Below are 57,061 nucleotides of genomic sequence, written 5' to 3' on the forward strand. Positions count from 1 at the left end.
CGGCAGTTCGGCGCCCGGCAGCAGGTCATGGTTGCCGTCCTGACACAGAAACACAGGCCCGTCGGTCAGGTGAGTAAGCACCTGCATACCGGCGGCGAAGGCATCCACGTCGGTATTGATGATCACCCGCGGATCGGCGGCGAGGGGATTGGTGTCCACGGCCGTGACAAACAAGCCTGCGGGCACTGAGCCCGGTTTGGGCGCGCGGGAAAACGGCCGCGTGCGAAGTGCCGTCCACAGACCACTTTGCAGCAGTTTGTCCTGCACCTGCTCACGGGATAACCCGGCAAGGTTTACCTCGGCGCCAAAGTCGATAGCCTCGTCGGTGCCATCACAATCGATAACCACCGACAGCAGAAGGCGTTTTTCGCCTCTATGGATGGCCGAGACCACTCCGGCACAGGGCGCGGTAAAACGCACTCCGGGGTTGCTCTTGTCTTCAAACAGCGCCTGACCCTTGATGACCCGTTCGCCCTCTTCCACCAGCATGGAAGGCTTAAGCCCCACATACTCCTTGCCAAGCAAGGCCAACTGGGAAGGTTTGGCGGCGATGTCTATCGCTTGCCTGGGCGCACCGGCAATGGGCACATCCAGGCCCTTTTTCACTGTGATTATCGCTTCGGAATAATCTGCCATGATTGCGGTCGCTCTCTTGGAAAATACACTGCGAGCGATCGTACCCATATGTGACTCAAAATTCCGTCAGCCACATCACAAATGGCTCAAATATGAAATTTAACTACAAAATACCCCAAATTCCCGTGAAACAAGCCCTTCAACATCCACTATTCATGCTGTTTTGTCATAAAATTACATAAATTCAGCTAAAATTAATAATATAAAATATTTCGAATTAACAGATAGATAGACAAAATTGCGTGCACCAGATCACGCAAATTTACTATCAAAGAGGAGCTTATTTGATGAAAAGCAACGCCAATCCCCGGACGCGGTGAGTGGCAGAATCCCGGGTGATCCAGCTCTCAATTCCAACACAAAGGCTGTGTGACCCCTTAGGCAGCCCCAGGCATTTCCATGACCCCTGCCCGAAAATGTCCCAAAATGATACAGCCTGAAAATTATCGTGCGTGAGTTGTATAGAACCAAAGGGAATAATAGAAAGACGAACATTCAGGCTCTTTTATCTCCTGTTCCCCCCTTGGGCACATGGCGCAGGCGCAAAACCTACCCATTAAGCAATAAACCACTTCCCGGGTACCCCCAAAGAGCAGGCCGGACAAAGGTACTGTCTCGTCAGTTGGACTATGGGCATCCCCCTGCCCTGTGAATGCTGAAATTATTCTCAGACTGTTCCCATCAAGTTGAATCAGTTTGCCCAAGTCGCACCACGTCTCCTGCTTCGGGGTTAAGGCCTTGGCGCTGAGGCAGAAAACAAGAATCAATTTCATTTAAGCCATTCATTTTTCAGGCGCGTTTCAGTACCGGAAGATCGCTGTGCCAGCCCGTGCTTTTTAAAAGTCACTGGTTAAATTTCAAACTGAGAAGCAGATCACGCTCAAAAACATGATCTCTGTCTACAAACTTATTTGATACCTCCTAGTGGGTATACCCACAAAAATAGCAAGGTCTAGACTCGAAGCTAATTCAAGGCCCCCGGGTCAGCGTTGCTGTTCCCGGTTGTAGCGAGCAAATGTCATGACACAGGAATATCACGTCACCAGTCTGGTGGTGCATGCCGCCCCCAGCCAGGCCAATGTCATCAGTAAAGCCATTGAAGCCCTGCCCGGCGCCGAGGTTCATGCCACCAGTCCCGAAGGCAAGTTGGTGGTGACCCTGGAAGGGTCCACCCAGCGAGCCATTCTCGACAATGTCGAGGCCATCAACGCCCTTAACGGGGTGCTATCCAGCAGTCTGATCTATCACCAATCAGAGCAAGAACAACAAGTGAGTGAGGAAACACCATGAGCATAAGCCGTCGCGAGTTTCTAAAAGCCAATGCCGCCGTGGCCGCGGCCACGGCAGTGGGTGTCACTCTGCCAGTGAAAGTGGTTGAAGCCGCTGAGCAGAAGGACAACATCAAATGGGACAAGGCCCCCTGCCGTTTCTGCGGCGTGGGCTGTTCGGTGCTGGTTGGCACCCGGGACGGCAAAGTGGTTGCCACCAAGGGTGATCCTGAGAGCCCCGTAAACAAGGGCCTGAACTGTATCAAGGGCTACTTCCTGTCGAAAATCATGTACGGCAAGGACCGTCTGGACACGCCACTTTTGCGCATGAAAGACGGCAAGTACGACAAGAACGGCGAATTCACCCCGGTGAGCTGGGATGTGGCGCTGGACACCATGGCCGACAAGTGGAAGGCCAGCCTCAAGGCCAAGGGCCCCACCTCTGTGGGTATGTTTGGCTCAGGCCAGTGGACCATCTGGGAAGGCTACGCCGCCGCCAAGCTGCACAAGGCCGGTTTCCTCACCAACAACATCGACCCCAACGCCCGTCACTGCATGGCCTCGGCCGTGGGCGCCTTTATGCGTACCTTCGGTATCGACGAGCCCATGGGCTGCTATGACGACCTCGAAGCCGCCGATCACTTTGTGCTCTGGGGCGCCAACATGGCCGAGATGCACCCCATCCTCTGGGCGCGCCTCTCTGACCGTCGCCTGAGCAATCCCAACGGCAAGGTGCACGTACTCTCGACCTTCGAGAATCGCTCCTTCGATCTGGCCGATAACCCCATGGTGTTCCGTCCACAAACGGACATGATTATCCTGAACTTTATCGCCAACTACATCATCCAGAACAAGGCCGTAAACAAGGACTTCGTCAGCAAGCACACCAACTTCGCCCTGGGTGTGACCGACATCGGTTATGGCCTGCGCCCTGACCATCCGCTGGAGATGAAGGCCAAGAACCCCGGCAATGGCAAGTCCACGCCAATTTCCTTCGACGAATATGCCAAGTTTGTCAGCACTTATACCCTGGAATACGCCAGCGAGATGAGTGGCGTGCCCGCCGAGCGTCTGGTTGAGCTGGCCAAGGCCTATGCCGACCCAAGCGTCAAGGTAATGAGCCTGTGGACCATGGGTGTGAACCAACACGTGCGTGGTGTGTGGACCAACAACATGATCTACAACATCCACCTGCTGACCGGCAAAATCGCCACCCCCGGCAACAGCCCCTTCTCCCTCACCGGCCAGCCATCGGCCTGTGGTACCGCCCGTGAAGTGGGTACCTTTGCCCACCGTCTGCCCGCCGACATGGTAGTGGCAAACGACAAGCACCGCGCCATTACCGAGAAACTCTGGCAATTGCCGGAAGGCACCATTCCGCCCAAGCCCGGCTTCCATGCCGTGCTGCAAAGCCGGATGCTCAAAGACGGCAAGCTGAACTGCTACTGGACCATGTGTACCAACAATATGCAGGCTGGCCCCAACATCAACGATGAAATCTATCCGGGCTTCCGTAACCCCGAAAACTTCATCGTGGTATCAGACCCTTACCCAACGGTCACCGCCATGGCCGCCGACCTGATTCTGCCCACCGCCATGTGGGTGGAAAAAGAAGGTGCCTACGGTAACGCCGAGCGCCGTACCCACATGTGGCACCAGCAGGTGAAGGCCCCAGAGGGTGCCAAGTCTGACCTGTGGCAGCTGATGGAATTCGCCAAGCGCTTCACCATTGACGAAGTCTGGCCCGCCGAGCTGATTGCCAAGAAGCCTGAGTACGCTGGTAAGACTCTGTATCAGGTGCTGTTTGCCAACGGCGTTATCGACAAGTTCCCAACCTCCGACTGCAAGGGCGAGCTGAACGATGAATCCGAGCACTTCGGCTTCTACGTGCAGAAGGGCATCTTCGAAGAGTACGCCGCCTTCGGTCGCGGCAAGGCCCACGATCTGGCCGCCTTCGATGACTACCACCCAACCCGCGGTCTGCGCTGGCCTGTGGTGGACGGCAAGGAAACCCTGCGCCGCTTCGTTGAGGGTTCTGACCCCTACGTGAAGGCCGGTGAAGGCTTTAAGTTCTACGGCAAGCCAGACGGCAAAGCGGTGATTTTCGCCCTGCCTTACGAGCCTGCTGCCGAAGAGCCGAACGACGAATACGATCTGTGGATGAGCACTGGCCGGGTACTGGAACACTGGCACACCGCCTCCATGACCGCCCGGGTACCTGAGCTGTACCGCGCCTACCCTGACGCGCAGATCTTTATGCACCCTGAGGATGCCAAGGCCCGTGGCCTGAACCGTGGCGACGAGGTGATTGTGGCCTCCCCAAGGGGTGAAGTGAAAACCCGTGTCGAAACCAAGGGCCGCAACAAGCCACCCCGTGGCGTGGTGTTTATGCCCTTCTTCGATGCCCGTCAGTTGGTGAACAAGCTGCTGCTGGACGCGACCGATCCTCTGTCAAAAGAGACAGACTTCAAGAAGTGTCCGGTGAAGGTAATGAAGGCCTGATAGGGCCGGAATACGCCAACACGGCACGGGTAGGAGCGCATTATCATGGCCAGACAAGAGAGTAAGACCCAGGGCATAAACCGGCGCCAGTTTCTGGCGACGACGGCCCGGCTGTCCTGCGCGGTTGCTCTGGCCGGGGGCGGCATTGCCGCAGTCGCCAGCTCGCAGCAACTCGGTCCCCAGGCCATCAGGCCGCCGGGGGCCCTGGCCGAACAGGATTTTCTGTCGGCCTGCGTGCGCTGTGGTCTGTGTGTTGAGGCCTGCCCCTACGATACCCTGAAGCTCGCCCGCTGGTTTGAAGAGGCGCCCACCGGCACACCCTGGTTCGAGGCCCGCAAGGTGCCCTGTGAGATGTGTGATGATATTCCCTGCATCAAGGCCTGCCCCAGCGGCGCCCTTGAGCAGGAACTCACAGACATCGACCAGGCGAAAATGGGCATAGCGGTACTGATTGATGAGAAAAACTGCCTGAATTTCAAGGGGCTCAGATGCGATGTCTGTTACCGGGTTTGCCCGCTGATTGACAACGCCATCACCCTTGAGCGCTCCCGCAACGAGCGAAGCGGCCACCACGCCATGTTTATTCCTGTCGTTAACCCGGATACCTGTACCGGTTGCGGCAAGTGTGAACATGCCTGCGTGCTGGACGAGGCAGCCATCAAGGTATTGCCACCCCATATCGCCATGGGCAAAACCGCCGATCACGACACCTATATCGACACCGAAAACACAACCCTGGACATGCTGAATAAGGGGTTTGAACTATGAGCACAGCCAAGGTAGAAAAGGCTCGCTTTGCCGATGACGCCATCCGCGAGCTCGGTTGGTGGAAGGCGCACCGCTTTTTGCTGCTGCGCCGCGCCTCCCAGCTCGGCTTGCTGGCGCTGTTTGCCATCGGCCCCCTGTGGGGACTGTGGCTGCTCAAGGGCAACCTATCATCCAGTTTGCTGCTCGATACCATCCCCATGGCCGATCCGCTGGTCACACTGCAGCTGCTTACCTCTGGCCATGTGCCCGAGGCCAGCCTGCTGATTGGCGCGGCCATTATCGGCCTGTTTTATGCGCTGATGGGAGGACGGGTATTTTGCAGTTGGGTGTGCCCGGTGAACATGGTGACGGACCTGGCGGCATACCTTCGCAGACGCTTTGCCCTGCCAAGAACCCCTGAGCTGCCACGCCAGCTGCGCTACTTTATGTTGGCGCTGGTGCTGCTGTTGCCTGTGCTCACAGGCGTGGCCGCCTGGGAGTGGCTGAACCCCGTGCCAGTGCTGTACCGCGCGGTGCTTTTTGGTGCAGGGGCCGGACTTGGGCTGCTTGTGGCCATCTTCCTTGCCGATCTCTTAATCGTCGAGCGGATGTGGTGCTCACACCTGTGCCCCAGCGGCGCCCTGTTTGCCCTCTTGGGTAAGCTGAGCCCGGTGAAGATGACCGCGGTGAATGCCAAAGACTGCAACAACTGCATGGACTGCTTTGTCGTCTGCCCCGAGCGTCAGGTGCTCAAACCCGCCCTCAAGGGCCAGAGCCCCATCATCACAGACAGCGACTGCACCCAGTGCGGCCGCTGCATCGATGTGTGTGCCAAACGCGTATTCCAGTACAAGAACCGATTTACATTCCAGGATAATCCTTTACAGAAAAGCCCCCGAATTGCCAAGAAGGCGGAGAACGAACAATGAAAAAAGTACTCACCTTAGCTGCGCTGTTTGTCGCCATCGCCGGTTGCAGCGGCCAGAACGCCCCGGTGAACAATGAGCCGGTCAATGTCCAATCGCTGGCGGGAAGCACCCAGATCACTGAGGTGCGCCCTGCCGATGCGCTGCCCACCTACCCAAAACGTGGCACCGCTATCGAGCGTAACTACATTGAGCAGCCACCGCTGATTCCCCACAAGGACGACTACGCCATTACCCTGAATAAAAATGGTTGTATGAACTGTCACAGTTGGGACAAGGCCGAGCGGATGAAGGCCACCCCGGTGGCCAAGTCACACACTGTGGACGCCAAGGGCACCCTCAATGGTCAGAACTATTTCTGTACCCAGTGCCACGTGGCCCAGGCCGACAACAAGACTGAGTTGGTGGAAAACACCTTCAGCACCAAATAAGTCTGTTGCCATGAATGCAAAGCCCCGCAATCGCGGGGCTTTTTTCTTGCTGCCATCCCTATGACCTGGATGCATGCCAACGGGTTATCAGACATCCTGCTGCCAGAGGCTCTGGCGCGCGGCCGCTGCCAGAGCCCGATAGATGATGGTGGTGTGTTTGGCCTTGATATTCCAGTGCTGCCAGTAAAGCGCCACGTCCATCCCCAGGCCCGGACAAAGGTCAATCAGGGTGCCCGTCGCAATCAGCTTATCTGCCTGCAAATGCCCCACCAGCCCGTAGCCCAAATGCTGCACTATGGCGTCCAAAAAGCCTTCCGATGAAGGCACTGTATGCTGATAAAACCCCTTGGTGGGCAGGGCAAAGTGTTTTGATAAAAAGCGCTCGTGCAGCCTGTCCTTGGTGGAGAAAATCACCGCCGGCGCCAGACTCAGCGCCGATGCGGTCAGCCCCTCGGCAAAGAAGCGATCCACAAACTCCGGGGTCGCCACACAGCGATAATGCATCACCCCCAAAAACTCGCTGGAGCAGCCCGCCATGGGCTCGGCCGTGGTGGTCACGCAGCCCACCGCATCACCGTTTTTCAAAAGGTTATGGGTGTAGGACTCGTCATCCACAATCAGCTTCATCAGCCAGCCGTAGCGAACAAAGAGTGGGCTTAACGCCGGTAGAAACCAGGTGGCCAGGCTGTCGGCATTCACGGCAATGGCAATCTGGGTGGGTGTGCCCGGGTCTTCAGTATTGAGTTCGCTGCCAAGTTCACTCTCAAGCAGTGCCACCTGTCGGTAATGACGCAGGAGCCGCTTGCCTGCAGGCGTTGCCGTCACCGGCACCGAGCGAATGAGCAGCGACTGACCTATGCGCTCTTCGAGCTGGCGAATACGCTGTGACACGGCCGATTGGGTGATACAAAGCACCTTTGACGCACGCTCGAAACCACCGGCCTCCACCACCGCCGCCAGCGCTTTTAAATGGGTATAATCGAGCATTTGCATCCCTCATAAACCGGGTTGTTAACAGCGCAGAAACATCATAAGAGATACTAATATCCCATAAAAAACATTAGTTATCTTAATTATTTTATTCCCGTTATGCTCCGCTCAAGTTGTTGTACCCGCCGGAGCTATCCCCATGGAAACTGCATTTTTGCAAGGCATCATGATAGGTGCCAGTCTCATCATCGCCGTTGGCGCCCAGAATGCCTTTGTTCTCAAGCAGGGGATTATGCGCGCCCACAGCCTGCCCATTGCCCTGACCTGCTCACTGATTGATGCACTGATGATAGCCGCTGGGGTGGCAGGGCTTGGCTCGCTTATCCTGGCGTTCCCGGCCCTGAAGCACGGGGCAACTTTCGGCGGCGCCGCCTTCCTGCTGTGGTATGGCACCAACGCCCTGAAGGCATCCTTCAACGACAAGGAGATGGACTTGTCCAAAGCCACAGGCGCGGGCAGCCTCAAGGCAGCGCTGATGACCACTCTCGCCATCAGCTTTCTGAACCCGCATCTTTATTTGGATACCGTGGTACTGCTTGGGTCAATCAGCACCCAATTCAGTGGTGAAGCCCGGCAGTGGTTTGGCGCAGGCGCCATTCTGGCCTCTTTCCTGTGGTTCTTTACCTTAAGCTTTGGTGCAAGGCTGATGGCGCCGATGTTTGCCAAGCCAGCCGCCTGGCGCTATCTGGATCGCTTTATTTTTGTCACCATGTACGCTATCGCCATCGCATTGCTTTGGCCCTATGCCACAGCGCTGCTGGCCTGAGCACAGGGACAGGCTGACGCATCGGCGCCTTTCACCGGGAACCGATGCGTCGATTTGTTAGTGCCCGGGTTCCCTGTATCAAAGCGGCGTATAAATTTCACCGTGAGCATCGGGGTACATCCTGTACTGCCTGATGCAGAATGCTCCCCGGGCAGCCTTGCCGCCCGATAAATTCTTCTGGACACAGCGGTTAACTGCCTCCTGACTGTCTTGGCGACGTCACCCCCCTTCACTATTCGGCCTCGTGGCAAAATCCTCTGTTTTATCTCCTGCGTTTTCCCCTCTCAGCATTAAATTGCCAAGTTTTTTTCAAAATTGAGACCTATCTCTAAAGTGGTATTAACAAATGCTGCGCAGTTCAAAAACTGTTCACTCCAATCATCCTACTATCCCGATTGAGGCAAAATGCGCTCAATAAAAATAAAAGTACCCAGCAGTTGTGCGATGTGAATAACGGCGTTAGAGCCAGAGCCTCTCAGCTCTGGCTGGAGCGAACGCCAAGCGTGGCCAGCCTCTGGGGCAACAAGGAGATTACGATGAGAAAATTCACCTCCAGAAAGCTGGCATATCTGATAGCCGTGGTCCTGACCGGGGCTTTGGCAGGTTGCGGTGATGATGGGAAAGATGGCGCCGACGGTGCACCCGGAGCCCCTGGTACACCCGGTACGCCCGGAGAATCCTGGACACCACCGGTAGCAACAAGCGCCTTGGAAACCAATGTTAAAGTTATTAACTATACATTTGGTGAAGGCACTATCAGTTACGAGTTTGAGGTCACCAACGAAAATGGTGAGCTTGTTAACGGCCTGAAGAAAGCCGAAGGTAAAGTCGCGGCTCTGACTGACAAAGGATTTATCAATAACCGCACCGAAAGCCCAATCAACGGAGTGGAAGATAATGTTCACATCGGTGGTTACGGTGGGGTCAACATGGAGTCTTCCAGAACTCCTGACACCGAAGGGGCAACGCTTACTCAAATAAGCGATGGTAAGTATTCATTCGTTTTACCTTTGAAAGGCGTTAATGCCGGAACCGAAGGTATTGTTTGGCTGCGTGTCGGTGGCCATAGCGAATCGGGAATTGCCAGCTCAAATGAAATCGTGGTCAACAAGCCGGAAGGCGCCTTCTCCACCACCACTGAAGCCTGTTTCTCCTGCCACGTGGATTACTCCACCAGCCCTAATCGCCACTCAAGTTATGTGGCAGAGGGCATGAACGGCGAAGTCACCTTTGTCGAGGGTTGTATGGTCTGTCACGGTTCGGTGAGCCGTACGGTCGTGAATGAACAAGGCTTCTCTGTTGGGGGCTATGCATCCAATACTCTGTCCAAGATTGGTCACATCAATCACCAGGAGTTTGAAACCGGCTTTAGCGTGATGAACTGTAGCTCTTGCCACAGTGAGCCAACTATCAACGTCAACGTCACCGGCCCTGGCTGTATCGACTGCCATGACACAGGCGGCATCCCTGGAGATATCCTGCCCGGCAATGGCGCAGATCTGCGCAAACTGCACGAAGGCAAGACTGCCATCACCTCCAACAAAGCGATTAACGACAGCTACAAGGTCACAGGTACTGCACCAGCCTGGTTCCCTGATTCAGGTATTGCGGGTCAATGGTGTACTACTCTGTCGCTGTTTAAGATAGATGCTGCTACCGGCGCCGAAACCCTGGTAGACCTCCATGAGCTGTTTGATGATACCCAGACAGTCCATAATCCTGCCAAGCCAATTAACTATGTGGGTTCCTACCTGCACGGCGTTTATAACGACAGCGTCGTTGGCCGTATCACCGAAGCCTATGATTACAGCTACGACGCCGAAGGTCGCAAGACCATGTGTTATGCGCAATCTGCCGGTCACGGCAACCCACACGTTGTCGGCACAACGCCTGATCTGTCAGCTTGGACTGGTGCAGGCTTGATGGCATCGCTGCGTGTCAGCTTCACCGCCAAAGACTACACAGGCGCCGAATCTGATGTGGTGACTATCCATGGTTACACCGATGTGGCATCTCAAGTCGATGGCGCTGTGACAGCTTACGAGCGTCGTCACAATGTCGACAGCGAGTCTTGCTCCACCTGTCACAACAGCGAAGCCAACTTCCACAAGAATGGTAACTTCGCCGAAGGTGGTCTGGGCTGTGTGGCCTGTCACAACAACGGTCAGGACCGTCGTGCCGGTAATTCAGGCCCAGGCTTCGGCCCCATGGTTCACAGCATGCACTGGGGTGTGGGCAGCAAGAGCGTAGATGCGGAAGGCAAGGAAGTGTCCAACGCAGCCAGCGTCATTGCACCAGAAACCAGCTGTGTGGCCTGTCACGCCGATGGCGCCATGGACCTGAACGACATCCCCAACCAGTTCATCAAGGCCCGTGCCTATGGTGTCAGCAACAAGATGGCCAGCCCTGTTACGGCCAACTGCTATGCGTGCCACACCAAGGATTCGGCCCTGAGCCACATGAAGTCCATGGGCGGTACCATCTCTGATGACGTGCCTGCCGGTTGGTATACCCTGTCTACCCAGGAATCCTGTGCCGTTTGCCACAACCCAGGCAATAGCGCAGGCATTGAAAAGTATCACAAGTTTACTCGCTGATACCGGGAGCCACGCCAGAGCGATGTCAGGGTGATACCTCAGTCGCTCTGGTCAGGCAGGCAAATAAACCGATAGAGCAATATCCAAAGCGCCTCCTTAATGGAGGCGTTTTTTATGGTGATTTCCCAGCTGGCAACCTCTGCAGCTGCCGCCTTTTCCGCAGCCCTTATTCCGCAGCCCTTAGTCCCAACCTTGCCTGCGCGCAGCGGAGTATCACAGTGAGACTATACTCTCTGAAACCCCAAGAATTGGCGTATCCACAGCGCCAACACCCTTACATGCACTCGAAAGCAAGCCGTTTGAAACACCTGCACTGAAATGGGCGATGCCATGGCAGGCATGGCCCCGGCAAGACCTGAGTTTCGGAGAATCCAAAATGGACAGAAAGTTTATTATCAGCGCCCTTTGCTATGCCATCCTCGGCATGTGCCTTGGCATCTATATGGCCAAATCAGGCGATCACGGCCACAGGGTGACCCACGCCCACATCATGCTGGCGGGTTTTGTGGTGTCCTTCATCTATGGTCTGTGCCATAAACTCTGGCTGCCGGGAGCAGCGGGAGCTCTGGTACAGGGGCAATTCTGGCTGCATCAACTGGGGGTGCTGCTGATGTCGGCTGGATTGTTTCTGCTCTATGGTCAGCACATTGAGGTGGCAACCATAGACCCTGTGCTTGCCATCTCGTCGTTTATGCTCCTGCTGGCGATGGTGCTGATGCTGGTGCTGTTTTTAAAGACCCCCAAACAGACGGGCTAGCGGCTCCGTCCGGTCATCCTATGACGTATCAGGTCAAGGCCGTATCAGGGGGTTCCCAGGGTCACGCTTGAGCCTGCGCCCAGCCCCAGACGCCATACACGGCCAAAGTGTTTGTAATGCCCCGCCGCCATTCCGGCCTCAGGCCCCATACCATGGTAGAGGTCAAGGTGGCCACCATCCACGGCGCCCCCTGTGTCCAGCGCGATCAGCAACCTGAGCTCATGCCTGCCGGTCCAGTTGCCGGCATCATCAAGCAAAGGCACCTCAGCCAGCAGGGGCGTGCCCATGGGCAGCAGCTGTTTATCGGCAGCCACAGCCGCCATGGGCAACAGCGGAATGCCCGCACTGCCCAGCACATCGTGGTTGGGCCGCGCCTGGAAAAACACAAAGGATGCGTTGTGGGCAAGCAGTTGCTTCACTTCATCCTCGGAGTGGCTGTCTGCCCAGGCTTTGATGGCCCGCAGCGACATCTGTTCTTTTGGCACTTCACCCTGCTCAATCAACACCTTACCTATGCTCCGGTAGGCATGACCATTTTTGCCGCCATAGCCAAGGTATTGCAGCTCATCGTTATCGCCGTAATGGACAAAGCCGGAGCCCTGCACCTCCATCAAAAAGCTGTCTATCAATGAGTCGCTGTAGGCCAGCTCCAATCCCTGCCCCGCCAACGCGCCCTGCAAAATGGCCTCGCGGGTTGGGCAAGGCGTGTTGTGCTTCACGCAGTCGGGCACGCCATAGAGCGGGTATTGAAAGCGGCTGTCGGGGCTGTGACGCACCTCCAGCACAGGTGAAAAGTAGCCGGTAAAGAGTACGTGTCCCTGGCGGTCGGCACCACCAAACTGGGCCGCTTCAATGCCAAAATTCCCCAGAGAAAGCGGATCGCCACTACTCTCGAGCCACTGAGACAACTGCTGATAAAGAGGGGCATAGCGGGACGCAAGCCGTGGGGAGCGCTCGAGCACCAGGCTGCTTTGGTCGGCAAAACTGGTAAAGTTACGGTTAGCATCGGATTGCACAGCCGCAACCCAATTGAGCGGTGCCTGAAGTTCACCATCCAGATAACGCTTGCCAAGCTCCCTGTCCGGCTGGCTTGTACAGGCACTGATAACGGCGGCAAGCAATACACAACTCAGAGATTTAAACGGGGCTGATTTCACCTTTGGCTCCAAACCGGTAAATATTGCGGCACGATGCCAAAAATCCCGGATAAAGGCAAAGCCATTCATCATATGGCGGCAGTTTCGGCTTGACTGGCTCTGGTCAAATTTTTACCATACGCGGCCAGTTTTTCAGAGGTGCGTATGGCGCAAATCACTGACCAAATTTCACTTGCCGTTGCCGCCCTTAACCGGGGTGAGCTGGTGGCAATGCCCACAGAGACTGTGTATGGCCTGGCCGCCGATGCGGGCAACGAGGATGCTGTCGCCAAAGTCTTTGCCTTGAAAGGTCGTCCGGCGACCAATCCGCTGATTGTTCATGTGGCAGATAGCCACTGGATTCGGGACTGGGCCGCCGAGGTGGGTGCCAGTGCCGAGGCGCTGATGGCCGCCTTTTGGCCGGGTCCGCTGACCCTGGTTCTGCCCGCAAAAGCCGAGGTATCCCGCGCCGTCACCGCCGGGCAGGATACGGTCGCCTTAAGAATGCCAGCGCATCCACAGGCGCTGGCACTGCTTAAGGATTTTGGCCGCGCTCTTGTCGCGCCCTCGGCCAACAAGTACATGTCCATCAGTCCCACCAGCAGCAACCATGTGGCGCGCCAGTTTGCCGATGATGAACTGCTGATTCTGGAAGGTGGCAACTGCGAGGTGGGGCTCGAATCCACCATAGTGGCGCTGCTTCCCGGTGATGAACCCAGATTGCTGCGCCCGGGTATGGTGTCGGTGGCCAGCATCGAGGCCGTACTTGGCCGCCCGCTTGCCCAGCAAAGCGGTGGCGTGGTTGCGCCCGGGCAGCACCACAAACATTACTCCCCCGGCTTGCCCTGCTACCGATATGGGGCAGCATCCGATGTCAGCCATCTGCATCGGGAAACTGATATTGGCTGGATTTTCTGCGGCAATGCCACGCCGGTAGCTGGCAAAGCCATAGAGCTTGGTGCAGACCCGGACAGCTATGCCCAGGGGCTGTACGATGCCTTGTATCAGCTCGACCACGGGACACTCAGTGCCATTTACATTGCCGAGCCGCCACACAGCGGCGACTGGCAAGCGGTGCAAAATCGTCTTGAGCGCGCCGCCAAGCCGCTCTGAAAAACAACGGTAAAAATCACCTGTAAAAAAAGGGGCCCTGCGGCCCCTTTTCTGTGTTCACAACAGTCGACTTAAGCGCCAATGGATGGCTATTTGGGCAATTCGAGGGCACCGAAGCGACCTGTCTGATAATCGTGGATAGCCTGACGTATTTCGGCCTCTGTGTTCATCACGAAGGGGCCCATGTGCACGATTGCCTCGCCGATGGGTTCACCGGCAAAGAGCAGCATGCCGGCGCCTTCCTCTGCCGCCATCAGCTCAAGCTCGCCGGGCTGCAGCACCAGATATTCGCCGCTGAAGAGGGACTTGCCATCTTCTGTGCGCAGCGCCCCCTGATACAGATACAGGCCAACAAAGCCGCGCTCGCTCATATCCAGACGGGCACTGCCGCCCGGCGTTAATGACAAATCTGCCACAGCGCCGTTGGCCGCGAGCCCCTGAATCAAGCCGTCTATCGTCTCGCCCTCAAAGGACCAGCGTCCTGCCAAAGGATAAAAGTCGGCGCCCTTATCCGATGGGTATCTTTGCTGCGCCAGCGCTGTGCTGTCGAGGTAGCGCGCCGGACGCATCTTGTCTTTGGCCGGCATATTGAGCCAAATTTGAAAGCCATGCAGACCATCGCTCGCATCAGCCAGTGGCATTTCCGAGTGGATAACCCCTGAGCCCGTGCTCATCCACTGCACGTCACCGGCGCGAATGGCGCGCACGTTGCCCATGTGGTCGCGGTGCTCAAATCCGCCTTTACGGATATAGGTAAAAGTTTCTATGCCGCGATGGGGATGGGGAGGAAAACCGCCGATAAAATCACTTTTATCGTCAGAGCGTATTTCATCCACCATCAGAAAGGGATCGAGCTGCAGCTGGTTAAAATCGGCCACCCGGCGAATGTTAACGCCATCTCCATCCATGGCTGGGCGGGAAAAAAAACGTGTTTTGATCTTCATGGCGAGTTCTCCAATGCAATGATGACAGCATAGCGCCCGCCAATACGAAAGAATATCGCAAAGATGTGGCTGAATACCTCGACAAAATCGAACGGTTAGTCGGGTTTAAACACCCCAATCACGGCGCCTGATGCCTTTTGGGCCACTTTTTCCTCGGCCTGTTGCTCGCGATAATCGCACTCGACACATTCCACGGTTTCAACGCCATGATCTTTGAACAGCACTATGCTGTCGCTTGCACCACACTTGGGGCACTTGGCACCGGCCACAAATCGTTTTCTTGAAATACTCATACAGGAACATCCAACAAAAGAATGCCGTTATTGTGCCACAGCTTACGCAGGCAACCCTAATCCCGGCTCCGCGCTGGATGCCGGGCCTGAACTTGGTTATTATTCTGCCCTTTGTATCTGTATGTGGACCATCGATGATCACCCTGTCCCAGGCCCAGCTTATCCGCGGCAGTAAAGTACTGCTGGATGAGGCCAATCTCACCATTTATCCCGGTCACAAGGTCGGCCTTGTCGGCGCCAATGGCACCGGCAAATCCTCTTTGCTGGCATTGATTATGGGCAAACTCAGCCTGGACAAGGGCGACATTCAGGTGCCCCGGGAGTGGCGTATTGCCTCGGTGGCCCAGGAAACCCCGGCACTGGAAGTCTCGGCACTGGAATATGTGCTCGATGGCGACGTGGAGTTTCGCGAGCTCGAAGCGGGACTGCGAAAAGCCGAGGCCGACAACGATGGCCATGCCATTGCCGATCTGCACGGCAAACTCGACGCCATCGGCGGCTACAGCATACGTGCCCGCGCCGGTGCCCTGCTGGCGGGCTTGGGCTTCAGCGAAGAAAAGCAGTCCGTGAGCGTGAAAAGCTTTTCCGGTGGCTGGCGTATGCGCCTTAACTTGGCTCAGGCCCTGCTTTGCCGCTCTGAATTGTTGCTGCTTGACGAACCCACCAACCACCTGGATCTGGACACCATGTTCTGGCTCGAGGATTGGATCAAGAGCTACCCAGGCACCCTGGTGCTCATCAGCCACGACCGCGACTTCATCGACGCCATCGTGGACGAAATTGTCCACGTGGAAAACCAAAAGCTCAACTTCTACAAGGGCAACTACAGCACCTTTGAACGCACCCGCGCCGAGCGTATGGCTCAGCAGCAGGTGGCCTTTGAGCGCCAGCAGCGTGAACGCGCCCACATGCAGTCCTTCGTTGACCGCTTCCGCTACAAGGCCAGCAAGGCCAAGCAGGCCCAGAGCCGCCTGAAGGCGCTGGAGAAGATGACAGAGCTCTTGCCCGCCAAGGCCGACAGCAAGTTTTATATGGAGTTTCGTGAGCCCGCGAGCCTGCCAAACCCGCTGGTGGCCATGGAAAACGTGTCTGTGGGTTATGGCGACACGCCCATCCTTGGCAAGGTGCACTTAAACCTGGTGCCCGGTGCCCGCATAGGTCTTTTGGGCCGCAACGGCGCAGGTAAATCGACCCTGATCAAACTGCTGGCGAGCGAGCTTAAACCGCTCACCGGCAAGTACGAACCCAACCCCGGTCTCACCATTGGCTACTTTGCCCAGCATCAGCTGGAGTATTTGCACATGGACGACAGCCCGCTGATGCACCTGCAACGACTGGCGCCGAGCCACCGTGAACAGGAGCTGCGGGATTTTCTCGGTGGTTTTGGCTTTAATGGCGACATGGCGCTCTCGCCGGTGGCGCCCTTCTCCGGCGGCGAAAAAGCCCGACTGGTGCTGGCGCTTTTGGTATGGCAGCGCCCCAACCTGTTGCTGCTCGACGAACCTACCAACCACCTGGATCTGGAAATGCGCCACGCCCTGACGCTGGCACTGCAAACCTTTGAAGGCGCCATGGTGATAGTGTCACACGACAGGCACCTGCTCAGACTCACCTGTAACGACTACTATCTGGTGGATGCCGGTCAGGTCAGCAGCTTTGACGGCGACCTTGAGGATTACCATCAGTGGCTGCTGGACGCAGCAAAAGCCGCTGCCGCCAGGGTAAGCGATAACGACCCAGAGCGCCCGGCTCAGGACAAGAAGCAGCAAAAGCGACTGGAAGCCGAACTGCGCCAAAAGCTCTCGCCACTGAGAAAGCAGCAAACCAAACTCGAAGATGAGCAGCATAAGCTGGCCAGCCGTCTGGCGGTAATTGAAGAGCGCCTGGCCGATACCAGCCTCTACGAGGCACAAAACAAGGCCGAGCTGACAAAAATTCTCGCCGAGCGCACGACGCTTGGTCAGCAGCAGGAAGAAAGCGAGATGGCGTGGCTGGAGCTTCAGGAGCAAATCGATGCCATCGAACAGGCGGCCCAGCTCTGACTCAGCCCAAATAAGCCAGCCCTAATGGAACAAGGAGTCTTTAATTGATCTCTGAGGAAGTATTCACCCGCGAACTCTGGCAAGCCTGTGAGACCCATTACAGCCAGCACGAAGCGCTTTGCCTGTCGCTGCAGGATGATTGCCAAATCAATGTCAATCTGTTGCTGCTGGCGAGCGAGCTCGACAGGCGCGGCATTGGCCTTGATCAGAGCCAGTGGCAACTGCTGATTATCGAAGTGGCCGCCTGGGATGAACGCCTGATAGGTCCCTATCGCCGTCTGCGGCAACTGGCCAAAAGCAGCCTGAGCGAAGAAGAATACCGGCAGATGCTGGACGTGGAGCTGATGATGGAACGCAAGGTGCAAAATCTGCTGCTCCATCGCCTGAACCAGTTGCCCACCAGCCAGGGCGAAACAAACAACCTGAAGCTTTTACTGGCGGAGTTCGGGCTGGATATTGAGGTTGCCGCCGCACTCATCCATCAGGGTTGAGCAAGCAAGGAATACCTCCCAAAACAACGCATAAGACAGACATAAAAAAAGCGCCCTGAGGCGCTTTTTTTATGGAACAACCCATCCACAATACCCTGACTAACTCAAGTATTCGGCATTTACCGCCGTCAGCGCTTACAGCAACGCAGCGGGAGAGATTGTTTCTGATGCCGTCTCCGGCGCTGCATCTGCGACAGGGTCGGTATCAGGTGCGGTTTCGGGCACCTTGCTCCCCGGCGCCAAACGTCCGCCCAGGGCGGTGGCATTTTTGGCCACCATGCCATAAATCGACAGCTGCGGATTGGCCCCCAGACTGGTGGGAAACACCGAGCCATCCATCACCGACAGATTTTCCAGATAATGGCTTTGGCCGAGACTGTCGACCATGGCTTTATTCTTATCTTCACCCATGGGGCAACCGCCCATCACGTGGGCCGAGGCCACCACGGTTTTAAGGGGCGCCAGCGACATATCGGCAATGGCGGCCCTTGCCTCCTGCCAGGAATTCAAATAGCCCACACCTTCACTGATGGGCAACACCCTGCGGGCCCCGGCGGCAAATTGCAGCTCGGCCATGCTGGCAAAGGCGGCTCTGGCCGCGCGCCAGAACGGCTCCGTCAGTGGATAGTCGAGCTTAAAACCCCTGCCATCCAGACTCACGTTGCCGCCCTGGCTCTGGGGGTGAAAACCGTCACGCACCAGGGCTATTACCACCTGAAGCTGATTGAAGTTCGCCATCAGTTCCGCGTGGCTCTTTCCGAATCCCAGGGTTTTGGAGGCGATGAGAACAGGATGAATGGGCGGCACTTCAAGCTTGTAACCCAGTTCCCCGGCTGCGCCGTCACGCCAGACAAACTGGTCCGAATAAATCGACTGGGGCGCGCCGCTGTGGCCATTGATAGCTTCATCAAAGACCGCGCCCGATAGCACGGTTGGGTGTAAAAAGGTGCGTTTGCCCAGAAGCTGCATGGGGTCGGCAAGCCCGGAGCGCATCATCAGTACCGGAGTGTGAATAGCGCCACCGGCAAGAATATAGTGCCGCGCCTTGAGCATGAGTTTTTCGGGCCTCGGGGCCAGATTCTGATCCCGCGCCTGCACCCAGATCCCATAGACCTTGTCACCATGGTGTTCTATGGCGGTGGCTTCAAAACGGCTCAGCAGGGTGGCACCGGCCGACAGCGCCGCGGGAATGGTGGTGACCAGCATGGATTGCTTGGCATTAACAGGGCACCCCATGCCGCAATAGCCGGTGTTCCAGCAGCCCAGCACATTGCGCTTGATAACGGTGTAATCCCATCCCAGTTGCTCACAGCCACGGCGCAACATGCCATTGTTTCTGTTGGGCTCGAATGCCCACTGACTGATGTGGAGCCTGGACTCCATCTGTTCAAACCAGGGCTCCAGCTCCTTGGCGGACAAGCCCTTAACGTTAAACTCCGATTGCCAGTACGCCAATGTCTCGGGTGGAGTGCGGATGGACGTAGTCCAGTTTACCGTGGTTGAGCCACCCACGGCGCGGCCCTGAAAGATACCAATGGCCTTGTCGGCGGTTTTAAGGGCCGCTGCCTGCTGGTACAGGTTGGGGTAGGCGGTGCGCTCTTCCATATCGAAATCGCGGGAGGAGCGCAGCGGGCCTTTTTCAACCATGACCACCGACAGCCCTGCCTGGGTCAGGATGTCGGCAGCCACACCGCCACCGGCACCCGTGCCGATGATCACCACGTCCGCTTCGAGGGTTTCTGGTTTATCACCGCCCTGATAATCGCTGCCGTCCAGATGTTTCCAGCCCGACGCCAGCCCTTCATAAATAGGATCAACAATAGCCATCAGGGTTCCTTAAGACTTGATGCCCGGCAGTTCAGGCTTGGCGTAATTGAGCAAGCTCCAGTGCTCGGGGCAGCTGTAAAAGCTGGCCATTACCAGCTCCCTTAGCCCAAGATAGGCCTGATTAAACAGGGCAAGCCCACTCTCACGCCAGCTCTCCAGTTGATTGGCAAGCTCGGCAGGGCTTCTGAGCAGCAGCGGTGTCATATTGCCGGTCAGCAGCAGTAAGCCCAAACGGTTTTCAAGCAGATTCAGTAATTGCTCCAACTCGTCCCGCTGGGATGCCGGCAGCACAGAAATTGTGGCCTCTATGGCATCCAAAGTGCGGTTGACTGCGGCGTCACGGGGCACGGACATCTCAGGCAAGGCGCCATCCAACAGCACAGGCAGCAGCAGGCTGAACAGAATTCGGTGAGGCTTGTCACCATCGACCTCCAGGTCCAGTTGGGGCTGGTAAAGGCTTACGCCCAAGGCGAGTGCCGCTGTGCCCCCAAGAGCCGTCAGCAAAAATTTGCGTCTATTCATTGGTTTTGCCCCAAATTGAGGTCGGATATTCAGCCCAGATACAGACATCGACTGAGCTGCCAGTTATGGCAAGAGAAAGAGGCAACAGCAAGAGGTTTCTGCCCGGACCTGCTCGTGGTTATAATGGCTCAAATTAAACATACGTTTTATTTCAGGGCAACCCTTTCCAGCCAATGACTTCCCAATTCACGCCTCCCTGGTGGGCCAAGAGCCCCCACATACAAACCATACTGCCGGTGCTGACCAAGCGCCCCACACCAGTGCTGCGTCGTGAACGTCTGGAATTGGAGGACGGTGATTTTCTCGATTTGGACTGGCTGGGCCAGCCTGAAGAGGGCAAACCGGTTGTCATGGCCATTCACGGCCTGGAAGGCAGTGCCCGCTCCCACTATGCCAGCAGATTACTGCACGCCTGTGAAGCCCGGGGGCTTGCCGCCGTAGTGCACCACCATCGCAGCTGCTCTGGTGAATCCAATCGTTTGCCGCGATCGTATCACAGTGGCGATACCCAGGACGTGGCCCACAGCATAAGACACATCCGCCGCCGCTATCCAAACAGTCCTGTTCTGGCCGTGGGTTACAGTCTGGGCGGCAATGTACTTGGCAAGTTCCTCGGGGAGCAACAAAGTGACAGTCCCATCGCCCGGGCCGTAGTGGTGTCGGCACCACTGCGCCTTGCAGCCTGCGCCAAACGTCTGGAAAAAGGCTTTTCCCGGGTGTATCAGTCATACCTTATCCGTCAGCTGCAGGCCAAGCTTGCCTTTAAAGTCACGGATGCCCGCCTGGGGCCTGCTATGCCGGTCCACGCCCATGAAGTGGCACAACTCTCGACCTTTTATGATTTCGATGACAAGGTCACTGCGCCACTGCACGGCTTCAGCGATGTGCACGACTACTACGACAGAGCCAGTGGGCTGCCATTTTTACGCAGTATTACAACACCAACCCTGGTGCTCCATGCCGCTGACGACCCCTTTATGACCGATGCCGTCATCCCCCGCGCCGACGAACTTTCCAGCGCCGTGGAGTACGAGCTTAACCGCTACGGTGGCCATGTGGGCTTTATCGACGGCGGCAGCCCATGGCGGCCACAGTTTTACCTCGAGCGGCGCATCCTGGATTTTTTGCTGGCCGTACCTTCACCCAAATAAGGACAGCCCATGCTTATTCCCTACGACGCCTTAATTCAACTGCCGGCCGATACACTGAAAAACCTTATCCGCGAATACCTGCTGACCCAGGTAGAAGATGGCGGATTTGACAGTCTCGGTGAAACCCACCTGGAAGACGCCATTGCCCGCTGCAAAGATATGCTCAAACGAGGTGAGCTGGTAGTGGAATATTCCGAAGACAATGACAGTGTCGGCATTCGTCATAAAAGCAGCCTGCCGTCACAGCAATCCCAAGACTGACAGCCGACTATTGACCCGGAGCAGTCCGAGCCCGTATAACTAACGGGCCCGCGTTTTTATCAAAATTTTTTAACATTTCAGGAAGTGCCATGTCTGCCAAGTATCCCATCATTGCTGTTACCGGTTCATCCGGCGCCGGGACCACGACGACAACCACGGCGTTTAACCATATCTTCCGCCAACTTGATATTAATGCGGCCTATGTGGAAGGCGACAGTTTCCACCGCTATACCCGGGCGGAGATGGAAGTGATGATACGTAAGGCCAAGGCCGAGAATCGTGACATCAGCTATTTTGGCCCCGAAGCCAATGATTTTGGTCGCCTGGAAAAGTGTTTTGCCGATTACAGTGCCACCGGCCAGGGGGAGACCCGCAGTTACCTGCACACCTTCGATGAAGCCGTGCCCTACAACCAAATGCCCGGCACCTTTACCCAGTGGCGCCCACTGCCCGCCGACACCGACATGCTGTTTTATGAAGGCCTGCACGGCGGCGTGGTGACCAATGAGCACAATGTGGCCGAGCACGTGGATCTGCTGATTGGCATGGTGCCCATAGTCAACCTGGAATGGATCCAAAAAATCATCCGCGACACCTCGGAGCGAGGCCACAGCCGCGAAAAGGTGATGAACTCCATCGTGCGTTCCATGGACGATTACATCAACCATATGACGCCGCAATTCTCCCGCACCCACATCAACTTTCAGCGGGTGCCCACGGTCGATACGTCCAACCCCTTTTCGGCCAAAGCCATTCCCAGTCTCGACGAAAGCTTTGTGGTGATCCGTTTTCGCGGCATTAACAACGTGGATTTCCCTTACTATCTGTCGATGCTGCAGGGCAGCTTTATGTCACGGATGAACACCATGGTGGTTCCCGGTGGCAAGATGTCGCTGGCCATGGAACTAATCCTGACGCCGCTGATTAAGGCCCTGAAGGAAAAACGTGAAGCGCTGCATAACGGGGATAACTGTTAACCGTCAGCATGAACGTAAAAATTTTACTTTTAACCGTCGCTTCAGCTTCTATTAATTGACACCCACTATGCTGTGTCTCGTCGGAATTTCAGGCGAAATAACGATAGTTGACATACTCTTGGGAGTGGATTCCCCCATCTTGATCTGTTCACTCCCTTGAGTATGTCAGCGCTCCCAACCTACCTTTTTCCGTTGCTCACTCTTTTTTTTACGTGTCTGGCACCTTGCCCTGACCCAATAAAAAACCCGGACTTTGCCGGGCTTTCTTTTATTCTCTGACTGCATCAGGGCTGAAGTGGGATAACTTCGCGATAGGGTTTGCCCTGCTGATAATGTTGCAGTCGCTGATGGAACTCCTCTGCCTTGATGTCGGCCTGCTTTTTCAGCTCCAATGCCGAGATGGCTTTTTCCTGGGCTGCGATGGCTTTGTTGAAGTCACCCTGCTCTGCGTAGGCAGCCGCTAAGTTATCCAGATTGGTTGGGTCATTGGCGTCATTTTCCAGCAGCTTCAGCGCCAGGCTCACAGCCTTGTTGCCATCACGGTATCGGGCCTCGGGACAGGTCGCCAATATCCAGGCCACGTTGCCAAGCGACACCTCGTCACCCACCAGCTGAAATTGCTCGACTGCACGGCCGCAGTTGCGCTCAACGCCGTCGCCGCCGGCTGCATAAATAAAACCGAGTCGGAAGTTGGCCCAACGCTCGCCTCTGAGGCTCATCTGCAAATACCAACGCTCGGCCTCGGCGAGGTTACGCTCTACCAACTGGCCTTCAAAACGTAAGTCGGCCAGGGTTTGCTGCGCCTTGGTGTGTCCCTGATTAGCCGCACGTCCAATCCATTCCAGTCCAAGCTCGGGAGACTTATCCACATAACGGCCAGAGACATACATGAGCCCCAGCAAAAACTGTGCATCAGCATCATCCTGAACGGCGCGCATCTCAATGTGCAACAACTTACCTGCAGCCTGGTCGCTATCGGGCCTGGGCAATGAAAAAGCCTGAGCCGCCCCCGTATTCAACAACAGCACCATGGCCGCAGTCACAACTTGCCAGTACTTCACAACTTGGCTCCTTATGCAATTTCCCATGAGTTAGCCAGAAAACCCCCGTTATGTCGAGTATCAAAAAGTACCGCGAAACGGGAGAACCAGGCTCAAGGTATGAGCGTTGACGTCTATTCATGGTGGCGCACGCTAAAAACAATCAGCAGCTCACAAAGCGACAACAACAGATGTGACCTGGTCGGCAGACTGGCTGATTATCCAAAGGTCCCATGCGGTATTTGTTGACATGACCGGGCAAAGCACCAAAATAAACCATTAATTTTGATGTGTAATTGCGTACATTCGATTGTTCTGAATTTCGATCTGCATCATGGTTTGACCAGGTACGTTGACGTAGAATGCTTATTTAGAACGACCTTACTTAAGTTTTTTCATGCGAGGAACACGGGCATGGCACTGATTGGCAAACCGAAACCCGATCCAACTCTGGAATGGTTTTTATCCCACTGTCATATTCACAAGTATCCGGCCAAGAGCACTCTGATCCACGCCGGTGAAGACTCAGACACCCTCTACTACATTGTAAAAGGTTCTGTCGCGGTTCTTATCAAGGATGAGGAAGGCAAGGAAATGATCCTCTCCTATCTCAACCAGGGCGACTTTATTGGCGAGCTGGGACTGTTTGAAGAGCAAGCCGAGCGCACCGCTTGGGTTCGCGCCAAGCAGGCTTGTGAAATTGCAGAAATTTCTTACAAGAAGTTTAAGCAGCTTATCCAGGTTAATCCTGAAATCCTGATGAAGCTGGCAGCCCAGATGTCAGTCCGTTTGCAAAGCACCAGCCAGAAAGTAGGTGATTTGGCCTTCCTGGATGTGGCAGGACGCATCGCCCAGACACTGCTGCATCTGGCCCGTCAGCCAGACGCCATGACCCACCCCGATGGTATGCAAATCAAAATCACCCGTCAGGAAATTGGTCAGATCGTTGGCTGCTCCCGCGAGACCGTGGGCCGCATCCTGAAAATGCTTGAAGAACAAAACCTTATCCAGGCGCACGGCAAAACTATCGTGGTGTACGGCACCCGCTGATTCCGCCTTCAGCTTGTCTTAAGTCTGCTCCGGTAAAGTGGCTCCCGATCTATCCGGAGCCACTTTTTCTTATAGGAGCATGTATGTCACGCTGGCTGCCATTGGGCATCATCCTCACATCCATGTTTCAGCAGGGAGAAGTGGCTGCTTCGGTTATCGAACTTGAGCATTATCAGGCCACACAGTTGGTCAGCTCAGGGCAGATATTGTCCCTCGATGCCACCCTGCAGCGGGTTGCCGTGCATTGCCAGGGTGAACTCCTTGATGCCCACCTGTTTCAAGAGGGTGACAAGTGGCGCTACGATTTGCAGTTTGGTCTCCAACGTGGTCAGATGATCCATCTGAGCGTAGATGCCGCCAGCGGTGAGCTCACCCCTGATTCCACTTTGCCGGACGAATGCAAAAACCATGAAACTGCTACTCGTTGAAGACAATGCGATGCTGGTCAAAGAGCTGCAAAAACAGCTCAAACAGGCCGGTTTTGTCACCGATGTGACCGATAAGGTCGTTGACGCCGATTACCTCATCAAAGAAACCCAATACGACTGCGTGATTTTGGACATAGGCCTTCCCGATGGCAATGGACTGACACTGCTGGAGAAGTGGCGTACCGAGGGCATACACACCCCCGTGATTATGCTCACCGCCCGCAGCCAATGGCATGAAAAGGTGGAAGGTTTTAACGCCGGCGCCGATGACTACCTTGGCAAACCTTTCCACGCCCAGGAGCTGCTGGCCCGAATTCATGCCCTGATAAACCGTGCCCATGGCCGCCCTGCAAGCCCAGGCAAGCAACTCAGCTACGCCGGCGTGCTGCTGGATGAGTCACAGCAAACGGTGCAGGTTGGTGAGCAGGTCCATGAACTGACGGCCATGGAATTCAGACTGCTGAAGATTTTCCTGCTCTCGCCGAAAAAACTGCTGTCCAAAGCTCAGCTTACCGATAAGCTCTATCAGTTTGACGACGAGAAAGAGAGCAATGTGGTGGAGGTTTACGTGACCCACCTTCGTAAAAAACTGGGCAAGACCGCCATCGAAACCCGCCGCGGTCAGGGATATATCTTCCACGGCCTGGACGCATGATCTCCATCCGGGCCAAGCTGAGCCTGTGGTTAACCGGTCTGGTGATAGTCAGCACTATCATCGGACTGTTTTTGTTTGAGTCCATGCTCAGACAGGCCTTTCACGACTCCATCATCAACCGCCTCGAAGAAGACCTTGAGCACGTGATCCTCGCCACCCACATGCAGGATGGCGATATCGGTATTGACCCTTCCATGCTGTCCGGCTTTTATCGCCCTGCCTATTCGGGTCGTTACTACCAGTTAAACCTGCCCGATGAAGTCATTCGCTCGCGCTCTTTGTGGGATCAGCAACTGTCCATTATGCCCCTCGCCCCCAGCGAGACCCGGGTGTGGCAGGCCCGCGGCCCCAAAAACCACGACATGCAGCTGCTCAGTGTGGGGCTGAAATCCCAGAATGGCGAGATTCAGGCAACCCTTACCGTGGCGCAGGATTTGAGTATTGGCCGGCGGGTTTTCAGCGAGATTTACGGCACCAAGCTGATGGTCAATCTTGGCATGTTGCTGGCCATGATTACCGGCATTTTTTTGGTGCTGCGCCAGTCCTTCAAGCCACTGCGTAAAATCAAGGAAGCCCTGTCACGCTTAAGGGACGGCGATATTGACCGGCTGGCGCTGGACAGCATTCCGGCCGAGCTCCACCCTCTTGCGGCCACCTACAACGAACTGCTGGAATACACAGGCAAGCAAATCGCCCGCAGCCGCAATAACCTGGGTAACTTAAGCCATGGCCTGAAAACCCCCCTGGCGGTGATGCAGCAACAGGTGGAAACCCTGGGGCTCAGCGATCCCGAGATGGCAGAGGCCATGCAGCAGCAGCTGGAGCTCATCCGCAAGATGATTGAGCGCAAGCTCGCGGCAGCCCGGGTCACAGGTGACATGCTGCCTGCGGCGCAGATGCAGATCCCAAGGGATCTGGACAGCCTGACCAACACCCTCAACAAGGTGCATCGCCACAAAGATATCCACTTCAGCATCGACATCGCCCGCGGTCTGCACCGGCTGCCCATTCACCGGGAAGACGGCATGGAACTGATTGGCAACCTGCTCGATAACGCCTGTAAATGGGCTAAGGGAGAAGTCTCCCTGCGGCTTTACCCGCTGGATAATCGCCTCTGGCTCGATATCGAAGATGATGGCCCCGGCGTTGCTGACGATGCATTGTCACAGCTCACTGAGCGCGGCAAACGTCTCGATGAAGCCGTAATGGGCCATGGCATTGGCCTGTCCATCGTGAAAGAAATCTGTGAGCAGTATGAGCTGAAGTTGGATTTCAGTCGTGGAGGACGCCTTGGCGGACTCAAGGTCACCATAGGATTTGCGCTGACATCCTGATGGGTTGAAAGGATCACAACAAAAATCCCGGCTAAGGCCGGGATTTTTATGGCTGACGAAAGGCCGTTGAAGCCTGTCAGTTCACGTTGGTGCTTTCGAAAATTTTGTCGGCAGAGGCGGCCACAAAGCCTGTATACAGCTCGCCATCGGCCTTGGGATAACGCAGGGCAAACTCGTAGAAGCAGCTTGGCAACTCAACGGTTTGGTCATCGAACGCCACCGGAATACGGTCGGCCATGGTGGATGACTGCTCAAGCAACTCAGCAGGCGAGCCTTTCACTTCACCGCCTGCGGCGTTCAGCACAAAGTCGCCCTGCTTAAGGGTGTCATTCACCTCAAGGATACTGGTGTAACCGGGCAGGTGATTAATCGACACGGTAAAGTGGTTGGCGCGGTAACCGAAGGCCGCCACCCAGGCTGCGTACTCACTTTCGGCCAGCAACTTTTCATAAGTGGCAAAATCCACTTTCCAGTGGCGACCCGAGTAGAGGAAGTTTTCGGCCTTGGTCGCCGCCACGTCCACCTGCTCAACCATGTCTTTGACTATGGCCTGCAGTTCGTCGCTGAACTCTTCGACAAGGAGCTCAGAGATAAACACCTTTGGCTGAGTGCTGTCGGGATGCTCGAAGTGCTTGGCCCGCAGCTTTTTCTTTTCAAAGTTGTAGTCGGCACAGGCGACATAGCCAAGCGTCTCAAAGTGCGCTGCCAGTACATCCAGATTCACCTTGGACAGGTTAAAGGTGCGCAGGGCAATATGGTCGTTGATGATGGCTTCGCCCTTGCCTAGCAGCTTGTGTACCTTGGCAGCAGACGGGGTCATTTCGATATAGTCCTGCCAGAGGGCGGCAAACAAAGCATTTACGTCAGTGTGCATCTATCACTCCTAAACCTAATCACAGCGGGCCCGTCTTGATATGAAGCCCAATGTGTCCGGTCTCCCGGATGTTCAGTACGTCAGTGGTTTCAACAAATACCGGTTTAATAAAACGGCGTGCTCCCAAAGGAACACGCCGCTGTTCTTTATAACGTCAGGCCAGGACTCAGACTGGCAGGCAGAGTGACAGTGTCTGCTTCCATGGAGGCCACAGGATAAGCACAGTAGTCTGCCGCGTAGAAGGCACTGGCTCTGTGGTTACCCGAGGCGCCCACGCCACCGAAAGGTGCAGCGCCTGAGGCCCCGGTGATCTGCTTGTTCCAGTTCACGATGCCGGCGCGGATACGGGCCAGGAAATACTCATAATCGGCTTTATCATCGGCCAGAATGCCGGCAGACAGGCCATAGCGGGTATCATTGGCGAGGCGAATAGCCTCGTCGAAGCTGGTGTAACGCACCACCTGCAACAAGGGACCAAAGTACTCTTCGTCCGGCAGTTCAATCACTTCGGTTACATCAATCACACCGGGTGACACCAGGCCGGTACCGGCTTCCAGGTGCTTCATCTCCACCAGGGACTTGGCACCGAGATTGAGCAGGTTACGCTGCGCGTCCAACATACCCTTGGCGGCGGCTTCGGAAATCATTGAACCCATAAATGGCTGGGGGTCGGCATTCCAGGGGCCCACCTTGATGGCTTTAACGGCTTCAACCAAGCCGGCAAGCAACTTGTCACCCTCTGCGCCTTTTTCAACATACAGACGGCGGGCACAGGTACAGCGCTGACCAGAGGAGATAAAGGCCGATTGAATAATGTCATGGATGGCGGCGCGGGTATCGCTCACGCCCTTGATGATGAGTGGATTGTTACCGCCCATTTCCAAGGCCAGAATTTTCCCCGGATGACCGGCATACTGCTGATGCAGCAGGTGGCCGGTGCGGGAGCTGCCGGTAAAGAAGAGACCGTCCAGCTGCGGATGTGACGCCAGCGCCTTACCGGTTTCCACCTCACCCTGCACCAGGTTGATCACACCCGCTGGCAAGCCAGCTTTCTCCCAAAGCTTCAACATCAGCTCAGCCACCTTAGGGGTCAGCTCAGAGGGTTTGAATACCACAGTGTTACCGGCCAGCAGTGCGGGCACTATGTGACCATTGGGCAGGTGGCCGGGGAAGTTGTAAGGGCCAAATACCGCTACCACACCGTGGGGCTTGTGGCGCAGTACGGCGCGGCCTGCGGCGCCATCGTTCACTTCGGTGCCGGTACGCTTGTGATAAGCACTGATGGACAGGCCGATTTTGCCAATCATGGCAGCGGCTTCGGTCGCGGTTTCCCAGCGCGGTTTACCGGTCTCCTGGGCAATCACTTCGGCGAGCTCTGCCTTGTTGGCTTCAAGTTCATTGCGGTAGGCTTCGACAATGGCCTGACGACCTTCAAAGCCCAGCATAAACCAGTCAAACTGGGCATCACGGGCTGCCATCACAGCCGCTTCCACCTGAGCCGGTACGGCGGCCTTACCCTGCCAAATCACCTCACCATTGGCGGGGTTCTTTGACTGCATCTCTTTGCCTTCGCCAGCGAGCCACTGGCCATTGATAAATTGCGTCATATCGAATTCCTATATTGCCAGTACCCGCACCTGCTCACCGTCACTGACCAGGAGGCCAGCGGCAAGCTCGGGGCTTAATATCACTTCATCTGAATCAGAGGAAACCACCAGCTCGGCCGAGGTTGCGCGGTAATCGGCAAGCTGGGTGTTGGAGAGAATAAAGCTGTCTTCTGAGGCCGGCATATCGCCGATACGTACCGTCAGCAAACGGCTTTCGCGCACGCCGCGGATATCCTGCAGATTACACTCCACCGTTGGGCCACCGTCGAATATGTCCACATAACCCCGGCAGCGGAATCCCTCGGCACGCAGCAAGCTAATGGCAGGACGGGTGTTGGTATGCACTTCGCCAATCACCTTCTGGGCTTCTTCGGGGAGCAAGCACACATAAACAGGGTTTCTGGGCATCATCTCGGCCATGAAGGCTTTTCGCCCCAGACCAGACAGATAGTCAGCTTCGACAAAATCGATCCCGAGGAAGTGCTTTTGCAGCCAGCCATAAAAGGGGGAATTACCCTTTTCATCGCTGACACCGCGCATTTCGGCAATCACGGTTTCACCGAAACGGCTTGGATGCTGAGCCAAAAACAGGAAACGACTGCGGGAGAGCATGCGACCATTGTTGTCTTTGCGGTAATCTTCGCGCAAAAACAGGGTACAAAGCTCGGCGGCACCCGTGTAGTCGTGGCAGAGAGTCAGGGTTTCGACCTCATTGCGAACATGGATTTGCTCAGAGTGATACACCTCGGTGCCGAGGCGATAATGGTAAAATGCATCTTCCATACCTACGGCGGCCTCGAGCGCACAGGTTCCCACCACTTGCTGGGTTTGTGTGTCTTCGAGCACCATCAGGTAGCCTTCATCATAAGGGGTTTCCACCACCTTTTGAAAAGAGGCCTCGGAGCGCGCTATCTTGCGGCGCAATAATTCTTCGTTAACCGGCAGTGACGTAAAACCGTGACCCGACTCCACCGCGATGCGGTACAGGGCATCAAAATCGCTGGCCCGGATTGGACGAATGATTAACATCTTAATATCTCCTCTCTGTCCTGCCAGCCGCTTTTTTAAGCGATTTTACCTTTCCGGCATGCAAGAATCCTCACCAAGCGAATCGGTGATGCAGCCATCGGAGGTTAGAAGCAGGACGTCGCTGGACTTTCAGGGGCGGCAGCCAATGCCGCCCCCGGTTTATCAGCCGGCTACCTTGGCAACGGCACGTTCGAAACGGGCCAGACCTTCGACAATATCTGCCTCAGGAATTACCAGAGATGGAGTAAAGCGGACTACGTTGGCACCCGCCATCAGGGTCAACAGGCCTTCGGCAACAGAGGCATTGAGGAAATCGCGACTACGGCCGGCAAACTGCTCGTTGAGTACGGCGCCAAGCAGCAGGCCCTTGCCACGGATTTCAGAGAATACATGATACTTTTCATTGATTTGGGCCAGCCCATCGCGGAACAGCTGCTCGCGGTGCTTTACGCCGTCCAGCACTTCAGGGGTGTTAACCACGTCCATCACGGCGTTCCCTATGGCACAGGCCAGCGGGTTACCACCGTAAGTAGAACCGTGTGTACCCACCTTGAGGTGCGCGGCGATGTCGGCCGTGGTGAGCATGGCTGCGATGGGGAAACCACCACCCAGCGCCTTGGCGGTGGTCAGGATGTCTGGCACAACTTCGGTGCCCATATAGGCATACAGGTCGCCGGTACGGCCAACACCGGTTTGTACTTCGTCAAAAATCACCAGCGCGTTGTGCTTGTCGGCCAGGCGACGAACGGCGCGCAGGAATTCCGGGTCACCGTTGATGATGCCACCTTCGCCTTGCAGCGGCTCGAGCATGATGGCACAGGTGTTATCGGACACCGCCGCTTCCAGTGCAGCGACATCATTAAATGGCAGATGGGTGATAGCGGCAGGTTTTGGACCGAAACCGTCTGAGTAAGCGGCCTGTCCACCCACAGACACGGTGAAGAAGGTACGACCATGGAACGCTTTATCGAAAGCAATCACTTCAACCTTGTGCTCGCCATAGTTTTCGATGGCATATCGACGGGCCAGTTTCAGCGCAGCTTCGTTGGCCTCAGCGCCTGAGTTGGCAAAATACACGCGATCGGCAAAGGTCGCCTCAACCAGCTTGGTAGCCAGCGCCAGCGCAGGCTCGTTGGTCATGGTGTTGGACAGGTGCCAGAGTTTTTCGCCCTGCTCCTTCAGTGCGCCCACCAAAGCAGGATGACAGTGACCCAGACAGTTAACAGCGATACCACCGGCAAAGTCCACATACTCGGTACCTTGCTGATCCCAGACACGGCTGCCTTCACCGCGGACAGGGATCACCGCAGCTGGCGCATAGTTAGGCACCATTACTTCATCAAATTGGGCACGTGTCAGATTCATCTTGTCAGTCATTCCTGTTCATCCTTTGTTCGTTGAGTGACTTGCTAAGCCACCGGTTTGCCGCTGCGTTTTCTTTTTTGCTGAGGCTTATTGCAGCATTTGCTTGTGTCGGCAGACTGCCATTATTAGCGAAATTGTGATCGAAATACCAGTTTTTCACAATCAGCCACCGCAAAACGGCGCCGTAAGCTGCATAAAGATTTGCACATTGAAATTATAAAAGCGCTATATGTGGGGGATAGTGGCATATTTAGTCAGAAAAAATCTTATTTACGGGCAAATTTTCAGACTATGCATAGAATATTGAATAAATAGACATATTATTCACATCAGCCGCCGCTGGATAAATTCGAGGATAAACTCCCTTGCTTCTCTGGCTTCCGGCAGTATCTCAAACAGCGGAAACACATGGGGCATGTGTGCCAGAAAATGTTGTTCCACCTCGGCTCCGGATTCTCGCAGGCGCAGCGCCATACGCTCCGAATCCTCCAAAAGCAATTCCCGGGTGCCCGCCAGCAACAGCATGGGTGGCATGCCATGCAAATCACCGTGCAGGGGGCTGGCTCTCACATCCATGGGGTTGGCGCCCTGAAGATAGGCGCCCCTGAGTCTGAGCAGGGATTCGATGCTGAACAGGGGATCGTCGGCACTGAGCAGCCGTTCACTGTTACCTGTGATCCCAAGGTCCAACGCGGGGCTCAGCAGCACTGCGCAGCCGGGTAATCTGAGCCCCTTCTCTTTAACCTGTAGCAACAGGGACATGGCCAGATTGCCACCGGCACTGTCGCCCATCACCACGAAGGGCCCGGACCAGCGCGACAGAAACCGCTCATATCCTTCAAGCACATCCTCCAGCGGCGCCGGAAACGGGTGCTCCGGTGCCAACCGATAGTCAGGGACATAAGCATCGGCATCCAGCTCACGACATAAATCGGCGATGAAGCGACCATGGGCATTGGGGGTTTTAAAACAAAATCCCCCACCACGCACATAGAAGATGGCAATGCGGGGGGTTGGTGCCGCACCGGGCTCCAGGCGATAGTGGATTAAGCAGCTGTGTGACAGAGACAAATTTTCACTGACAAGCCCTTTGGGCCAGGCAAGATAGCGGCTGTCCAGCGCCAGCAGCCGCCTGCGAATATCTGCAAGTGACAAACGCGTGCCCCTGGCGTGCATACCGGGTTTGGCGATGTAAGAAAGCACACTGTTAAGCACCTTTGCCTGCCAACTAGCCATACTGCGCTCCTGTGCCGGATATTCTGTTAATGCCCTCGGCGATGGCCTCAGAAGAGCTCCATTCTGCGATAATTTTGTGCTTTCAGACGAAGTATTTCCTGCTCACTGAGGCCGTAGTAACGGTACATCTCCCTCGCTTCCTGGGGTTCAAGCAGGTTGCTGTCTTCCAGCGTCATCACCCGGACGAAACAAGTAGCCTTGGCCAGGATTTGTGCATCCATGGGCAGGTCACTGACCGTGAGAGATTCATCCAGCGCCTTGAGGTTGAGCGTAAGGGCATGATCGGCAAAGTTAAGTCTGGCCGGAATTTCCCATGCGAGTTTGCTGGAATGGACAAGCACTTCTTCCAGCACCTTTTCGGCGGGGAATTCGGTGGCCATGACGGCATCATAGAGTTCCTTGTCCCGGCTGGCACTGGCCTCCCTGAGCCAATTGCCCCAGTTTTTTTCATAGATTGCCGCCGCACTGCCCAGCACCATGGTGATACCAAACTGCTCGAGTAAGGCGCTGATAAATGCCAGGGTTTCATTGCATTCGTGGAGTTTGGCCAGGGCTTTGGCGGCGGTGGCACAGGCCAGCGAATATTGCCAAAGCTTACGATTGGGCCACAGCAGGCAGGAATGGCCCGAAGGCAACCAGTTGCGCATACTGTAGTAAGGCACCAACTGGCGCAGGTTTTCTACTCCGATAAAGTTGAGCACCAACTTGATATCGGTAACCCGCACATCGGCGCGTTGTGGATGACGCTGACGAAACGCGGTGCTGTTGACCACATTGGTCAAATCACGGGATAACCAACCAATACCGCTCATCAGCAACCGAATACGTCCAAGCTCTGGATTTTCTTTGCAGAGCTGCTCAAACAGTGCCAGCTGGGTCTCGGTCAGGGTTGAGCGCTGCAGCAGCCTGTCCATGTCGCCGAGCGTCAGTCTTATCTCGTCCATGACGGTGTCGGTCAGCTGCTTGGATACGGCCTCGAATACTTCACGGGCCTTCTGCTGCCGCTCGATACGTTCGAACACGGCGGCGCGCTCGATATCCAGCTTGAAGGCCACGGATTCGAGTTCTCTATCCAATTCATCCTGTATTCTGGGCATTTTCTGCTTACCGACGATGAGCTGCCGGTATAAACGCCGCTCCAATGCCAGAACACTTCCGGGCTTAACTCCGCCCGCTGCGCCAATAGCCACCTCTGTAGACTCCCGATGGTGTGTAAAGCCGATTTCACCTGTCATTTTTAGCATAAATCAGCCATGGAGAGAGACTGATATTTTGCCAACTTACTGACAGGCTGCCAATTTTCAATAAAAAAACAGGGCCCGCAGGCCCTGAGTTTAACGACCGAATCATCCGTTACTTGAGTTCGGCTTCAAACAGCTTATAAATACGGCGATATTCATCAAGCCAGCTGGATGGTTCACGGAAACCATGGGGCTCCACCGGATAGATGGCGGTTTCAAACATGGGTTTTTCCAGCTCAATCAAACGCTGCACCAGGCGCACACTGTCCTGGAAGAACACGTTGTCATCCAGCACACCGCTCATGATAAGCAGCGGTTTGTTCAGCCCCTCGGCATGATAGATGGGTGAGCTGCGCTCAAAGGCAATATGATCCACATCCGGGGTATTGAGGATGTTGGAGGTGTAAGGCGCGTTGTAATGTGCCCAATCGGTTACCGGACGCAGCGCCGCCCCGGCCTGGAACAGCTCAGGTTCGCGGAACAGGGCCATAAAGGTGAGGAAGCCACCATAGGAACCGCCGTAGGTGCCCACACGCTTGGTATCCACATTGGCATTGTTCACCATCCAGGCCACGCCGTCTTTAAGGTCTTCCACCTCCGGGTGCCCCATCTGACGGTAGATAGCGGTACGCCAGTCACGGCCATACCCTTTGGAACCACGGAAGTCCATGTCCATCACCACATAACCTTGCTGAGCCAGCAGGTTGTGGAACATAAACTCCCGGAAATAGCCGGAGAAACCAAAGTGCGCGTTTTGCAGATAACCGGCACCATGGTTAAAAATCACAGCCGGATACTTATCGGCCTTGGTGGCATCGTAACCTTCTGGCAGATACACCCTGGCATAGACTACCCCGGCACCGTGATTGGATGGCACTGCCACCACATTGGGCGCCTGCCAGGCATACTTGGCAAAGGCCTCTGATGTGTAGTGGGTCAGACGCTTGAGTTCGCCACCAATCTCCTGCACATAGAGCTCTTCCGGCTGAATACGGCTGGAGGCGGTCAAGAGCAGGCGTGTGCCATCCGGGCTCAGGCTGTAATCCAGGGTGCCTTCCCAGTGGGTCAACTGCTCATCTTTGCCATCGACCAGAGCGACCCGATAAACATTGTAAATCCCGGGGTGATCTTTATTGGCCTTGTAGTAGAGGTGCTTGCCATCGGGGCTCAAGGTGACATCGCTGACGACAAATTTACCCGAAGTCAGTGCACTGGCAGCCTTGCCCGGCGCTTTGATGTAAAGCTGTGAGTAGCCGGTTTCTTCCGACAGGAAATAAAAGCGACCATCGTTGAGCCAACCAAACTGGTTGTAGTCGTAGTTCACCCAGGCGTCATCATGGAGACGATGCTCAGTACTGAGTTTGCCTGAGTCCAGATTGACCGATGCAATCCAGCGGTCTTTGTTATCCACCGCCTCCAGCATCACCATCAGCTGGCCATCATCACTCCACTGGATGGCGCTCTGGCTCCAGCCCCAATCCTGCATCAGTTGCACTTTACGGGGCGCTTTCTCGCTTTGGTAGCTTTCGCCCCTTGCCTTGGCATTCTCGGCCTTTACCGCCGCCAGCACATCCTCATCAAAGCCCTGCAGGCCTTCGATACTGATGTCATGTTTTTGTTTGTCCTGCAGGTCAATCAACACCAGGCGCTGGCCCGGTGGATTGTCTTCGGCCACCCTGGCGCGGGCAGGCACTGCGTCCACATAGCCATCCTTACCCAGGTAGTTGGGCATGATGTCGTGCTCGCTGCGGCCTTGGTAACTCTTGTCCTGGAGACTCAGCAGCACATAACGGCCATCGGCTGACAGCGACAGTTCGACAACTACCTCACTATCCCCCAAATACCAGGGTTCAGCCGTCATGGTGGTGTCGGCCGCGCTCAGAGCCTTTTTATAGTCTTCACGGGCTTTGGCTTTGTCGTGCTGGGCGGCCACATACTGGATGAGCTTTGCCTGCTCTTTAGCCAAATAGGCCTCGGGAGCCTTAACGCCCTTGGGCGGCTGGCTCATACGAATGTCGGCAAGCTGCTCGACCATGCCGTTGGCATGCAGACGGAATACGGCATTCCCCTGCCAGAATGCCAGGTCGCCATTACTCAGAAAACGTACGCCATCCACGGGGGTATTGGTGCGGGTCAGCTGTGATACTTCACCGGTTGACAGGTCTTTGACGAAGAGGTTGCCCTGATAGATATAAGCCTTGCGTTTTTGCGCTGTATCCAGCACACCTTTACGCTGGGACACCTGATGCAGCTCGCCCAGAGACAGTTCGCGGGCTTCGCCATCCAGCGCCTGAACATAGTAGGACTTCAGGGCCGACGCACTGGGCTGACGTTCAAACAGTACGCTGCTGCCGTCATCGCTCCAGTATGGATTGCGGGCAAATATTCCCATCCAATCCGGATTGGCCATAATCTGCTTCATGGTCAGGGGCTGTGAGGCAACAGGCGGTGCAGCCAACTCGACCTGAGACACTGGTACCTGCCTGGCAGCAACAGCGTTCGATGCCGTATTGTCCGTGGCAGCGCAGCCAGCCAGAATGGCCAGCGACAGGGCGCTGACCGCAAAGTGACGGTAAACCGGGTTCATTGTCCTTCCTTTTCGTTTTACGGCCGGAGGCCTTTTTGGAATGGCGCCAGTTATACCATATTTGTCCCAGTCACACCGACGCCGTCACAAAAGGCAGGAGAGAAAACTTGTAACAGAAAATCAAGACACGCCGTCAGGCGCTGATTTTGAGGAAATTACCAAGCAATTCGAGCCCTTGCTCGGTAAGAATGGACTCGGGATGGAACTGCACCCCATAAAGCGGTAACGACTGATGGCTGATAGCCATGATTTCCCGCCCATGAACGGGGTCATCAAACCAGGCATCCATCACAAAGCCCTCGGGCACGGACTCCACCAATAAAGAATGATAGCGGGTTACCCTGAGGGGGTTACTCAGGCCGCGAAACAAACGCTGATTGTTATGGCGGATATCACTGGTTTTGCCATGCATGACCCGTCCGGCACGGATCACTTTGGCACCGAACACCTGCGCCATAGCCTGATGTCCGAGGCACACCCCTAAAATGGGCAGTTTACCGGCAAAATGCGCTATGGCCTCGAGGGAAATACCGGCGTCGTCCGGGGTGCAGGGGCCGGGAGAAATCACCAGATAGTCCGGTGCCAAGGCACTTATCTCATCAATCTGAATATCGTCATGGCGACGGACAACCACCTCTTCCCCGAGCTGCTGAAAATACTGCACCAGGTTAAAGGTAAAAGAGTCGTAGTTGTCTATCATGAGCAACATGCTTTTATTCGTCCGCGTGTTGGAGTCCAAACAGAATAGGCCGCGAATCCTAGCACAGAGCGGCGAGCGGATCATCCAATGCCCGGAACTATGTCTATGCTTAACGGATGACTATCAAACCTTCGTCAGTAACCTCTATGGCATTTTGGGGGAAACAACTGGTCAGCTACGCCAAAACGGGTATAGAGCATTGCCACGGTAAAACGCAAGAGCGCCGGCTTATCCAAACGAATATCAGTGTGTTGATCGCCTTAGTCACCATACTGGTGTTTAACCTTGCCTTTATACTGCTTGGCAATCCAGGACTGATTTATTCAGGCCTGGTGCAGTTGCCGCTTTTATTGCTGCTGCCCCTGGTTCTGTGGCTAAACCACAGGGGGAAAAGACACGAGGCCACACTGACACTGTTTTTATTGGTGATGTTCGATGCACTCATCGCGCTGATGCTGGCTCAGGGGGTGACGCTTGGGCTGCAATACTATTTCCTGATGTTTGCGGTGTTACCCGCCTCCTACCTGGATGCCAAACAGTGGCTCACCACCGCCCTGCTTTTTTGCAGCAACTTACTGCTGTTCGGCTATTTTGAAGTCTATGGATGGCAGGCTCATCCCAGCATTGCAGAGGTACCGACACTCACTATCACACTGCTTCGGATCCTGATGGTGGGATCGTGCGTCACCACGGTATTGGTGGTTATCCTGATAAGCGAATACTACGCGGCGCAAAATGAGCGGGAACTGCAATATCTTGCCGACACCGATTCCCTTACAGGGCTGCCCAACAGGCGAGCCTTTATGTGGAAGCTGGAGCGCACCGTAAAGGACAGACGCCCCTTTTGCCTGCTGATCATCGATGTTGACCACTTCAAGCAGATTAACGACACCACAGGGCACCAGGCTGGCGACTCTGCATTGCAATTTTTGGCGAGCCAATTGCACGCTGCCACCCAGGGAGAGGACTTTGCAGGCCGGATTGGTGGAGAAGAATTTGCCATGGTCCAATTTTGTGCCTCGCCACTGGAACATCTCACCCGTGCAGAAAACCTGAGAAAGACCATCGCCTCCGCACATCCTGATCTGGGCGCCGGCCCGGTTCGTTTGACTGTCTCCATCGGCGTGTGTATGGCAACACCGCCGGTATCTCTCATCAAGATCATGGCCATGGCTGACAAGGCTCTTTACCAGGCGAAACGCAACGGCCGTAACTGCATCCAGGTGGCAGCAGACCAATCTCCATCACAGGCACAAAGGCAAGCCGTTAACTGATTGCCATACCAAAACGAAAAAACCAGCCATCGGCTGGTTTTTTGTTATTTGACCACGGTTAAATGGCCACGGCGTTTGGGGCTGGGATCGTCCGGCCCATCAGCTTCATCGCTGGCCAGCACCTCTTCAGGCTCTGACTCCACCACAGACAGCAGCTCGTCTTCGCCTTCATCAAGCAGATAGGCATCTTCGGCATCAAATACCGTGCCGGCACCATTTTCACGGGCATAAATAGCCACGATGGAGGCCATGGGCAATACCACCTGATGGGGTACACCGCCGAAACGGGCATTAAACTCCACCGCATCGTTACCCAGCTGCAAATGCCCCACTGCAGATTCGGCGATGTTCAGCACTATCTGACCATCGCGCACATATTGCTGGGGCACCTGGGTGCCTTTGACATAGGCGTCCACCACCACGTGGGGCGTGAGCTGGTTATCCATCAACCAGTCATAATACGCCCGCAGTAAGTAAGGACGGCTTGGCGTCAAAGGTTTCATTACAGACCCATGCGCATTTCGCGCTCGGCTTCTGTGAGCGATGCCTTGAACGACTCGCGATCGAAGATGCGGGTCATGTAGGCCTTGATGTCTTTGGCCACGCCGGTATCCAGGTGAATACCCAGGGCAGGCAGACGCCACAGCAAGGGGCCAAGGTAGCAGTCGGCCAGGCCGAATTCTTCACTCATGAAGTAAGGCATTTCACCAAACAGAGGTGAAATGGCAATCAGGCCTTCACGCAGCTCTTTACGGGCGGCATCGGCACGGTCGCCTTTCTTGATGCGGTCAACCAGTACGTACCAATCGGTATCGATACGGTGCATCATCAAACGGCTCTGGCCACGGGAAACCGGATAAACAGGCATCAGTGGTGGGTGTGGGAAACGCTCATCCAGATATTCCATGATGATGCGTGACTCGTACAATACCAGCTCGCGATCCACCAGCGTCGGCACAGAGTTGTAAGGATTCAGCTCGAGCAAATCCTCAGGCATGTCGTTGGGATCGACCTGTAAAACATCAACGGTAACGCCTTTTTCAGCCAGTACAATACGCACCTGGTGGCTGTAGAGATCGTCGGCGCCAGAAAACAGAGTCATGATAGAGCGTTTGTTGGCAGCAAGAGCCATTGATACCCTCCAGAATCGAAACAAATAAAATAAACGAGGGGCTAACGCCCCCCGTTTCAATACGCGGATAGAGTATTTTACCCGCTATTGGCTATCAGTGTACATCCTTCCAGTATTCTTTCTTCAGGAAGTAGGCCACAACAAAGAAGATAAACAGGAAGCAAAGCACCCAAACACCCAGCGCCTGACGCTCCAGTTTGATGGGTTCAGCGGAGTAAACCAGGAAGCCGGTGATGTCACGGGCCACTTGATCGTACTCTTCAGCACTCAACTTACCGCCGGAGGCAACCAGACTGCCGTCTGCCTGCTTAACCGCGATACCCTGCAAACCTTCCAGCACGTGAGGCATACCCACAGAAGGGAACACAGTGTTATTCACGCCGAAAGGACGGCTTGGGTCTTTGTAGAAACCCTTGAGGTAAGAATAAACCCAGTCTTCACCACGTACACGGGCGGCCAGAGTCAGATCCGGTGGCGCAGCACCGAACCACTTGGCAGCATCTTTCTCAGGGATAGCGTTTTCCATCAGTTCGCCGACTTTGGCACCGGTGAACACGAACTTGGTGCGCATCTCATCGATAGATACGCCCAGATCGTTGGCAACACGCTCATAGCGCTGATACTGAGTGCTGTGACAGCCTGAGCAGTAGTGTTGGAACAGGTCCAGACCACGTACCAGAGACTCTTTATCGTTCAGATCGATATTGGCCTTTTCCAGGTGCACGTTCTGGCCGCCAGCGGCGAAGCCAAGAGTAGGCACCAGAGCAACCAAAGCAATGAGTAACTTTTTCATTATTTAGTCAACCTCGCTGGAACTGGCTTGGTCTTCTCATTCTTGCTGTACACCCACAGGGCTACGAAGAAGCCAAAATAGGTGATGGTGAACACTTGAGCAGCAATGGTCAGCGCAGGGGTCGCAGGCACAGCACCGAGGTAACCCAGCACGATGAAGGACACAGAGAACTGAGCAATGTTCAACTTGTGGATGAAGCTTCTGTAACGGATAGATTTCACGTTACAGCGATCCAGCCAAGGCAGGATGAACAGTACGGCAATGGACAGACCCATCATGATCACACCACCCAGCTTGTGCGGAACCGCACGCAGGATTGCGTAGAAGGGTGTGAAGTACCATACAGGTGCAATGTGTTCAGGGGTCTTCATTGGGTTAGCGGCTTCGAAGTTAGGCTTCTCGAGGAAGTAACCACCACCTTCAGGCATGAAGAACAGCACGTAGCAGAACACAATCAGGAAGCCCGCCACGCCCATGATGTCTTTCACGGTGTAGTATGGGTGGAAAGGAATACCGTCAACGGGCCAGCCGTTTTCGTCCTTGTTCTTCTTGATTTCGATACCGTCTGGGTTGTTCGAACCCACTTCGTGCAGGGCAATCAGGTGCAGGAACACCAGAACAACCAGCACCAGCGGCAGTGCAATAACGTGCAGGGCGAAGAAGCGGTTCAGGGTCGCGCCTGATACCACGTAGTCACCGCGGATCCACAGAGTCAGGTCATCACCGATAACAGGGATGGCACCAAACAGAGAGATAATTACCTGTGCACCCCAGTATGACATCTGGCCCCATGGCAGCAGATAGCCCATGAAGGCTTCGGCCATCAGCACGAGGAAAATCAGCATACCGAACAGCCACAGCAGTTCACGTGGCTTCTGATATGAACCGTAGATCAGACCACGGAACATGTGCAGATACACCACCACGAAGAAGGCTGAGGCCCCGGTGGAGTGCATATAACGCAGCAACCAGCCATATTCCACATCACGCATGATGTATTCAATGGAGGCAAAGGCACCTTCTGCGGTAGGTACGTAGTTCATGGTCAGCCAGATACCGGTGAGGATCTGGTTTACCAGCACCAACAGCGCCAGAGAACCGAAGAAGTACCAGAAGTTAAAGTTTTTCGGGGTCGCGTACTGACCAACGTGGCGATTATAGGTCGCCGTCATCGGAATACGGGCATCAATCCAATCGATAATGTTCTTAACCATTATGCAGTCTCCCCGTCGACACCGATGATCACATTCGCATCGTCAAGATACTTGTGTGGAGGGATCACCAGGTTCAGTGGTGCAGGAACACCCTGAAATACGCGGCCGGCCATGTCAAACTTGGAGCCGTGGCAAGGACAGAAGAAGCCAGAGCTAACGCCTTCAACCTGTTCGCCAAATGAATCTGGCAGATAGGTAGGAGAACAGCCCAGGTGAGTACAAATACCTACGGCGATAAAGTACTCAGGCTTGATGGAACGTACGCCGTTTTTGGCATACTCGGGTTGCTGTAGTTCATCAGACGCAGGGTCGCGCAGCTGACCATCGAGCTCAGGAAGTTGCTTAAGAACGTCCTCGGTGCGGCGTACAACCCAAACGGGTTTGCCGCGCCACTCTACACGGATCAACTGGCCTTGTTCCAGCTTGCTGATATTAACTTCTACCGGCGCACCTGCAGCTTTCGCCTTGGCGCTCGGATTCCATGACTTGATAAAAGGAACCGCTACAGCGACGGCACCAGCACCGCCAACTACAGCGGTTGCGGCTGTCAGGAATCTGCGACGTCCGGAATCGACTGGCGCATTGCTCATCCACATATCTCCCAGCGGGGGTTGGAATTTTTTGTTTTTCAAGAAGTTGCCTTGAGATAGCGCATCCCGAAGCAAAATCAAAGTTTGAGGCGGGGCTCATTATAGCCAAAAAGTGGAGGCGGATCATAGTCAAAAGACACAACTAAGTTGGGGAGATAATGATTTTTTGATTTGAACCGGCTTAACTGAAACATAATGCCGCGCTCAGGACGAAGTAACCACAAACAAAATTGAAGCAACTCCCCGAGTAACCATGGCTCCTGCAACGCAAATTTCATAAAAAAAGCCCAACTATCGGAGTTGGGCTTTTTTGATACAGATGATGATTATTTTGGTTTGGCTTCTTTCATATAACGGAAGAATTCACTGTCCGGCTCCAAGACCATCATGTTGCCGCTGCCAGCGAAGCTCGCCTTATAGGCATCGAGGCTTCGAAGGAAGGCATAGAACTCGGGGTCCTTCTTGTAAGCGTCGGCATAAATCTTAGCCGCTATCGCATCACCATCACCGCGTATCACCTGGGCATTACGCTGGGCGTTGGAGAGACGCACCACCACGTTGGCATCGGCGGTTGCACGAATTTTTTCGGCTTCCTCACGACCCTTGGCGCGATGCTCTTTGGCCACGGCCTGACGCTCGGCACGCATACGTTGGAAGATGGAAGAACTGACGTTGGTTGGCAGGTTTATCTGTTTCACCCGCACGTCGACCACTTCTATCCCCAGATCCTCGGCGCTCTTACGGACATTTTCCAGCGCGTTGCGCTGCAGCTCGTCACGACCGGAGCTTTCCTTGTCAAGGACTTCGCCGGCACGTACGCCTGACACAATTTCCTTAATGGTGCGCTGACCAAATTCGGTACGCAGGTCACTGTTGATTTTACGCTGCAGCAGGGCTTCCGCATTGGACTTGATACCGCCGTTTGTCGACAGGTAGTACTTCTCAAAGTCATGAATGCGCCACTTCACATAAGAATCCACCATCAGGTCTTTCTTCTCTGAAGTCACGAAACGGTCGGCTGCACCGTCCAGCGTTTGAACCCGGGCGTCGAGGTTACGCACTGTATCGATGAAAGGCATCTTGAAGTGCAGACCTGGCTCGAACACCTTGGTACGCTCAACGCCATCAACGTTTTCTTTCACGATGGCGTTAAAGCGCGACACGATGGCACGCTCACCCTCGTTGACCACCATGAGAGACGAACTCATCACAGCAATCACCACCACCAGGATAACCAATAATAAACGACTCATAATTTACTCCCTCCCCTGGCGAACACGATCTTCACGGGAAGGACGGCCGCTTACCGGCAGTCCGGTATTACGATTCATGGCGCCGGTGTCCAGATGTGTAGTTGACGTGATGCCACTGTCGTCTGACGTTGATACGGCAGCAGGAGGAGTGATCATCTTATCCAGTGGCAAATACAAGAGGTTACCGTTGTTTTTGGCATCAATAAGCACCTTGTTATTACCTGAAAGTACTTCTTCCATGGCTTCGATGTACATGCGCTGGCGGGTCACGTCCGGCGCTGCCTTGTATTCAGGCAACAGCTTTTCATAGCGGGCAACTGCACCCTGTGCCTGCTGAACGACCTGCTCTTTGTAGGCGCGGGCGTCTTCAGCAATGCGCTGTTCCTGACCACGGGCACGGGGTTCAACTTCACGCTGATAAGCTTCTGCTTCACGGATGAAGCGCTGCTCATCTTCCTGTGCGGCGATGGCATCATCGAAGGCGTCTTTCACTTCTTCCGGCGGACGGGCCGGCAGGAAGTTGACGTCCATGATGGTCAGACCCAGCTTGTAAGGCTCGATAATGCGCTCAAGCTCAGCCCAGGTATCGGTACGGATTTTGTCACGGCCAGTGGTAAGAATGTCATCCATCTTCGAGTGGCCAACCACGTAACGCAGCGCGCTGTCTGTGGCTTCACGCAAAGAAGAATTGGCATCCACGGCACTGAACATGTACTGGTATGCGTCAGTCACCTTGTACTGTACCGCCAGTTCCACCAGCACCACGTTCTCATCGGACGTCAGAATGCTGCCGGAAGCCGGGATGGTACGACGGGCTTCCACATCGACCGGATACACTTCATCAATAAAGGTAGCTTTCCAGCGCAGACCGGGGCCGACTTCACCTATGTATTCACCAAAGCGCAGATGGACACCGCGCTCTGCGGTTTTGATGGTGTAAAAACCGGAGAGGAACCATACAGCAGCACCAAGCGCGAGAATTAACCCCAGGCCACCAAAGCCGAGGCCATTGCCCTTGCCGCCAAAACGTTTGGAAATATTGCGAAAGACTTCGTCCAGATCCGGCGGCCCTTTATCGTTGCCGCCTTTGTTTCCCCAAGGGTCCTGCCCCTTGTTACCGGGCTCGTTCCAAGCCATTTAATACTCCATAAGTGGATGATATTAATAGTTAACAAACTACCCTATCAGTCGCTGTATCGACAATAAAGGTTTCCAACTCACCTTGACTCTGTTTAGCCAGCCTGCGCCAATCGGCATCAGGCAAACGAACAGACAAGATACAGTTCCCCAGATCGTCATACTCTTTCTGCTGTATCGCATCCAGTCGATAAAACTGGCCAAGATAATGCCCGGCGGTTGCCGGGATTTTCAGGGTTAACTCGGCAATCACATTGCCAACCAACTCCTGAACTGCTTGCCTGAGCAAATCCAACCCTTGGTTTTGCTGGGCAGACAACCAGACCCGGAAAGGCTTTCCGGTATCATCCCGATCGATGGCAGGTTTAACGCCTTCAACCAGGTCAATCTTGTTGCACACGATGAGTTGAGGTATCTCATCGGCTTCAATTTCCTTCAGCACGGCCTGCACTTGCTCGATATTGTCGCGCATCTTTTCATCAGCACAATCAATAACATGCAACAGAAGATCTGCTTCGCGGGTCTCCTGCAATGTGGCCTTGAAGGCGGCAACCAGGTCATGTGGAAGGTGTCGGATGAATCCTACTGTGTCTGCGAGAATCGCGGCACCGTCAGGCAACTCGAGTTTTCGCAGCGTAGGATCCAGAGTCGCAAACAGCTGATCGGCGGCATACACCTCAGCGCTCGTCAACGCATTGAACAGGGTGGATTTTCCTGCGTTGGTATAACCAACCAGAGAAACCGCTGCCATGTCGCTGCGTTGCCTTGCCCTGCGGCTTTGCTCCCGCTGTTTGTCTACCTTCTCCAGACGGCGGTTAATGTTTTTGATCCGTCCCCGCAACAAGCGGCGGTCGGTTTCCAACTGGGTCTCACCGGGGCCACGAAGACCAATACCGCCCTTCTGGCGTTCGAGGTGAGTCCAGCCCCGCACGAGGCGCGTTGACATGTGGCGCAATTGCGCTAGCTCCACTTGCAACTTACCTTCGTGTGTCCTGGCACGTTGAGCGAAAATATCCAGAATCAAGGTTGTCCTGTCGAGTACCCGACAACGACAAAGATGTTCCAGATTTCGCTCCTGAGCCGGACTCAGGGCATGGTTAAAAATCACTACATTTGCATCGGTCGCGGCCACCATGGCAGCCAGCTCTTCAGCCTTGCCTGTACCCACAAAAAACTTGCGGTCAGGCGCGCGACGGCTTCCTGTAATTACACCAACGGAGCGTGCACCCGCCGATTCCACCAATAACTGCAATTCGGCGAGATCTTCCCGACTGCCTTCGTCGGTAAAATCGATATGGACAAGAACCGCTGTTTCTCCCGCCTCATAACGATCAAACAAGAAGCAAACCTCTCAAAAATAGACGTCCGGAATTACTGTTCGCCGGCACTGTCGTCTTGTTGGGCATTGTAGTTGCTGCCACCCTGATGACTGCCCACGTTGAATGGACGGGATGGAACAACGGTAGAAATGGCGTGCTTGTAAACCATCTGGCTTACAGTGTTTTTCAGCAGGATCACGAACTGGTCAAAAGACTCAACCTGTCCCTGAAGCTTGATGCCGTTAACCAAATAAATAGAAACGGGAACACGCTCACGGCGCAGTGCGTTCAAAAATGGGTCTTGTAAAGATTGCCCCTTAGCCATTTGTTATTTCCTTTTTAAATTATAAAAGTCCAATGCAAACGTTTTCTGTTTGAATTGAGTAGTATACAGCAAAAGCAGATTCACTACCGGGATTGCTGCACAAGTTTGTCTAAATTCCCTTCATCGCCGCTGGCCAGCCAGTGTAACTCAGGCCATCCCCGCAACCATGTTAATTGACGCTTTGCCAATTGCCTAGTGGCGGCCACAGCTTTTTCGACCATGGTAGCATGGTCAAATTCACCATCCAGATACTGCCATGCCTGTCGGTAACCGACGCAGCGCATTGATGGCAGCTCAAGGTGCAGATCCCCGCGAGCCTTCAGAGTTTCCACTTCGTCGATAAAGCCTTCGGCGAGCATCTGCTGAAATCGTTTGGCAATAAGACCGTGCAGCACGGCTCTGTCTTGCGGTGCAATGGCAAACTGCACCATCTGGTAAGGCAAAGACTCGGCTTTAATTTTAGTCAGCTCTGTCAGTGTCTTGCCACTTATCCGGTATACCTCAATAGCCCGCGATAAACGCTGTGGATCATTGGGATGAATGCGCTCGGCCGAGACCGGGTCTATTTGCCGCAGTTCGTCGTGGAGCGCCTGCCATCCTTTTGCCTCAACGTCGGCGGCAATCCCGGCCCTCACGGCTTCATCGGCACTGGGCAATGGTGACAAGCCATCGAGCAAGGTCTTGAAATACATCATGGTCCCACCAACGAGCAGTGGGGTTTTACCACGGGACAGCGTCTCTTCAATTTCTCTGACAGCATCGGCTCTGAAATCTGCCGCCGAGTAGCTCTCAAGCGGGTCGAGGATATCTATCAGTTTATGGGGGGCCCGTGCCAACTCCGACGCGGTGGGTTTGGCGGTCCCTATATCCATGCCCCGGTATATCAACGCCGAGTCGACTGAAATAATCTCACAGTTGTGGTGTTCAGCCATATCCAGCGCCAGCGCCGTCTTTCCTGAAGCCGTCGGCCCCATCAAAAACAGCACCTTGGGCAAGGAACTTGTGTCAGTGTTTATGTTCATCAAGCCATGTCTGCCAAGGCAACTCCCTGGCACTCTCTAAAATCTTATTACGCTCAGTCGCCTCGAGCGACTGAATACGCTGCCACACCTTGGGGGCGGCATCAAAACCGGTCACCTGCTGCGCCAGCCAGTGACACAGGGCTTCGTCGGCCGGCGTTTCAAGCTTAATCCATTCCAGAAACTCGGGAATGAGCTTCGCAAGCTGGCTGTCCCTCAAATATGGGGGCACTTTTTTGATTATCAACTGCTGATATCGAATTGTCAGTTCAAGGCCAAGACGCCTGAGCAGCGCGTCCCGCTCAGCCAATATCGTCATCCAGTCCGGTTCGGCAGAAACAGCCACCGGCATCAGTAAGGGTTGCCCCACGAGCCCCGTTGGCAGCTTGGAAAATATTTCCTGTCTGACGAGGGCCTTGGCAGCCTCACTAATGGACAACAGACGAAGATGCTCATCCTGTGCCAATACCCAATACCGGCTCGCCAGCAAGGGAGGCATGGGGAGAATAGCCTGAGTATTGCCACTTTGACTCGCCACCTCGGGGGTATGCATCAACTCGGCATAATACTGCGCTGCCTGACGCTGTTGCCCGGATAATTGGTCGCGAACATAACGCTGTCCCTGCCCGGCGCCTGCGGCATTGCCGCCCAGGCGTTCAGCCGGTGACGCACTTTCAGAGCGGCCATAGCCAACGTGGGATGATGTGCCATGGATACGACCATCATCAGAGATTCTGGCGTCAGATGACTGTGCACCTGACCAGACATTGGCAGACTGGCGGGCGTCATACTGGGTATCTGCTACCCGACTATGGCCTGCCGCTCCCTCGTGGGCGTTGGCGCTGTCAAAGGCGGAAAGTGTGTATCCTGCAACCTGTTCTTTCACCGCGGCCGCTGGCGCATGGGGCTTGGCCGCATCCACGGCCAATGGCAAGTCTTGCATCTGACGTAATGCCGATTGCAGCACCTGCAAAATAAAGTCATGCACATATCGGGCTTGGTGAAAACGCACCTCGTGTTTAGCCGGGTGCACATTGACATCCACCTGATGGGGATCCAGCGTCAAACTCAGTACGAAGGCGGGTTGCTCGAAGGTACCCAGCTCACCGAAGGCCTGCCGCACCGCATGATTCACCAATCGGTCCCGAATCAGGCGGCCATTCACATAAAAGTAGTGACAATCGACCAGTTCGCAGAGCGCCGGTGACTGCAGATAGCCGCTCAGACGCATACCATCGTGCTGACAGTCCACCTTGATGGCGCTGTCGGCAAATGCCCTGCCAGCCACCTGGGCGAGTCGCTGCAGATACTGAGCATCAGTCACGGCCCCCCGATACTGACGCACGGGCTTACCGTTGTGACTCAGGGAAAAATGCACGTCAGAGCGTACCAGCGCAATACGCTTGAGCCACTCATCAATATGGGTGAATTCAGTTTTATCACTCTTGAGAAATCGCCGCCGTGCCGGAGTATTAAAAAAGAGATCGGCCACTTCAATGGTGGTGCCTACAGGGTGGGCCGCAGGCATCACCTTAATGGCCACCTCTGAGCCCTCGGCGTAGGCCTGCCAGGCTTCTGACTGCTCGGCGGTACGCGACGTCAGCGTCAGTCGTGATACAGAACTGATACTCGCCAATGCTTCGCCGCGAAAGCCAAAACTCAGAATGGCTTCGAGATCTTCGAGGGTTTGCACCTTGGAGGTGGCGTGCCGGGCCAATGCCAGCGCCAACTCGCCTTTCGGAATGCCGCCCCCATTGTCGCGAATACGGATAAGCTTGCTGCCGCCCTTATCGATATCGATATCGACCCGGGTAGCACCTGCATCCAAACTGTTTTCCACCAGCTCTTTTATGACCGAGGCTGGGCGCTCTACCACCTCGCCGGCCGCAATCTGGTTTGCCAACTGAGGTGGCAATACCTGAATTGCCATGGGGTATTCCTTGTTTATCCTTTGGGGATCACCAGCTTCTGGCCGACGCGCAGCGTGTCGGACTTAAGGTTATTGGCCTGTTTGAGGCTGGTGACAGAAATGCCATATTGGGCCGCAATAACCGACAAAGATTCACCGCGACTTACCTTATGCTGACCATTGGAACGGCTGGCGATAAGTGAGTCGCTGGGAGGATTGGTTTCAAAATACCTCAGCACCCCTGTGTGGATTGCTTTGGCGAGGCGTTCCTGATGAGCTCCACTCTTAAGCAGACTTTCCTCTTTGGGATTGGAGATAAAGCCCGTCTCCACCAGAATGGATGGAATATCAGGAGACTTCAACGCAGCCAAGCTTGCCGATTCAGGCAGGTTTTTGTGCAGGACAGTCACCTTGCCCAGCTCTTTGAGCACATCACCTGCAATGCTGTGGCTGATAGCCATGGATCTGTCCATGGACATATCAAGCAAGGTCATGGCCAGATACTGTTCGTTATCGGCGTTCTGAATAATTTCACCGGCGCCACCCAAAAGCTCAGAGTGTTTTTCTTTCTGTTCCAGCCAGCGACCGATTTCACTGTTGGCACGGCGCATGGACAGCACCCACACTGAGGCACCACGAGGATTGGGTGAGGTAAACGCGTCGGCGTGAATAGACACCAGCAGATCGGCACGGTGTTTTCGCGCCAGCTCCGAGCGCTTGTTCGGATGAATGTAGTAATCACCGGTGCGGGTTAATACCGCTTTCATACCCGGGGTGGCATCTATCTTGGCCTGCACCCGCTTGGCGATTTCAAAGGCAATTTTTTTCTCATACAGACCTGATGGGCCAATAGACCCCGGGTCATCCCCACCGTGTCCGGCGTCGATGGCGACAATAATGTCACGCAGCGACGATGGCGGCGCAACTATCGTTTTGCTTTCGCTAGATTTTTCCTCAAGATCCACCACCAGACGATTGCCATAGGGAGCCGTTGGCGGCAGCGAAAACAGGTTGGCATTCACCGGCCGGTTAAGGTCGACAACCAGTCGCAGAATACCCTTCGCCGGAGGCTTACTCAGGCGTACCCGTTTGACCAATTTGGAGTTATTGGCGATTTTATCGAGCGCGACCCTGGACTGGGTATCACTTAAGTCCAGTACCAGTCGGTCTGGGCCAACCAGTGTTGAATGGGTGTAATTGGGCTTGGCAGTGAGATCAAACACGACCCGGGTCGATTCCGGGGCGGCCCAAATCCTCACGCCATCCAGCTGATTCGCAGCTAAAGTGCCGACGGAAAACAGCAGGGTTAAAACGAAAAAAAGTCTGCTTATTATTCTATTCATTCGCTGAGATTTTCTATCACTGCTCTTCCGGCTGCTGAACCAGCCTGGATACTGAGCTCTCGTCCAGTGCCCGCATAAACCAAATGCAGATGTAAGTCGGCTTCAGGCAATAAGCCGAATCCCCTGTCAGGCCACTCTACTATACAAAGACTTTTGTCGGAAAAATAATCTCTGATCCCCATAAATTCCAACTCTTCGGGGTCAGCCAGACGATAAAGGTCAAAATGATAAATTTCGACATTCTCAAGCTCGTAAGGTTCCACCAGGGTATAAGTTGGACTTTTAACCGCGCCCTGGTGACCCAGCGCCTGAATAAGGCCGCGACTGAGCGTCGTCTTGCCTGCACCCAGTTCGCCGGTGAGGTAAAGCGTTAATGGGGGATGGATATATTTTGCGAGTGTTTGACCGATAGCAATGGTTTGCTCGTCAGTCTCGAGAAAAATCTTAACGTCTGTCATCTCGGCTCTTGAATAGTCAGCAACAGCGCCAACACCCTTTGCTGGCACTGGCTATATCAATGTTGCCTAGATTAAATCACTATTGACCAATTGGCGAATAAAAGGCATCAGGTCGCTGGCGAGCATGCCTCGCTCGCCGCAGAGTGCTGCGAGGTCAGCCGCTTCACCGTGGATCACGACACCGGCAATGGTCGCCGTCATGGTATCCAGTCCCTGCGCCATCAGGGCGGCGATTATACCAGATAAAACATCTCCGCACCCACCGCTGGCAAGCCCAGGATTCCCCACGGGAGCCACCATTAGGGTATCGCCATCATAGATAAGCGTGCCAGCACCTTTGAGCAAGACGACGCCACCGAATCTCTCCTGCAACTGCCTGACTGCGGCAAACCTGTCGACCTCTATCTCGGCGGTAGACACCCCCAGCAGCCTTGCCGCTTCGCCGGGATGGGGAGTCAACACGCGATTGACCTGGCGGCAGGGCTCTTTCGATAACAGATTCAGCGCATCGGCATCGAGCACACAGGGTTTATCCGATAAACCAACCGCCTTATACAGGTTGTAACCCCAGTCATCCTTGCCAAGGCCGGGGCCAAGCACCAGCACATCAGCCCAGCCCAAACGCAGATACACCTCCATGTCCACCAACTCGCAGCCCCAGAACATCAGCTCCGGGCGGTTGGCATTTACGGTCAATTGGTGTTCTGGCCGGCTGATAACCGTCACCAATCCCGCACCGGCACGAAGACAGGCCTCCCCGGCCAGCCTGACCGCACCTGCCATGCCATAGTTGCCACCCATGATGGTGACCTTACCGGATTTACCCTTGTGGCTGTCCCGTGGGCGACGCCCAAGCAAGTCTTTCAAAAAGCCTGCATCGACCCGCTGAGCCGCAGGCGGCAATTCTGCGAGAAACTCAGCAAGCCCGAGGGAAGCATAGCGAATAAGCCCGGCAAAATGCCGTGCTCTGGAGGTAAAAAGCCCCTGTTTTAGACCACCAAAACAGAGTGTGACATCGGCTTGAACCGCAACAGGATTAACATTGCCTGTATCGGCATTGACACCGGAAGGCATGTCCAGGCTGAGCACCCAGGCAGGCGTCGAGTTCACCGCAGAAAAACACTGCTGCAAGTCTTCACTGAGTTCGCCGCTGCTTCCGGTACCCAGTACCCCATCAATGATGACCTCGGCTCCTTCGAGTGCCGCCTCGGTAAAGGCTTCGGCGACGCCACCAGCCTCGGTAAAGGCGGCCATGGCAGCAACATATTCCTGGGTTTTGCCTTGCCCCAGTAACAGCACCCGCGCACGATTGCCTCTGGTTAACAGCAGCCTGGCCACAACCAGCGCATCGGCGCCATTATTGCCTTTGCCCACCAAGACCACTGTGGCCAGATTGCTGTGCTCTGACGACTCCAAAATCGCCATGGCGGCGCTGCCGGCCTGCTCGACCAATTCGTACAGGCTGCAAGCCCCGGAATTGACTGCATTGATTTCTGCAGCCTTCACCTGGGCGGCCGTATACAGTGTTTGAGGCAAGGACAGGCAAGAATCACTCATACCTTCAACTCCATTTCACATCGGATGCAATCAAATAACGGTATCTACTGGCGGCCTGACGGATGACTTTATACACTTTAACTGTGAACACCCCTTACGGGTTTTAGCCACTCTTTGGAGTACAAGTATGACTGGCACAAGGACGATGCTGCTCACCTTGTTGGTCCTGGTGCTTTCAGTACTCTTGATCAGCTTACCTTTGTCTTCCAACATCCTGATCCAGGCACTGCTGCTGTTGTGCGTGCTCCTGGTAGTACTTGGGCTATACAAGGCCGTCACTTTGCCTGTGCAGGATAAAGACAACGACAAATCCTAGGGCAGACCGCTTCACAAGATAACAGCATGGCGGCGCCAAAAACCTTGATGCAAATCATGCAAAGTGATTTACCCTTTTGGCGTTACCCATAAAAAAACCGGCCACTGGGCCGGTTTTTTGCGATTAGATCATGGCTAGATATCATCCATCCGGATGGTACTGTGAACCAGCCTCTGCTGCTGAATCTTTTCTACCCTGACCAAATCGGCCAAGGCACTGCGAATTTCTTCGGTTTGTGATGTTTCAGCCGTTTTTTCCAAAAGCGCAATCAAGCGGTTTTCCAAGTCCAGGTGCAGGCTGAGCACATCGTCTTCCTGCATGTTGGCTGGCAGCATAGTGCTCTGACAACGCTTAATAAAGTCCTCAAAAATAAGGTCTTTATACCAAGTGTCCAGAAGTCTCAATGGCGCATCGTCCACATAGTCTTCCAATTTCTTTGCAATATGCTTTTGTTGCTGCTGAAAGTACTCAAGCATCAATTTCACCCGGGAAGAGTCAGCTTGGGCATGCAGCCTTTTGTAAAGTTGAGCCATTTCCAGCCGGCATGTTGCCAGATACTCCAGAAGCTCACGCAGTTGTTGAATACGCATAGGACTGCCTCCATCTTCAATGACCCTGTTACGGCCAATTTCAATTTTGTCTGGAGCCATTATGGAAGCATTTATCAGTAGATTATTTGAATTGCATCATAATTCAGTAAATGCGAAATTCCGCATCTGCGTGCTTTTGATGGTTCTTTGCAGAGGATCACCCTATGAAGGCACTCTGTGTCTGGGCTCACAGGCTGTGAGACAAAATGCCCACCCAAAGCATGAGGAATAATCCTGCATTTGAATTACATATTTATTGAGGGAGAAAAAATTGAGGAGTTTGGAGCGACATATCGGGTTCGAACCGATGACCTATACCTTGGCAAGGTATCGCTCTACCAACTGAGCTAATGTCGCATTCGCTGTTTTGTGACTGGCGGAGTCAGAATTTGGAGCGACATATCGGGTTCGAACCGATGACCTATACCTTGGCAAGGTATCGCTCTACCAACTGAGCTAATGTCGCATTCGCTGTTTTGTGACTGGCGAAGTCAGAATTTGGAGCGACATATCGGGTTCGAACCGATGACCTATACCTTGGCAAGGTATCGCTCTACCAACTGAGCTAATGTCGCATTCGCTGTTTTGTGACTGGCGAAGTCAGAATTTGGAGCGACATATCGGGTTCGAACCGATGACCTATACCTTGGCAAGGTATCGCTCTACCAACTGAGCTAATGTCGCATTCGCTGTTTTATGACTGGCGAAGTCAGAATTTGGAGCGACATATCGGGTTCGAACCGATGACCTATACCTTGGCAAGGTATCGCTCTACCAACTGAGCTAATGTCGCGCTCTCGCTTCACTGCAAATTTACCGTTTTCAGAGTATCACCCTTCTTACCGGCAACTGAGCTAATGTCGCAAATTCGCCCTTCACAGCTTACCGCTGTAAAGGTGAGGCCGCATTATATGAAAATTTCCATGGCCTGCAACCCCCCGCCACAGATTTATCTATCGTTTGCTCAAATTTTAAATACTTTTTCGCGATAGAACTGAAGTTCTGCAATAGACTCCTGGATATCAAGCAGCGCCTGGTGGGTGCCCTGCTTATTGAAGCCTTTCATCACTTCCGGATCCCAGCGTTTTACCAACTCTTTGATAGTGCTGACATCGATATTTCTGTAGTGGAAAAAATCTTCCAATTCGCGCATGTACTTATTCAGGAAACGTCTGTCCTGTCCTACGCTGTTACCGCACATAGGAGAGACGCCGCTGGGAACGTGCTGTGACAGGAAACTGATTGTCTGGGCAATGGCATCGGCTTCTGTGTACTGGCTCTCTCGAACACGTTGGATAAGACCAGAGGCGCCGTGATGCTCTTGATTCCAATCATCCATGGCCGCCAAAACCTCGTCAGACTGATGAATCGCTATCACTGGACCTTGGGCAAGGATGTTCAGGTCCTGATCGGTTACCAGGGTGGCAATTTCCAGGATCCGGTCCACTTCGGGCTCCAATCCTGTCATCTCAAGATCAATCCAAATAAGATTTTTTGCGTCTGCAGCCATATACCTGCCTTTTGGTTCCCGCGCCGTATTTTCAGGCTTTTTTGTCAAAGACCGTGTATCATAATGCTTTTTATGCCCAACCACATCAGATTATTGACGAAGACAGCTTTGTGAGTAAAAAGAAACCTCTCAGTCATGGCCAATTGCGCCGCATGCGCGCCAATCATGAAAAACGGCTCAGCCGCGGCAAACTCGAAAACCAGGCGCCTGAATTACAGGATAGTTCACTCGGTCAGGAAGAACCCGCCGTGGTCATTTCCCGCTTCGGTCAACATGCCGACGTGGAGACAATCGGCGGTGACATCATTCGCTGCAATATTCGCAGAACCATACAAAGTCTGGTCACCGGAGATAAGGTGATTATCCGTCAGGCATTGGAAGATGGCAGCGCCATTGGCGGTGTGGTGGAAGCTGTGCATCCCCGAACCTCGTCACTGACCCGGCCGGATCTGTATGATGGCGTAAAAATCATTGCTGCCAATATCGATCAGATATTGATTGTTTCCTCGGTTGTCCCAGCCTTTACCACCCAAATAATCGACAGATATTTGGTCGCCTCGGAAGACACAGGCATTGCGCCCGTTATCATCCTCAATAAAATCGACCTGATGAATGATGAGGACAAAGACGATATTGAAGCCGCGCTCGGCAGGTATCGTTCTCTTGGCTATCCTGTTTACGAGGTCAGCAGTAAATCAAAGGCCGGTATCGACACGGTTAAAGCCTTACTCAATGACAAAATCAGTGTATTCGTAGGCCAATCCGGTGTGGGTAAGTCCTCCATGATCAATGCCTTGCTGCCCGATGCTGAATTGCTGACCGGCGAAGTATCTGAAGGCTCAGGCCTTGGCCAACATACCACCACCACCGCCAGATTGTTGCACTTGCCAAGCGGCGGCGATTTGATAGATTCCCCCGGCGTACGCGAATTCGCCCTCTGGCATCTGCCGCCAGACAGAGTCAGCTGGTGCTTTACTGAATTTCGCGATTACCTCGGCACCTGCAAGTTCCGTGATTGCAAACACCTGGATGACCCGGGTTGCAGCATTCGCGACGCGCTGAATGCAGGCAAAATCCATCAGGACAGATTCAATAATTACCACAGGATCATCGCCAGTCTGGATGAACAGCGTCACGCTCGACATTTCAGACACAACGAAGAATGATCCGGCAACAAATTGAAAGCAAAAGGACAAAGACAAGTGGATAAAGTAAAAATCGCCCTCCAATACCTGATGCCAAAGCATTTGGTATCACGCATCGTGGGCAAATTTGCCGCCGCCGAGGCTGGTTTTGTGACCACCGCCTTCATTAAATGGTTTATCAAGCAGTACGGCATCAACATGAGTGAGGCCCTGCATTCCAACCCCGAAGCCTATAAAACCTTCAATGATTTCTTCACCCGTGAGCTGAAGCCCGGCCTGCGCCCCATCGACCAGGGCAAGGACATCATGGTGCATCCCGTTGACGGCGCCGTAAGCCAGCTGGGCCCCATCGAAGATGGGCGTATTTTCCAGGCCAAGGGCCACCATTATTCGGCGCTGGCGCTCTTGGGTGGTCAGGCCGATGATGCCGCCCGTTTTGAAGAGGGTGATTTTGCCACCATTTACCTGGCGCCCAAGGATTACCACCGCATTCATATGCCCATCAAAGGCACACTGTCGAAGATGACCTATGTGCCCGGTGAGCTCTTTTCGGTAAACCCGCTGACCGCCCGCAACGTGCCGGGTCTCTTTGCCCGCAACGAGCGTGTTGTGGCGATTTTCGAGACCGAAAAAGGCCCGCTGGCCATGGTACTC

General features: G+C 54.7%; 54 protein-coding genes and 5 tRNA genes (2 of these 59 running past the window's edge). 22 read left to right on the forward strand and 37 right to left on the reverse strand.

Features of this window, described 5'->3' with window-relative positions:
• Positions 1–636, reverse strand: the 5' portion of a protein-coding gene (locus JQC75_RS15315; protein WP_203324898.1) for a Na(+)-translocating NADH-quinone reductase subunit A. The gene continues 732 nt to the left of window position 1, outside the view; the window shows 636 of its 1,368 coding nt (coding positions 1–636); it begins with the start codon at positions 634–636; its stop codon lies off the left edge, out of view.
• Between the two features lie 1,020 nt (positions 637–1,656).
• Here JQC75_RS15315 and JQC75_RS15320 point away from each other — a divergent pair.
• The 5 genes from JQC75_RS15320 to JQC75_RS15340 are packed head-to-tail and all read left to right on the forward strand — an operon-like array spanning position 1,657 to position 6,510.
• Positions 1,657–1,926 (forward strand): chaperone NapD, encoded by a 270-nt coding sequence (locus tag JQC75_RS15320; RefSeq protein WP_203324899.1) that lies wholly within the window; start codon positions 1,657–1,659, stop codon positions 1,924–1,926.
• Positions 1,923–4,406 (forward strand): nitrate reductase catalytic subunit NapA, encoded by a 2,484-nt coding sequence (napA, locus tag JQC75_RS15325; RefSeq protein ID WP_203324900.1) that lies wholly within the window; start codon positions 1,923–1,925, stop codon positions 4,404–4,406. The genes JQC75_RS15320 and napA overlap by 4 nt, the downstream gene beginning before the upstream one ends.
• A 45-nt stretch (positions 4,407–4,451) precedes the next feature.
• The gene (gene napG / locus JQC75_RS15330) at positions 4,452–5,174 is read left to right on the forward strand and encodes a ferredoxin-type protein NapG (RefSeq protein ID WP_203324901.1); all 723 of its coding nucleotides are present in this window, start codon (positions 4,452–4,454) and stop codon (positions 5,172–5,174) included.
• A complete protein-coding gene (gene napH / locus JQC75_RS15335; RefSeq protein WP_203324902.1) occupies positions 5,171–6,082 on the forward strand; it encodes a quinol dehydrogenase ferredoxin subunit NapH in 912 nt (303 codons plus the stop codon). The genes napG and napH overlap by 4 nt, the downstream gene beginning before the upstream one ends.
• On the forward strand, positions 6,079–6,510 hold the full coding sequence (locus JQC75_RS15340) for a nitrate reductase cytochrome c-type subunit (RefSeq protein WP_203324903.1): 432 nt from the start codon (positions 6,079–6,081) through the stop codon (positions 6,508–6,510). Before napH ends, JQC75_RS15340 begins: the two co-directional genes overlap by 4 nt.
• 87 nt (positions 6,511–6,597) lie before the next feature.
• Here JQC75_RS15340 and JQC75_RS15345 read toward each other — a convergent pair whose 3' ends face one another.
• Positions 6,598–7,497: a LysR family transcriptional regulator ArgP gene (locus JQC75_RS15345; RefSeq protein ID WP_203324904.1), complete on the reverse strand. Its 900-nt coding sequence runs from the start codon at positions 7,495–7,497 to the stop codon at positions 6,598–6,600.
• Between the two features lie 142 nt (positions 7,498–7,639).
• Between JQC75_RS15345 and JQC75_RS15350 the strand changes: the two genes are divergently transcribed.
• The 3 genes from JQC75_RS15350 (at position 7,640) to JQC75_RS15360 (ending at position 11,620) form a co-directional block, all read left to right on the forward strand.
• A complete protein-coding gene (locus JQC75_RS15350) occupies positions 7,640–8,266 on the forward strand; it encodes a LysE/ArgO family amino acid transporter (RefSeq protein ID WP_203324905.1) in 627 nt (208 codons plus the stop codon).
• 536 nt (positions 8,267–8,802) lie between these two features.
• Positions 8,803–10,863, forward strand: a complete 2,061-nt coding sequence (locus JQC75_RS15355; protein WP_203324906.1) for a multiheme c-type cytochrome — start codon at positions 8,803–8,805, stop codon at positions 10,861–10,863.
• A gap of 376 nt (positions 10,864–11,239) precedes the next feature.
• Complete coding sequence (locus tag JQC75_RS15360; protein WP_203324907.1) at positions 11,240–11,620, forward strand: TonB-dependent receptor; 381 nt, start codon at positions 11,240–11,242, stop codon at positions 11,618–11,620.
• 44 nt (positions 11,621–11,664) lie between these two features.
• On the opposite strand, the gene mltA is transcribed toward JQC75_RS15360, so the two are convergent.
• On the reverse strand, positions 11,665–12,777 hold the full coding sequence (mltA, locus tag JQC75_RS15365) for a murein transglycosylase A (RefSeq protein WP_203324908.1): 1,113 nt from the start codon (positions 12,775–12,777) through the stop codon (positions 11,665–11,667).
• A 144-nt stretch (positions 12,778–12,921) separates the two neighbouring features.
• Between mltA and JQC75_RS15370 the strand changes: the two genes are divergently transcribed.
• The gene (locus JQC75_RS15370; RefSeq protein WP_203324909.1) at positions 12,922–13,869 is read left to right on the forward strand and encodes an L-threonylcarbamoyladenylate synthase; all 948 of its coding nucleotides are present in this window, start codon (positions 12,922–12,924) and stop codon (positions 13,867–13,869) included.
• A gap of 89 nt (positions 13,870–13,958) precedes the next feature.
• Here JQC75_RS15370 and JQC75_RS15375 read toward each other — a convergent pair whose 3' ends face one another.
• A complete protein-coding gene (locus tag JQC75_RS15375) occupies positions 13,959–14,813 on the reverse strand; it encodes a pirin family protein (protein ID WP_203324910.1) in 855 nt (284 codons plus the stop codon).
• Between the two features lie 95 nt (positions 14,814–14,908).
• On the reverse strand, positions 14,909–15,106 hold the full coding sequence (locus JQC75_RS15380; protein ID WP_011761102.1) for a YheV family putative zinc ribbon protein: 198 nt from the start codon (positions 15,104–15,106) through the stop codon (positions 14,909–14,911).
• 134 nt (positions 15,107–15,240) lie between these two features.
• Between JQC75_RS15380 and JQC75_RS15385 the strand changes: the two genes are divergently transcribed.
• Both JQC75_RS15385 and JQC75_RS15390 read left to right on the forward strand, forming a co-directional pair.
• Positions 15,241–17,148, forward strand: a complete 1,908-nt coding sequence (locus JQC75_RS15385) for an ABC transporter ATP-binding protein (protein WP_203324911.1) — start codon at positions 15,241–15,243, stop codon at positions 17,146–17,148.
• 44 nt (positions 17,149–17,192) lie between these two features.
• Positions 17,193–17,639 carry a TIGR02444 family protein gene (locus JQC75_RS15390; protein ID WP_203324912.1) on the forward strand — a complete coding sequence of 149 codons (447 nt, stop codon included), beginning with the start codon at positions 17,193–17,195 and terminating at the stop codon, positions 17,637–17,639.
• Positions 17,640–17,774: 135 nt separating this feature from the next.
• Here JQC75_RS15390 and JQC75_RS15395 read toward each other — a convergent pair whose 3' ends face one another.
• Together JQC75_RS15395 and JQC75_RS15400 are read right to left on the reverse strand one after the other, a co-directional pair.
• Complete coding sequence (locus tag JQC75_RS15395; RefSeq protein WP_203324913.1) at positions 17,775–19,466, reverse strand: GMC family oxidoreductase; 1,692 nt, start codon at positions 19,464–19,466, stop codon at positions 17,775–17,777.
• A gap of 9 nt (positions 19,467–19,475) precedes the next feature.
• The gene (locus tag JQC75_RS15400; RefSeq protein ID WP_203324914.1) at positions 19,476–19,988 is read right to left on the reverse strand and encodes a TAT leader-containing periplasmic protein; all 513 of its coding nucleotides are present in this window, start codon (positions 19,986–19,988) and stop codon (positions 19,476–19,478) included.
• A gap of 173 nt (positions 19,989–20,161) precedes the next feature.
• On the opposite strand from JQC75_RS15400, the gene JQC75_RS15405 reads away from it, so the two are divergent.
• From JQC75_RS15405 to JQC75_RS15415, 3 genes are all read left to right on the forward strand, one after another.
• On the forward strand, positions 20,162–21,139 hold the full coding sequence (locus tag JQC75_RS15405) for a hydrolase (RefSeq protein WP_203324915.1): 978 nt from the start codon (positions 20,162–20,164) through the stop codon (positions 21,137–21,139).
• 9 nt (positions 21,140–21,148) lie between these two features.
• The gene (locus JQC75_RS15410) at positions 21,149–21,400 is read left to right on the forward strand and encodes a YheU family protein (RefSeq protein WP_203324916.1); all 252 of its coding nucleotides are present in this window, start codon (positions 21,149–21,151) and stop codon (positions 21,398–21,400) included.
• Between the two features lie 89 nt (positions 21,401–21,489).
• A complete protein-coding gene (locus tag JQC75_RS15415) occupies positions 21,490–22,377 on the forward strand; it encodes a phosphoribulokinase (RefSeq protein ID WP_203324917.1) in 888 nt (295 codons plus the stop codon).
• A 284-nt stretch (positions 22,378–22,661) separates the two neighbouring features.
• Here JQC75_RS15415 and JQC75_RS15420 read toward each other — a convergent pair whose 3' ends face one another.
• Positions 22,662–23,438: a tetratricopeptide repeat protein gene (locus tag JQC75_RS15420; protein WP_203324918.1), complete on the reverse strand. Its 777-nt coding sequence runs from the start codon at positions 23,436–23,438 to the stop codon at positions 22,662–22,664.
• A 393-nt stretch (positions 23,439–23,831) separates the two neighbouring features.
• On the opposite strand from JQC75_RS15420, the gene crp reads away from it, so the two are divergent.
• The 4 genes from crp (at position 23,832) to JQC75_RS15440 (ending at position 26,884) form a co-directional block, all read left to right on the forward strand.
• On the forward strand, positions 23,832–24,467 hold the full coding sequence (gene crp / locus JQC75_RS15425) for a cAMP-activated global transcriptional regulator CRP (protein ID WP_011761111.1): 636 nt from the start codon (positions 23,832–23,834) through the stop codon (positions 24,465–24,467).
• Positions 24,468–24,550: 83 nt separating this feature from the next.
• Positions 24,551–24,895, forward strand: coding sequence for a PepSY domain-containing protein (locus tag JQC75_RS15430; protein WP_203324919.1), 345 nt, complete (start codon positions 24,551–24,553; stop codon positions 24,893–24,895).
• Positions 24,876–25,550, forward strand: coding sequence for a response regulator transcription factor (locus tag JQC75_RS15435; protein ID WP_203324920.1), 675 nt, complete (start codon positions 24,876–24,878; stop codon positions 25,548–25,550). The genes JQC75_RS15430 and JQC75_RS15435 overlap by 20 nt, the downstream gene beginning before the upstream one ends.
• Positions 25,547–26,884, forward strand: a complete 1,338-nt coding sequence (locus tag JQC75_RS15440) for an ATP-binding protein (protein WP_203324921.1) — start codon at positions 25,547–25,549, stop codon at positions 26,882–26,884. The genes JQC75_RS15435 and JQC75_RS15440 overlap by 4 nt, the downstream gene beginning before the upstream one ends.
• Positions 26,885–26,960: 76 nt before the next feature.
• Here JQC75_RS15440 and JQC75_RS15445 read toward each other — a convergent pair whose 3' ends face one another.
• The 8 genes from JQC75_RS15445 to JQC75_RS15480 form a co-directional block, all read right to left on the reverse strand.
• Positions 26,961–27,758 (reverse strand): DUF1338 domain-containing protein, encoded by a 798-nt coding sequence (locus JQC75_RS15445; RefSeq protein ID WP_203324922.1) that lies wholly within the window; start codon positions 27,756–27,758, stop codon positions 26,961–26,963.
• A 146-nt stretch (positions 27,759–27,904) separates the two neighbouring features.
• A complete protein-coding gene (gene astD, locus JQC75_RS15450) occupies positions 27,905–29,365 on the reverse strand; it encodes a succinylglutamate-semialdehyde dehydrogenase (RefSeq protein WP_203324923.1) in 1,461 nt (486 codons plus the stop codon).
• Positions 29,366–29,374: 9 nt separating this feature from the next.
• Positions 29,375–30,394: an arginine N-succinyltransferase gene (gene astA, locus JQC75_RS15455; RefSeq protein ID WP_203324924.1), complete on the reverse strand. Its 1,020-nt coding sequence runs from the start codon at positions 30,392–30,394 to the stop codon at positions 29,375–29,377.
• Between the two features lie 162 nt (positions 30,395–30,556).
• Positions 30,557–31,771, reverse strand: a complete 1,215-nt coding sequence (locus JQC75_RS15460) for an aspartate aminotransferase family protein (protein WP_203324925.1) — start codon at positions 31,769–31,771, stop codon at positions 30,557–30,559.
• 312 nt (positions 31,772–32,083) lie between these two features.
• Positions 32,084–32,995: an alpha/beta hydrolase gene (locus JQC75_RS15465; protein ID WP_203324926.1), complete on the reverse strand. Its 912-nt coding sequence runs from the start codon at positions 32,993–32,995 to the stop codon at positions 32,084–32,086.
• Between the two features lie 47 nt (positions 32,996–33,042).
• Positions 33,043–34,185, reverse strand: a complete 1,143-nt coding sequence (locus JQC75_RS15470) for an HDOD domain-containing protein (protein ID WP_203327247.1) — start codon at positions 34,183–34,185, stop codon at positions 33,043–33,045.
• Positions 34,186–34,348: 163 nt separating this feature from the next.
• Positions 34,349–36,823 carry a S9 family peptidase gene (locus JQC75_RS15475; protein WP_203324927.1) on the reverse strand — a complete coding sequence of 825 codons (2,475 nt, stop codon included), beginning with the start codon at positions 36,821–36,823 and terminating at the stop codon, positions 34,349–34,351.
• Positions 36,824–36,956: 133 nt separating this feature from the next.
• On the reverse strand, positions 36,957–37,532 hold the full coding sequence (locus JQC75_RS15480) for an anthranilate synthase component II (RefSeq protein ID WP_203324928.1): 576 nt from the start codon (positions 37,530–37,532) through the stop codon (positions 36,957–36,959).
• 137 nt (positions 37,533–37,669) lie between these two features.
• Here JQC75_RS15480 and JQC75_RS15485 point away from each other — a divergent pair, with 137 nt between their 5' ends.
• Positions 37,670–38,797: a GGDEF domain-containing protein gene (locus tag JQC75_RS15485; RefSeq protein WP_203324929.1), complete on the forward strand. Its 1,128-nt coding sequence runs from the start codon at positions 37,670–37,672 to the stop codon at positions 38,795–38,797.
• Positions 38,798–38,841: 44 nt separating this feature from the next.
• Here the strand turns inward: JQC75_RS15485 and JQC75_RS15490 are convergent, their stop codons facing one another.
• The 14 genes from JQC75_RS15490 to JQC75_RS15555 form a co-directional block, all read right to left on the reverse strand.
• Complete coding sequence (locus tag JQC75_RS15490; protein ID WP_203324930.1) at positions 38,842–39,300, reverse strand: ClpXP protease specificity-enhancing factor; 459 nt, start codon at positions 39,298–39,300, stop codon at positions 38,842–38,844.
• Positions 39,300–39,929 (reverse strand): stringent starvation protein SspA, encoded by a 630-nt coding sequence (gene sspA / locus JQC75_RS15495; protein ID WP_203324931.1) that lies wholly within the window; start codon positions 39,927–39,929, stop codon positions 39,300–39,302. Before sspA ends, JQC75_RS15490 begins: the two co-directional genes overlap by 1 nt.
• A gap of 94 nt (positions 39,930–40,023) precedes the next feature.
• Positions 40,024–40,722 (reverse strand): cytochrome c1, encoded by a 699-nt coding sequence (locus tag JQC75_RS15500; RefSeq protein WP_203324932.1) that lies wholly within the window; start codon positions 40,720–40,722, stop codon positions 40,024–40,026.
• Positions 40,722–41,936, reverse strand: coding sequence for a cytochrome b (locus JQC75_RS15505; protein WP_203324933.1), 1,215 nt, complete (start codon positions 41,934–41,936; stop codon positions 40,722–40,724). The genes JQC75_RS15500 and JQC75_RS15505 overlap by 1 nt, the downstream gene beginning before the upstream one ends.
• Complete coding sequence (gene petA, locus JQC75_RS15510; RefSeq protein ID WP_203327248.1) at positions 41,936–42,526, reverse strand: ubiquinol-cytochrome c reductase iron-sulfur subunit; 591 nt, start codon at positions 42,524–42,526, stop codon at positions 41,936–41,938. Before petA ends, JQC75_RS15505 begins: the two co-directional genes overlap by 1 nt.
• Positions 42,527–42,852: 326 nt before the next feature.
• Complete coding sequence (gene hflC, locus JQC75_RS15515; RefSeq protein ID WP_203324934.1) at positions 42,853–43,779, reverse strand: protease modulator HflC; 927 nt, start codon at positions 43,777–43,779, stop codon at positions 42,853–42,855.
• 3 nt (positions 43,780–43,782) lie between these two features.
• Positions 43,783–44,916 (reverse strand): FtsH protease activity modulator HflK, encoded by a 1,134-nt coding sequence (gene hflK, locus JQC75_RS15520; RefSeq protein WP_203324935.1) that lies wholly within the window; start codon positions 44,914–44,916, stop codon positions 43,783–43,785.
• A 31-nt stretch (positions 44,917–44,947) separates the two neighbouring features.
• Positions 44,948–46,255 carry a ribosome rescue GTPase HflX gene (gene hflX, locus JQC75_RS15525; protein WP_203324936.1) on the reverse strand — a complete coding sequence of 436 codons (1,308 nt, stop codon included), beginning with the start codon at positions 46,253–46,255 and terminating at the stop codon, positions 44,948–44,950.
• Between the two features lie 32 nt (positions 46,256–46,287).
• The gene (gene hfq, locus JQC75_RS15530; protein WP_203324937.1) at positions 46,288–46,560 is read right to left on the reverse strand and encodes an RNA chaperone Hfq; all 273 of its coding nucleotides are present in this window, start codon (positions 46,558–46,560) and stop codon (positions 46,288–46,290) included.
• A gap of 83 nt (positions 46,561–46,643) precedes the next feature.
• Entirely contained in the window at positions 46,644–47,582 is a 939-nt protein-coding gene (gene miaA, locus JQC75_RS15535; protein WP_203324938.1) for a tRNA (adenosine(37)-N6)-dimethylallyltransferase MiaA, read from the reverse strand.
• Positions 47,566–49,509 carry a DNA mismatch repair endonuclease MutL gene (mutL, locus tag JQC75_RS15540; RefSeq protein WP_203324939.1) on the reverse strand — a complete coding sequence of 648 codons (1,944 nt, stop codon included), beginning with the start codon at positions 49,507–49,509 and terminating at the stop codon, positions 47,566–47,568. Before mutL ends, miaA begins: the two co-directional genes overlap by 17 nt.
• Before the next feature lie 14 nt (positions 49,510–49,523).
• Complete coding sequence (locus tag JQC75_RS15545; protein ID WP_203324940.1) at positions 49,524–50,831, reverse strand: N-acetylmuramoyl-L-alanine amidase; 1,308 nt, start codon at positions 50,829–50,831, stop codon at positions 49,524–49,526.
• On the reverse strand, positions 50,828–51,289 hold the full coding sequence (gene tsaE, locus JQC75_RS15550) for a tRNA (adenosine(37)-N6)-threonylcarbamoyltransferase complex ATPase subunit type 1 TsaE (protein WP_203324941.1): 462 nt from the start codon (positions 51,287–51,289) through the stop codon (positions 50,828–50,830). The genes JQC75_RS15545 and tsaE overlap by 4 nt, the downstream gene beginning before the upstream one ends.
• A 66-nt stretch (positions 51,290–51,355) precedes the next feature.
• Positions 51,356–52,846, reverse strand: a complete 1,491-nt coding sequence (locus tag JQC75_RS15555; protein WP_203324942.1) for an NAD(P)H-hydrate dehydratase — start codon at positions 52,844–52,846, stop codon at positions 51,356–51,358.
• A 127-nt stretch (positions 52,847–52,973) separates the two neighbouring features.
• Here JQC75_RS15555 and JQC75_RS15560 point away from each other — a divergent pair, with 127 nt between their 5' ends.
• A complete protein-coding gene (locus JQC75_RS15560; protein WP_203327274.1) occupies positions 52,974–53,162 on the forward strand; it encodes a hypothetical protein in 189 nt (62 codons plus the stop codon).
• A gap of 134 nt (positions 53,163–53,296) precedes the next feature.
• On the opposite strand, the gene JQC75_RS15565 is transcribed toward JQC75_RS15560, so the two are convergent.
• The 7 genes from JQC75_RS15565 to orn form a co-directional block, all read right to left on the reverse strand.
• Complete coding sequence (locus JQC75_RS15565) at positions 53,297–53,752, reverse strand: hypothetical protein (protein WP_203324943.1); 456 nt, start codon at positions 53,750–53,752, stop codon at positions 53,297–53,299.
• Between the two features lie 281 nt (positions 53,753–54,033).
• Positions 54,034–54,109: transfer RNA gene (locus JQC75_RS15570), tRNA-Gly, on the reverse strand.
• 33 nt (positions 54,110–54,142) lie between these two features.
• A tRNA-Gly gene (locus JQC75_RS15575) sits at positions 54,143–54,218 on the reverse strand.
• Between the two features lie 33 nt (positions 54,219–54,251).
• Positions 54,252–54,327 (reverse strand) — tRNA-Gly (locus JQC75_RS15580).
• 33 nt (positions 54,328–54,360) lie between these two features.
• Positions 54,361–54,436: transfer RNA gene (locus JQC75_RS15585), tRNA-Gly, on the reverse strand.
• 33 nt (positions 54,437–54,469) lie between these two features.
• A tRNA-Gly gene (locus tag JQC75_RS15590) sits at positions 54,470–54,545 on the reverse strand.
• A gap of 171 nt (positions 54,546–54,716) precedes the next feature.
• On the reverse strand, positions 54,717–55,262 hold the full coding sequence (gene orn, locus JQC75_RS15595) for an oligoribonuclease (protein ID WP_203324944.1): 546 nt from the start codon (positions 55,260–55,262) through the stop codon (positions 54,717–54,719).
• A gap of 110 nt (positions 55,263–55,372) precedes the next feature.
• On the opposite strand from orn, the gene rsgA reads away from it, so the two are divergent.
• Both rsgA and asd read left to right on the forward strand, forming a co-directional pair.
• Positions 55,373–56,428, forward strand: coding sequence for a small ribosomal subunit biogenesis GTPase RsgA (rsgA, locus tag JQC75_RS15600; protein ID WP_203324945.1), 1,056 nt, complete (start codon positions 55,373–55,375; stop codon positions 56,426–56,428).
• 36 nt (positions 56,429–56,464) lie between these two features.
• On the forward strand, positions 56,465–57,061 hold the 5' portion of the coding sequence (gene asd / locus JQC75_RS15605; protein ID WP_203324946.1) for an archaetidylserine decarboxylase. The gene runs 267 nt beyond the window's last position; the window shows 597 of its 864 coding nt (coding positions 1–597); the start codon lies at positions 56,465–56,467; its stop codon lies off the right edge, out of view.

The organism is Shewanella litorisediminis (assembly GCF_016834455.1).
GTDB classification, from domain to species: Bacteria; Pseudomonadota; Gammaproteobacteria; order Enterobacterales; family Shewanellaceae; genus Shewanella; species Shewanella litorisediminis.

What these genes read in the sequence shown, in the direction of transcription:
- orn (WP_203324944.1), bottom strand. Translation starts at nt 55,262, where the DNA reads ATGGCTGCAGACGCAAAAAATCTTATTTGGATTGATCTTGAGATGACA.
- hfq (WP_203324937.1), bottom strand. Translation starts at nt 46,560, where the DNA reads ATGGCTAAGGGGCAATCTTTACAAGACCCATTTTTGAACGCACTGCGC.
- JQC75_RS15565 (WP_203324943.1), bottom strand. Translation starts at nt 53,752, where the DNA reads ATGCGTATTCAACAACTGCGTGAGCTTCTGGAGTATCTGGCAACATGC.
- JQC75_RS15350 (WP_203324905.1), top strand. Translation starts at nt 7,640, where the DNA reads ATGGAAACTGCATTTTTGCAAGGCATCATGATAGGTGCCAGTCTCATC.
- petA (WP_203327248.1), bottom strand. Translation starts at nt 42,526, where the DNA reads ATGAGCAATGCGCCAGTCGATTCCGGACGTCGCAGATTCCTGACAGCC.
- JQC75_RS15465 (WP_203324926.1), bottom strand. Translation starts at nt 32,995, where the DNA reads ATGGCTAGTTGGCAGGCAAAGGTGCTTAACAGTGTGCTTTCTTACATC.
- napA (WP_203324900.1), top strand. Translation starts at nt 1,923, where the DNA reads ATGAGCATAAGCCGTCGCGAGTTTCTAAAAGCCAATGCCGCCGTGGCC.
- hflC (WP_203324934.1), bottom strand. Translation starts at nt 43,779, where the DNA reads ATGAGTCGTTTATTATTGGTTATCCTGGTGGTGGTGATTGCTGTGATG.
- sspA (WP_203324931.1), bottom strand. Translation starts at nt 39,929, where the DNA reads ATGGCTCTTGCTGCCAACAAACGCTCTATCATGACTCTGTTTTCTGGC.
- JQC75_RS15410 (WP_203324916.1), top strand. Translation starts at nt 21,149, where the DNA reads ATGCTTATTCCCTACGACGCCTTAATTCAACTGCCGGCCGATACACTG.
- JQC75_RS15475 (WP_203324927.1), bottom strand. Translation starts at nt 36,823, where the DNA reads ATGAACCCGGTTTACCGTCACTTTGCGGTCAGCGCCCTGTCGCTGGCC.
- JQC75_RS15440 (WP_203324921.1), top strand. Translation starts at nt 25,547, where the DNA reads ATGATCTCCATCCGGGCCAAGCTGAGCCTGTGGTTAACCGGTCTGGTG.
- JQC75_RS15380 (WP_011761102.1), bottom strand. Translation starts at nt 15,106, where the DNA reads ATGAGTATTTCAAGAAAACGATTTGTGGCCGGTGCCAAGTGCCCCAAG.
- JQC75_RS15340 (WP_203324903.1), top strand. Translation starts at nt 6,079, where the DNA reads ATGAAAAAAGTACTCACCTTAGCTGCGCTGTTTGTCGCCATCGCCGGT.
- JQC75_RS15360 (WP_203324907.1), top strand. Translation starts at nt 11,240, where the DNA reads ATGGACAGAAAGTTTATTATCAGCGCCCTTTGCTATGCCATCCTCGGC.
- JQC75_RS15400 (WP_203324914.1), bottom strand. Translation starts at nt 19,988, where the DNA reads ATGAATAGACGCAAATTTTTGCTGACGGCTCTTGGGGGCACAGCGGCA.
- JQC75_RS15430 (WP_203324919.1), top strand. Translation starts at nt 24,551, where the DNA reads ATGTCACGCTGGCTGCCATTGGGCATCATCCTCACATCCATGTTTCAG.
- crp (WP_011761111.1), top strand. Translation starts at nt 23,832, where the DNA reads ATGGCACTGATTGGCAAACCGAAACCCGATCCAACTCTGGAATGGTTT.
- JQC75_RS15505 (WP_203324933.1), bottom strand. Translation starts at nt 41,936, where the DNA reads ATGGTTAAGAACATTATCGATTGGATTGATGCCCGTATTCCGATGACG.
- JQC75_RS15370 (WP_203324909.1), top strand. Translation starts at nt 12,922, where the DNA reads ATGGCGCAAATCACTGACCAAATTTCACTTGCCGTTGCCGCCCTTAAC.
- astA (WP_203324924.1), bottom strand. Translation starts at nt 30,394, where the DNA reads ATGTTAATCATTCGTCCAATCCGGGCCAGCGATTTTGATGCCCTGTAC.
- JQC75_RS15545 (WP_203324940.1), bottom strand. Translation starts at nt 50,831, where the DNA reads ATGAATAGAATAATAAGCAGACTTTTTTTCGTTTTAACCCTGCTGTTT.
- JQC75_RS15385 (WP_203324911.1), top strand. Translation starts at nt 15,241, where the DNA reads ATGATCACCCTGTCCCAGGCCCAGCTTATCCGCGGCAGTAAAGTACTG.
- JQC75_RS15490 (WP_203324930.1), bottom strand. Translation starts at nt 39,300, where the DNA reads ATGAAACCTTTGACGCCAAGCCGTCCTTACTTACTGCGGGCGTATTAT.
- JQC75_RS15415 (WP_203324917.1), top strand. Translation starts at nt 21,490, where the DNA reads ATGTCTGCCAAGTATCCCATCATTGCTGTTACCGGTTCATCCGGCGCC.
- JQC75_RS15405 (WP_203324915.1), top strand. Translation starts at nt 20,162, where the DNA reads ATGACTTCCCAATTCACGCCTCCCTGGTGGGCCAAGAGCCCCCACATA.
- JQC75_RS15320 (WP_203324899.1), top strand. Translation starts at nt 1,657, where the DNA reads ATGACACAGGAATATCACGTCACCAGTCTGGTGGTGCATGCCGCCCCC.
- miaA (WP_203324938.1), bottom strand. Translation starts at nt 47,582, where the DNA reads ATGAACATAAACACTGACACAAGTTCCTTGCCCAAGGTGCTGTTTTTG.
- JQC75_RS15560 (WP_203327274.1), top strand. Translation starts at nt 52,974, where the DNA reads ATGACTGGCACAAGGACGATGCTGCTCACCTTGTTGGTCCTGGTGCTT.
- JQC75_RS15355 (WP_203324906.1), top strand. Translation starts at nt 8,803, where the DNA reads ATGAGAAAATTCACCTCCAGAAAGCTGGCATATCTGATAGCCGTGGTC.
- JQC75_RS15500 (WP_203324932.1), bottom strand. Translation starts at nt 40,722, where the DNA reads ATGAAAAAGTTACTCATTGCTTTGGTTGCTCTGGTGCCTACTCTTGGC.
- JQC75_RS15460 (WP_203324925.1), bottom strand. Translation starts at nt 31,771, where the DNA reads ATGACTGACAAGATGAATCTGACACGTGCCCAATTTGATGAAGTAATG.
- JQC75_RS15480 (WP_203324928.1), bottom strand. Translation starts at nt 37,532, where the DNA reads ATGTTGCTCATGATAGACAACTACGACTCTTTTACCTTTAACCTGGTG.
- JQC75_RS15435 (WP_203324920.1), top strand. Translation starts at nt 24,876, where the DNA reads ATGAAACTGCTACTCGTTGAAGACAATGCGATGCTGGTCAAAGAGCTG.
- JQC75_RS15445 (WP_203324922.1), bottom strand. Translation starts at nt 27,758, where the DNA reads ATGCACACTGACGTAAATGCTTTGTTTGCCGCCCTCTGGCAGGACTAT.
- mutL (WP_203324939.1), bottom strand. Translation starts at nt 49,509, where the DNA reads ATGGCAATTCAGGTATTGCCACCTCAGTTGGCAAACCAGATTGCGGCC.
- JQC75_RS15375 (WP_203324910.1), bottom strand. Translation starts at nt 14,813, where the DNA reads ATGAAGATCAAAACACGTTTTTTTTCCCGCCCAGCCATGGATGGAGAT.
- tsaE (WP_203324941.1), bottom strand. Translation starts at nt 51,289, where the DNA reads ATGACAGACGTTAAGATTTTTCTCGAGACTGACGAGCAAACCATTGCT.
- hflK (WP_203324935.1), bottom strand. Translation starts at nt 44,916, where the DNA reads ATGGCTTGGAACGAGCCCGGTAACAAGGGGCAGGACCCTTGGGGAAAC.
- JQC75_RS15485 (WP_203324929.1), top strand. Translation starts at nt 37,670, where the DNA reads ATGGCATTTTGGGGGAAACAACTGGTCAGCTACGCCAAAACGGGTATA.
- napG (WP_203324901.1), top strand. Translation starts at nt 4,452, where the DNA reads ATGGCCAGACAAGAGAGTAAGACCCAGGGCATAAACCGGCGCCAGTTT.
- JQC75_RS15395 (WP_203324913.1), bottom strand. Translation starts at nt 19,466, where the DNA reads ATGGCTATTGTTGATCCTATTTATGAAGGGCTGGCGTCGGGCTGGAAA.
- napH (WP_203324902.1), top strand. Translation starts at nt 5,171, where the DNA reads ATGAGCACAGCCAAGGTAGAAAAGGCTCGCTTTGCCGATGACGCCATC.
- JQC75_RS15345 (WP_203324904.1), bottom strand. Translation starts at nt 7,497, where the DNA reads ATGCTCGATTATACCCATTTAAAAGCGCTGGCGGCGGTGGTGGAGGCC.
- JQC75_RS15555 (WP_203324942.1), bottom strand. Translation starts at nt 52,846, where the DNA reads ATGAGTGATTCTTGCCTGTCCTTGCCTCAAACACTGTATACGGCCGCC.
- astD (WP_203324923.1), bottom strand. Translation starts at nt 29,365, where the DNA reads ATGACGCAATTTATCAATGGCCAGTGGCTCGCTGGCGAAGGCAAAGAG.